Source organism: Rhizobium sp. WSM4643, assembly GCF_025152745.1.
Classification (GTDB): domain Bacteria; phylum Pseudomonadota; class Alphaproteobacteria; order Rhizobiales; family Rhizobiaceae; genus Rhizobium; species Rhizobium leguminosarum_I.
Genome location: NZ_CP104040.1, coordinates 2,085,321 through 2,139,404 on the forward strand (window position 1 = coordinate 2,085,321; position 54,084 = coordinate 2,139,404).

General features: G+C 61.2%; 62 protein-coding genes, 1 tRNA gene and 1 riboswitch (2 of these 64 running past the window's edge). Of the genes, 32 read left to right on the top strand and 31 right to left on the bottom strand.

From position 1 onward, the window contains the following. The 3 genes from N1937_RS10575 to tpiA form a co-directional block, all read right to left on the bottom strand. A protein-coding gene (locus N1937_RS10575) for a CTP synthase (RefSeq protein WP_017964388.1) crosses the window boundary here: on the bottom strand, positions 1-72 show its beginning. 1,557 nt of this gene lie to the left of the window's left edge; only the first 72 of its 1,629 coding nucleotides appear in the window; the start codon lies at positions 70-72; its stop codon lies off the left edge, out of view. A gap of 143 nt (positions 73-215) precedes the next feature. After that, positions 216-761 carry a preprotein translocase subunit SecG gene (gene secG / locus N1937_RS10580; RefSeq protein ID WP_017964389.1) on the bottom strand — a complete coding sequence of 182 codons (546 nt, stop codon included), beginning with the start codon at positions 759-761 and terminating at the stop codon, positions 216-218. Between the two features lie 131 nt (positions 762-892). Then, positions 893-1,663 (bottom strand): triose-phosphate isomerase, encoded by a 771-nt coding sequence (gene tpiA / locus N1937_RS10585; protein WP_017964390.1) that lies wholly within the window; start codon positions 1,661-1,663, stop codon positions 893-895. Between tpiA and N1937_RS10590 the strand changes: the two genes are divergently transcribed. Then, positions 1,611-1,835: a hypothetical protein gene (locus N1937_RS10590; RefSeq protein ID WP_170261415.1), complete on the top strand. Its 225-nt coding sequence runs from the start codon at positions 1,611-1,613 to the stop codon at positions 1,833-1,835. The genes tpiA and N1937_RS10590 overlap by 53 nt on opposite strands. 24 nt (positions 1,836-1,859) lie before the next feature. On the opposite strand, the gene N1937_RS10595 is transcribed toward N1937_RS10590, so the two are convergent. Further along, the gene (locus N1937_RS10595; RefSeq protein WP_260058630.1) at positions 1,860-2,759 is read right to left on the bottom strand and encodes an alpha/beta hydrolase; all 900 of its coding nucleotides are present in this window, start codon (positions 2,757-2,759) and stop codon (positions 1,860-1,862) included. A gap of 218 nt (positions 2,760-2,977) precedes the next feature. Between N1937_RS10595 and parE the strand changes: the two genes are divergently transcribed. The 3 genes from parE (at position 2,978) to N1937_RS10610 (ending at position 7,754) form a co-directional block, all read left to right on the top strand. Further along, positions 2,978-5,077, top strand: coding sequence for a DNA topoisomerase IV subunit B (parE, locus tag N1937_RS10600; protein WP_260058631.1), 2,100 nt, complete (start codon positions 2,978-2,980; stop codon positions 5,075-5,077). Between the two features lie 203 nt (positions 5,078-5,280). Further along, the gene (locus N1937_RS10605; protein WP_260058632.1) at positions 5,281-6,417 is read left to right on the top strand and encodes an esterase-like activity of phytase family protein; all 1,137 of its coding nucleotides are present in this window, start codon (positions 5,281-5,283) and stop codon (positions 6,415-6,417) included. A gap of 119 nt (positions 6,418-6,536) precedes the next feature. Next, positions 6,537-7,754: an AI-2E family transporter gene (locus N1937_RS10610; RefSeq protein WP_162117121.1), complete on the top strand. Its 1,218-nt coding sequence runs from the start codon at positions 6,537-6,539 to the stop codon at positions 7,752-7,754. 19 nt (positions 7,755-7,773) lie between these two features. Here N1937_RS10610 and N1937_RS10615 read toward each other — a convergent pair whose 3' ends face one another. Further along, positions 7,774-8,232 (bottom strand): GNAT family N-acetyltransferase, encoded by a 459-nt coding sequence (locus N1937_RS10615; protein ID WP_260058634.1) that lies wholly within the window; start codon positions 8,230-8,232, stop codon positions 7,774-7,776. Positions 8,233-8,360: 128 nt separating this feature from the next. Here N1937_RS10615 and N1937_RS10620 point away from each other — a divergent pair, with 128 nt between their 5' ends. Further along, positions 8,361-8,783 carry a hypothetical protein gene (locus N1937_RS10620; RefSeq protein ID WP_260058635.1) on the top strand — a complete coding sequence of 141 codons (423 nt, stop codon included), beginning with the start codon at positions 8,361-8,363 and terminating at the stop codon, positions 8,781-8,783. On the opposite strand, the gene N1937_RS10625 is transcribed toward N1937_RS10620, so the two are convergent. From N1937_RS10625 to N1937_RS10635, 3 genes are all read right to left on the bottom strand, one after another. Continuing rightward, a complete protein-coding gene (locus N1937_RS10625) occupies positions 8,780-9,922 on the bottom strand; it encodes a DUF2336 domain-containing protein (RefSeq protein ID WP_260058637.1) in 1,143 nt (380 codons plus the stop codon). The two genes, N1937_RS10620 and N1937_RS10625, sit on opposite strands and share 4 nt — an antisense overlap. Positions 9,923-10,023: 101 nt before the next feature. Then, complete coding sequence (locus tag N1937_RS10630) at positions 10,024-10,641, bottom strand: flavin reductase family protein (protein ID WP_017964398.1); 618 nt, start codon at positions 10,639-10,641, stop codon at positions 10,024-10,026. Further along, positions 10,641-11,225: a nitroreductase family protein gene (locus N1937_RS10635; protein WP_170278055.1), complete on the bottom strand. Its 585-nt coding sequence runs from the start codon at positions 11,223-11,225 to the stop codon at positions 10,641-10,643. The genes N1937_RS10630 and N1937_RS10635 overlap by 1 nt, the downstream gene beginning before the upstream one ends. A 114-nt stretch (positions 11,226-11,339) precedes the next feature. On the opposite strand from N1937_RS10635, the gene N1937_RS10640 reads away from it, so the two are divergent. Next, positions 11,340-12,440, top strand: coding sequence for a hypothetical protein (locus tag N1937_RS10640; protein ID WP_162117116.1), 1,101 nt, complete (start codon positions 11,340-11,342; stop codon positions 12,438-12,440). A gap of 160 nt (positions 12,441-12,600) precedes the next feature. Here the strand turns inward: N1937_RS10640 and thrS are convergent, their stop codons facing one another. The 5 genes from thrS to N1937_RS10665 form a co-directional block, all read right to left on the bottom strand. Then, complete coding sequence (gene thrS, locus N1937_RS10645; protein WP_260058639.1) at positions 12,601-14,586, bottom strand: threonine--tRNA ligase; 1,986 nt, start codon at positions 14,584-14,586, stop codon at positions 12,601-12,603. Between the two features lie 124 nt (positions 14,587-14,710). Next, positions 14,711-15,238 (bottom strand): DUF1697 domain-containing protein, encoded by a 528-nt coding sequence (locus N1937_RS10650; RefSeq protein WP_017964402.1) that lies wholly within the window; start codon positions 15,236-15,238, stop codon positions 14,711-14,713. Further along, positions 15,235-15,654 carry a DUF2267 domain-containing protein gene (locus N1937_RS10655; RefSeq protein ID WP_260058640.1) on the bottom strand — a complete coding sequence of 140 codons (420 nt, stop codon included), beginning with the start codon at positions 15,652-15,654 and terminating at the stop codon, positions 15,235-15,237. The genes N1937_RS10650 and N1937_RS10655 overlap by 4 nt, the downstream gene beginning before the upstream one ends. A 5-nt stretch (positions 15,655-15,659) precedes the next feature. Beyond that, entirely contained in the window at positions 15,660-16,064 is a 405-nt protein-coding gene (gene yidD / locus N1937_RS10660) for a membrane protein insertion efficiency factor YidD (protein ID WP_162117113.1), read from the bottom strand. Positions 16,065-16,069: 5 nt separating this feature from the next. Next, complete coding sequence (locus N1937_RS10665; protein WP_260058641.1) at positions 16,070-16,516, bottom strand: iron-sulfur cluster assembly scaffold protein; 447 nt, start codon at positions 16,514-16,516, stop codon at positions 16,070-16,072. A 307-nt stretch (positions 16,517-16,823) separates the two neighbouring features. Here N1937_RS10665 and folE point away from each other — a divergent pair, with 307 nt between their 5' ends. From folE to N1937_RS10680, 3 genes are all read left to right on the top strand, one after another. Beyond that, on the top strand, positions 16,824-17,438 hold the full coding sequence (gene folE / locus N1937_RS10670; RefSeq protein ID WP_017960561.1) for a GTP cyclohydrolase I FolE: 615 nt from the start codon (positions 16,824-16,826) through the stop codon (positions 17,436-17,438). Positions 17,439-17,463: 25 nt separating this feature from the next. Continuing rightward, positions 17,464-17,916, top strand: coding sequence for a phosphoribosyl-AMP cyclohydrolase (gene hisI, locus N1937_RS10675; RefSeq protein ID WP_017964406.1), 453 nt, complete (start codon positions 17,464-17,466; stop codon positions 17,914-17,916). 116 nt (positions 17,917-18,032) lie between these two features. Further along, the gene (locus N1937_RS10680; RefSeq protein ID WP_017964407.1) at positions 18,033-18,995 is read left to right on the top strand and encodes a patatin-like phospholipase family protein; all 963 of its coding nucleotides are present in this window, start codon (positions 18,033-18,035) and stop codon (positions 18,993-18,995) included. A gap of 69 nt (positions 18,996-19,064) precedes the next feature. On the opposite strand, the gene N1937_RS10685 is transcribed toward N1937_RS10680, so the two are convergent. Beyond that, positions 19,065-19,499 (bottom strand): CBS domain-containing protein, encoded by a 435-nt coding sequence (locus N1937_RS10685; protein ID WP_017964408.1) that lies wholly within the window; start codon positions 19,497-19,499, stop codon positions 19,065-19,067. Between the two features lie 91 nt (positions 19,500-19,590). Then, entirely contained in the window at positions 19,591-20,382 is a 792-nt protein-coding gene (locus N1937_RS10690) for a rhomboid family intramembrane serine protease (RefSeq protein ID WP_222279451.1), read from the bottom strand. Positions 20,383-20,644: 262 nt separating this feature from the next. Here N1937_RS10690 and N1937_RS10695 point away from each other — a divergent pair, with 262 nt between their 5' ends. From N1937_RS10695 to N1937_RS10725, 7 genes are all read left to right on the top strand, one after another. Further along, positions 20,645-21,289, top strand: coding sequence for a PAS domain-containing protein (locus N1937_RS10695; RefSeq protein ID WP_260058645.1), 645 nt, complete (start codon positions 20,645-20,647; stop codon positions 21,287-21,289). A 124-nt stretch (positions 21,290-21,413) separates the two neighbouring features. Continuing rightward, positions 21,414-22,025 carry a PilZ domain-containing protein gene (locus N1937_RS10700; RefSeq protein ID WP_017964411.1) on the top strand — a complete coding sequence of 204 codons (612 nt, stop codon included), beginning with the start codon at positions 21,414-21,416 and terminating at the stop codon, positions 22,023-22,025. Between the two features lie 374 nt (positions 22,026-22,399). After that, positions 22,400-23,374 (top strand): prolyl aminopeptidase, encoded by a 975-nt coding sequence (gene pip / locus N1937_RS10705; protein WP_260058647.1) that lies wholly within the window; start codon positions 22,400-22,402, stop codon positions 23,372-23,374. 364 nt (positions 23,375-23,738) lie between these two features. Further along, a complete protein-coding gene (locus tag N1937_RS10710; protein WP_017964412.1) occupies positions 23,739-24,344 on the top strand; it encodes a transglutaminase-like cysteine peptidase in 606 nt (201 codons plus the stop codon). A 302-nt stretch (positions 24,345-24,646) separates the two neighbouring features. Further along, the gene (locus N1937_RS10715) at positions 24,647-25,456 is read left to right on the top strand and encodes a hypothetical protein (protein WP_260058648.1); all 810 of its coding nucleotides are present in this window, start codon (positions 24,647-24,649) and stop codon (positions 25,454-25,456) included. 110 nt (positions 25,457-25,566) lie between these two features. Beyond that, on the top strand, positions 25,567-27,177 hold the full coding sequence (locus tag N1937_RS10720; RefSeq protein ID WP_260058649.1) for a D-alanyl-D-alanine carboxypeptidase: 1,611 nt from the start codon (positions 25,567-25,569) through the stop codon (positions 27,175-27,177). 113 nt (positions 27,178-27,290) lie between these two features. Beyond that, on the top strand, positions 27,291-27,566 hold the full coding sequence (locus tag N1937_RS10725; RefSeq protein WP_170261440.1) for a hypothetical protein: 276 nt from the start codon (positions 27,291-27,293) through the stop codon (positions 27,564-27,566). 89 nt (positions 27,567-27,655) lie between these two features. On the opposite strand, the gene N1937_RS10730 is transcribed toward N1937_RS10725, so the two are convergent. Continuing rightward, positions 27,656-28,093 (bottom strand): DUF1489 family protein, encoded by a 438-nt coding sequence (locus N1937_RS10730; RefSeq protein ID WP_026154161.1) that lies wholly within the window; start codon positions 28,091-28,093, stop codon positions 27,656-27,658. Between the two features lie 169 nt (positions 28,094-28,262). After that, positions 28,263-29,666 (bottom strand): L-serine ammonia-lyase, encoded by a 1,404-nt coding sequence (locus N1937_RS10735; protein ID WP_260058650.1) that lies wholly within the window; start codon positions 29,664-29,666, stop codon positions 28,263-28,265. A 349-nt stretch (positions 29,667-30,015) separates the two neighbouring features. Between N1937_RS10735 and N1937_RS10740 the strand changes: the two genes are divergently transcribed. Continuing rightward, positions 30,016-30,450 carry a VOC family protein gene (locus tag N1937_RS10740; protein ID WP_162117104.1) on the top strand — a complete coding sequence of 145 codons (435 nt, stop codon included), beginning with the start codon at positions 30,016-30,018 and terminating at the stop codon, positions 30,448-30,450. A gap of 38 nt (positions 30,451-30,488) precedes the next feature. Here the strand turns inward: N1937_RS10740 and N1937_RS10745 are convergent, their stop codons facing one another. Beyond that, positions 30,489-31,688 (bottom strand): acyltransferase family protein, encoded by a 1,200-nt coding sequence (locus tag N1937_RS10745; protein ID WP_260058651.1) that lies wholly within the window; start codon positions 31,686-31,688, stop codon positions 30,489-30,491. Positions 31,689-31,852: 164 nt separating this feature from the next. Here N1937_RS10745 and rpiB point away from each other — a divergent pair, with 164 nt between their 5' ends. The 3 genes from rpiB to N1937_RS10760 all read left to right on the top strand — a co-directional run bounded on the left by rpiB (position 31,853) and on the right by N1937_RS10760 (position 34,297). Then, positions 31,853-32,302 (top strand): ribose 5-phosphate isomerase B, encoded by a 450-nt coding sequence (rpiB, locus tag N1937_RS10750; protein ID WP_260058652.1) that lies wholly within the window; start codon positions 31,853-31,855, stop codon positions 32,300-32,302. Positions 32,303-32,543: 241 nt separating this feature from the next. Further along, positions 32,544-33,308, top strand: coding sequence for a DUF599 domain-containing protein (locus tag N1937_RS10755; RefSeq protein WP_017964420.1), 765 nt, complete (start codon positions 32,544-32,546; stop codon positions 33,306-33,308). Next, entirely contained in the window at positions 33,308-34,297 is a 990-nt protein-coding gene (locus N1937_RS10760; protein ID WP_260058654.1) for a heparan-alpha-glucosaminide N-acetyltransferase, read from the top strand. The genes N1937_RS10755 and N1937_RS10760 overlap by 1 nt, the downstream gene beginning before the upstream one ends. Before the next feature lie 25 nt (positions 34,298-34,322). On the opposite strand, the gene N1937_RS10765 is transcribed toward N1937_RS10760, so the two are convergent. After that, entirely contained in the window at positions 34,323-34,715 is a 393-nt protein-coding gene (locus N1937_RS10765; RefSeq protein ID WP_011652104.1) for a MerR family transcriptional regulator, read from the bottom strand. 63 nt (positions 34,716-34,778) lie between these two features. Next, complete coding sequence (gene mgtE / locus N1937_RS10770) at positions 34,779-36,194, bottom strand: magnesium transporter (protein WP_260058665.1); 1,416 nt, start codon at positions 36,192-36,194, stop codon at positions 34,779-34,781. Positions 36,195-36,437: 243 nt separating this feature from the next. Between mgtE and N1937_RS10775 the strand changes: the two genes are divergently transcribed. From N1937_RS10775 to N1937_RS10785, 3 genes are all read left to right on the top strand, one after another. Next, positions 36,438-36,932, top strand: coding sequence for a peptide deformylase (locus N1937_RS10775; RefSeq protein WP_170261446.1), 495 nt, complete (start codon positions 36,438-36,440; stop codon positions 36,930-36,932). A gap of 110 nt (positions 36,933-37,042) precedes the next feature. Next, on the top strand, positions 37,043-37,561 hold the full coding sequence (locus tag N1937_RS10780) for a BON domain-containing protein (protein WP_260058667.1): 519 nt from the start codon (positions 37,043-37,045) through the stop codon (positions 37,559-37,561). A 308-nt stretch (positions 37,562-37,869) separates the two neighbouring features. After that, positions 37,870-38,235 (top strand): hypothetical protein, encoded by a 366-nt coding sequence (locus tag N1937_RS10785; RefSeq protein WP_260058669.1) that lies wholly within the window; start codon positions 37,870-37,872, stop codon positions 38,233-38,235. Between the two features lie 95 nt (positions 38,236-38,330). On the opposite strand, the gene N1937_RS10790 is transcribed toward N1937_RS10785, so the two are convergent. Continuing rightward, positions 38,331-38,975 carry a methyltransferase family protein gene (locus N1937_RS10790; RefSeq protein ID WP_222294846.1) on the bottom strand — a complete coding sequence of 215 codons (645 nt, stop codon included), beginning with the start codon at positions 38,973-38,975 and terminating at the stop codon, positions 38,331-38,333. 200 nt (positions 38,976-39,175) lie between these two features. Then, on the bottom strand, positions 39,176-39,895 hold the full coding sequence (gene lipB / locus N1937_RS10795; RefSeq protein WP_170261449.1) for a lipoyl(octanoyl) transferase LipB: 720 nt from the start codon (positions 39,893-39,895) through the stop codon (positions 39,176-39,178). Positions 39,896-40,077: 182 nt separating this feature from the next. Here lipB and N1937_RS10800 point away from each other — a divergent pair. The 7 genes from N1937_RS10800 (at position 40,078) to sugE (ending at position 46,052) form a co-directional block, all read left to right on the top strand. Then, positions 40,078-40,162 (top strand) — tRNA-Leu (locus tag N1937_RS10800). Positions 40,163-40,258: 96 nt separating this feature from the next. After that, on the top strand, positions 40,259-41,209 hold the full coding sequence (locus tag N1937_RS10805; RefSeq protein ID WP_260059090.1) for a DMT family transporter: 951 nt from the start codon (positions 40,259-40,261) through the stop codon (positions 41,207-41,209). Between the two features lie 97 nt (positions 41,210-41,306). Next, entirely contained in the window at positions 41,307-42,011 is a 705-nt protein-coding gene (locus N1937_RS10810) for a hypothetical protein (RefSeq protein ID WP_260058671.1), read from the top strand. Positions 42,012-42,086: 75 nt separating this feature from the next. Continuing rightward, the gene (locus tag N1937_RS10815; protein WP_260058672.1) at positions 42,087-44,096 is read left to right on the top strand and encodes an acetyl-CoA carboxylase biotin carboxylase subunit; all 2,010 of its coding nucleotides are present in this window, start codon (positions 42,087-42,089) and stop codon (positions 44,094-44,096) included. A 462-nt stretch (positions 44,097-44,558) separates the two neighbouring features. Then, positions 44,559-44,921 carry a hypothetical protein gene (locus N1937_RS10825; RefSeq protein WP_260058674.1) on the top strand — a complete coding sequence of 121 codons (363 nt, stop codon included), beginning with the start codon at positions 44,559-44,561 and terminating at the stop codon, positions 44,919-44,921. Positions 44,922-45,056: 135 nt separating this feature from the next. After that, entirely contained in the window at positions 45,057-45,524 is a 468-nt protein-coding gene (locus tag N1937_RS10830) for a YaiI/YqxD family protein (RefSeq protein WP_260058676.1), read from the top strand. Positions 45,525-45,737: 213 nt separating this feature from the next. Further along, positions 45,738-46,052, top strand: coding sequence for a quaternary ammonium compound efflux SMR transporter SugE (sugE, locus tag N1937_RS10835; protein ID WP_260058677.1), 315 nt, complete (start codon positions 45,738-45,740; stop codon positions 46,050-46,052). Positions 46,053-46,094: 42 nt separating this feature from the next. Here the strand turns inward: sugE and N1937_RS10840 are convergent, their stop codons facing one another. From N1937_RS10840 to crcB, 7 genes are all read right to left on the bottom strand, one after another. Further along, positions 46,095-46,487, bottom strand: coding sequence for a DoxX family protein (locus N1937_RS10840; protein ID WP_003559672.1), 393 nt, complete (start codon positions 46,485-46,487; stop codon positions 46,095-46,097). Between the two features lie 137 nt (positions 46,488-46,624). Continuing rightward, complete coding sequence (locus N1937_RS10845) at positions 46,625-48,157, bottom strand: acyl-CoA carboxylase subunit beta (protein WP_170278150.1); 1,533 nt, start codon at positions 48,155-48,157, stop codon at positions 46,625-46,627. Between the two features lie 103 nt (positions 48,158-48,260). Next, entirely contained in the window at positions 48,261-48,722 is a 462-nt protein-coding gene (locus tag N1937_RS10850) for a hypothetical protein (RefSeq protein ID WP_170261454.1), read from the bottom strand. 67 nt (positions 48,723-48,789) lie between these two features. Next, positions 48,790-49,575, bottom strand: a complete 786-nt coding sequence (locus N1937_RS10855) for an ATP12 family chaperone protein (protein ID WP_170261455.1) — start codon at positions 49,573-49,575, stop codon at positions 48,790-48,792. 9 nt (positions 49,576-49,584) lie between these two features. Further along, positions 49,585-50,238: an HAD-IA family hydrolase gene (locus N1937_RS10860; RefSeq protein WP_260058703.1), complete on the bottom strand. Its 654-nt coding sequence runs from the start codon at positions 50,236-50,238 to the stop codon at positions 49,585-49,587. Next, positions 50,235-51,227: an RluA family pseudouridine synthase gene (locus N1937_RS10865; RefSeq protein ID WP_017964438.1), complete on the bottom strand. Its 993-nt coding sequence runs from the start codon at positions 51,225-51,227 to the stop codon at positions 50,235-50,237. Before N1937_RS10865 ends, N1937_RS10860 begins: the two co-directional genes overlap by 4 nt. Before the next feature lie 95 nt (positions 51,228-51,322). Further along, positions 51,323-51,700: a fluoride efflux transporter CrcB gene (gene crcB, locus N1937_RS10870; protein WP_170261457.1), complete on the bottom strand. Its 378-nt coding sequence runs from the start codon at positions 51,698-51,700 to the stop codon at positions 51,323-51,325. Between the two features lie 122 nt (positions 51,701-51,822). Here crcB and N1937_RS10875 point away from each other — a divergent pair, with 122 nt between their 5' ends. Continuing rightward, positions 51,823-52,089 (top strand): hypothetical protein, encoded by a 267-nt coding sequence (locus N1937_RS10875; RefSeq protein ID WP_017964440.1) that lies wholly within the window; start codon positions 51,823-51,825, stop codon positions 52,087-52,089. Between the two features lie 98 nt (positions 52,090-52,187). Here the strand turns inward: N1937_RS10875 and N1937_RS10880 are convergent, their stop codons facing one another. Both N1937_RS10880 and N1937_RS10885 read right to left on the bottom strand, forming a co-directional pair. After that, entirely contained in the window at positions 52,188-53,216 is a 1,029-nt protein-coding gene (locus tag N1937_RS10880) for a DUF1775 domain-containing protein (protein WP_260058705.1), read from the bottom strand. A gap of 72 nt (positions 53,217-53,288) precedes the next feature. Beyond that, on the bottom strand, positions 53,289-53,669 hold the full coding sequence (locus N1937_RS10885; protein ID WP_260058707.1) for a hypothetical protein: 381 nt from the start codon (positions 53,667-53,669) through the stop codon (positions 53,289-53,291). 157 nt (positions 53,670-53,826) lie between these two features. Then, positions 53,827-53,919, top strand: a riboswitch (glycine riboswitch). 156 nt (positions 53,920-54,075) lie between these two features. On the opposite strand from N1937_RS10885, the gene gcvT reads away from it, so the two are divergent. Next, positions 54,076-54,084, top strand: partial view of a glycine cleavage system aminomethyltransferase GcvT gene (gene gcvT / locus N1937_RS10890; RefSeq protein ID WP_260058708.1) — the start only. It continues 1,128 nt past the right edge of the window; the window shows 9 of its 1,137 coding nt (coding positions 1-9); it begins with the start codon at positions 54,076-54,078; its stop codon lies off the right edge, out of view.

The window sequence follows — 54,084 nt, forward strand, 5'->3', positions numbered from 1 at the left end:
GAGAGCCGCGGCCGCAATTCCTTTTCCGAGAGAGGAAACCACGCCGCCAGTGATGAATACGTATCGCGCCATGGGAGTCACCGGATACCTTTTCAAAAACGATTCCACCAGCCCAAAAATTCTTTTCCAGAACTTTCGGTGCGTGGCGCAGGAATCTGAACAAAAGAAAACCGGCAGACCCGAGGGCCTGCCGGCGGTTTATGTCGAAGACCGGCTTACTGTCCCGTCGGGACGCCGGAGGGCTGAGCCGGTGCCGGCGCGGCCGGAGCTGCGGGCGTTGCCGGGGCGGTCGTTGCCGGGGCAGTTGTTGAAGGCGCGGTGGCCGCCGGGGCCTGAGTTGCCGGAGTGCCAGTTGCCGGCGCCCCAGTTGCTGGAGCTTGAGCTGCGGGAGCCTGCGGTGCGGGCGTCGCTGCCCCGCTGCTCGGAACACCGTTGCCGGCCGGCTGGTTTGCCGGAGCCTGCCCGCCGCCGAGCGAATCGAGAATACCGTTGCCCTGGCCGCCTGTTGCCGGAATGCGATCGAGAATGTCGCTCGGACGGCCCTCGTAACGCGTCAGTATGCCGAGGCCGAGCGAAGTCAGGAAAAACAGCGTCGCGAGAATCGCGGTGGTGCGCGTCAGTGCATTGGCCGTGCCGCGGGCCGACATGAAGCCCGAACCGCCGCCGATGCCGAGGCCGCCGCCTTCCGAGCGCTGGATGAGCACGACGCCGACAAGGGCGAGCACGATCATGAGATGGATGACAATCAATACGGTCTGCATGGGTCCAGTCCTGCCCGCCTCGAGACGGACAAAGTTAAGAATTCTGGCGGCTCTTTACATGAGGCTTTCATCTATTCCAAGCCCTTCGGCCAGGAATAAACTCGGGAATAAACTCAGGAATAAAAAATGTCTCAGGCGAGCAGCGCCTCATAGGCCCGGTAGATGGCGAGGAAGTCGGCCGCTTTCAAGCTCGCTCCGCCGATCAGCGCCCCGTCGACATTGGCAATGCCCATCAGCTCGTGGGCATTGGCCGGTTTGACCGAACCGCCGTAGAGAAGACGCATCTTGCGGCCGTCATCACCGAAGCGGGCCACAAGTTCTGCGCGCATGAAGGCATGCGCCTTTTCGACATCACCTGATGTCGGCGTCACACCGGTGCCGATCGCCCAGATCGGCTCGTAGGCGATGACTGTCCTCTCAGCGGTGGCGCCGTCCGGAACCGAGGCGGAAAGCTGGCGCTTGATGACGTCGAGCGCCTGGCCTGTCCGGCGTTCATCCGCGGTTTCGCCGATGCAGATGATCGCCGTCAGCCCGGCAGCGAAGGCGGCCTCCGCCTTGGCGCGGACCAGATGGTCGGTTTCGGCATGGTCGGTGCGCCGCTCGGAATGGCCGACGATGACATAGGTGCCGAAACAATCGGCAATCATCTCGGCCGAGATGTCGCCGGTATGCGCACCGGACGGGTTCTGATGGCAGTCCTGAGCGCCGATCGCCAGCGGGCTGTCGGTGCACAGCGCCGTCGCCACATAGAGCAGCGTCGTCGGCGGGCAGATCAGCGCTTCGACCTTGTCGGCCAGCGGCGGGCGAACACCCTCGGCGATCGCTTTGATCTGATCCAGGGAGGCACGCATGCCATTCATTTTCCAGTTTCCCGCCACAAGCGGGCGCACATCAGGTGTCATGCCGGCCTTCCACAATCTGCTTATGCCTTGGGCAATATCAAAAGCTTGCAGCAAAGAAAAGCATCATGCCCTTGACGTAAGGGGAATCTCTGCGATCCCGCGCATATTTCTGCCGAAAATCGTCCGCTATAGCGCCGCGCGTCTTATTGGACACGCTGAGGTAGCATTTTGAATTCACGCATCGGCCCGCTGCGCTCTAGCCGGCGAGAATCCAGTTCAACACCCTGCGCCAGTCGATCATCCGGATTGGCGTCCCGTGATTGCCGGTCTGAAACAGCGTGAAACGCGCCGGATATTTTGCCTTGTGCAGGCTTTCGAACAGCGCTTGCTGGGCGGCGGCGGCATAGACAGGATCGCGGCTGCCATGGGCGAACCAGAGCGGCAGCTTCGCCTTGTAGAGGGCGCTCCTGGTGAAATCGGGATCGGTCACGCCGCTCATGATCAGCATGCCCTTCAGCCGCTTGACGCTGTCGCTGTCACGCGCAATGCCCCAGCAGACCTGGCTGCCCATCGAGGCGCAGGAAAGGATGATCGGCCGACCGGGTGATTGCGCACTGGCATAGCGGATCAGGCCGGCGATCGCCGCAACGCCGCTGCTGTCGAAGCCCTTGACCGTCGGCGAATAATAAACGCCGCCATTGCCGGCGACGAGGTTCTTCAGCCGGTTGAAATTGCCGCCGAAGCTGTAGTCGTTGGCGCCGAGCCGCCGGTCACCGTCGCGCCCATGGATGAAAATCACCGTGAAGGCGGCATTCCCGACCGGTCCCACCCTGGTGACATCGAGCTCGATGCCGTCGACAGACAGCGTCTCGTCCGCTTGGGCCTTGCGGATGGCGAGCGCCACATATTTCTGCTGCACCCGCTTTTGCGGGATCTGGTCGCGGCCGTTGATATCTCGCATCTCGTCATAGTCGATGACCTCGAAGGCGCCGTCATCGCCCGTCTGCAGCACGGCCTGCTTCGAAAACAGGTCGTCCTTGAAAGGCGGCAAAGCTTCGGCTGCCTGCGCCGGGCCAACAGCGGACAGAATGGCCGCGGACAAGAAAAACGCCGCAATTGCCGTGAAGATGGTGCAATGACTTGTGGACATTCGCATTCGGATGGTTCCTGAAGCCCGCCGCCGCTTGCCATTCTGCACCCGGCAACGCAAATCATTTGGGAAAAGCCCGCCAAAACAGGCGGTGTCGCGTATAGATGTGCTTTCTGGCAAAATCTGCCTGATTCGCAAGGTGGCATGAAATGCGGTGATTTTGGGTCGGCGGCGCATGCCCGCCCAAGCCAGACCTAAGACAGGATGAAGATCTGAACGGCTCGATGGACGACAGCAACGACCTCTTTTCCGCAATGCCCCTCTCTGAAAAACGCGAGGAGGCGCAGAAGCCTGCGGCGCCCGCCGAACGGCCGCCGGCTCCGGCTGCGCCCGTCGCCGCAGCACCCCCTGCTGCCGGAGCCTCAGCACGTCCCGCGCCCGCCGCCTCGAACTCGGATGATTACGGCGCCTCGTCGATCCGCGTCCTCGAAGGCCTCGAGCCGGTGCGCATGCGCCCTGGCATGTATATCGGCGGCACCGATGAAAAGGCGCTGCATCACCTGTTTGCCGAAGTCATCGACAATGCGATGGACGAGGCGGTCGCCGGGCACGCCAATTTCATCGAGGTCTATCTTGACCTCGAGGGTTATCTCACCGTCTCCGACAACGGCCGCGGCATCCCGGTCGAGAACCATCCGCAGGTGCCCGGCAAATCGACGCTCGAAGTCATCATGACCAAGCTGCATGCCGGCGGTAAATTCGACGGCAAGGCTTATGAGACTTCAGGCGGCCTGCACGGCGTCGGCGTCTCAGTCGTCAACGCGCTCTCCGACGACCTCGAGGTCGAGGTGGCGCGAAACCGCAAGCTCTACCGCCAGCGCTTCTCCCGCGGCCTGCCGCAGGGCGGTCTCGAAGAGTTGGGCGACGTCCACAATCGCCGTGGCACCCGCGTGCGCTTCCATCCCGACCCCCAGATCTTTGGGGATCACATGAAGTTCGATGCCGCCCGCGTCTTTCGCATGGCGCGCTCGAAAGCCTATCTGTTCGGCGGCGTCGAAATCCGGTGGAGCTGCGAGGCAGGCGTCCTGCCCGAAGGTTCCGAGGTGCCTGACAAGGCCGTCTTCCACTTCCCCGGCGGCCTGAAGGACTATCTCCAGGCGACGATGGGCAAGGAGTTCACCGTTACCCGCGAGATCTTTGCCGGCAAGACCGAGAAGACCAGCGGCCACGGCTCGATGGAATGGGCGATCACCTGGTATGGCGGCGATCCGCAGGTACATTCCTATTGCAACACCATCCCGACGCCCGAAGGCGGCACGCATGAGGCCGGCCTGCGCATCGCGCTGACCAAGGGCCTGAAAGCCTATGCCGAGCTGACGCAGAACAAGCGCGCCGCGCAGATCACCACCGACGACGTGATGATCTCGGCCGTCGGCATGCTGTCGGTCTTCATCCGCGAGCCGGAATTCGTCGGCCAGACCAAAGACAAGCTTGCGACCGTCGAGGCCCAGCGTATCGTCGAGAACGCGCTGCGCGATCCCTTCGACCATTACCTTGCCGATAACCCGAACGAGTCGGCCAAGCTGCTCGACTGGGTGATCGAACGCGCCGAGGAGCGCCTGCGCCGCCGCAAGGAAAAGGAAGTCAACCGCAAGACGGCGGTGCGCAAATTGCGCCTGCCCGGCAAGCTCGCCGACTGCTCGCAGAACACCGCCGAGGGTGCCGAACTCTTCATCGTCGAGGGCGATTCGGCAGGCGGTTCGGCCAAGCAGGCGCGTAACCGCGCCAACCAGGCCATTCTGCCGCTGCGCGGCAAGATCCTCAATGTTGCCAGCGCTGGCCGCGAAAAACTCGGCGCCAACCAGCAGCTCGCCGATCTCGTCCAGGCGCTCGGCTGCGGCACGCGCTCGAAATACCGCGACGAAGACCTGCGCTACGAGCGCATCATCGTCATGACCGATGCCGACGTCGACGGCGCCCACATCGCCTCGCTGCTTATCACCTTCTTCTATCAGGAGATGCCGGAACTGGTGCGCGGCGGCCACCTCTTCCTCGCCGTGCCGCCGCTCTACAAGATCACCCAAGGTTCGAAATCCGCCTATGCCCGCGACGACAATCATCGCGCCGAACTGATGCAGACGGAGTTCAAGGGCAAGGCCAAGGTCGAGATCAGCCGTTTCAAAGGCCTCGGCGAGATGATGCCCGCCCAGCTCAAGGAAACCACCATGGATCCGTCCAAGCGCACCCTGCTCAAGGTGCTGATCGACGAGGTGGATTTCGAAGGCACGCGCGCCGCCGTCGACGATCTGATGGGCACCAAGCCCGAAGCCCGCTTCCGCTTCATCCAGGACCGCGCGGCTTTCGCCGAAAATCTCGATATCTAGAATATGCCGTTGAGCGCGCCGAATGGTCGGATAGACACGGGTTCGGCATGCCGCATTTTAGCATCGACGATTTCACGGAACTGACGAAGAACCGTAACAACTCCGTCAAACAACCGGCGCATGAAGCGGTCGGCGTGCGTCCTCCCCTGGAGGAACGCCTGCGCCGGTTCGAACCGTTTTCAACCCCTTGCCGGATATTTGTCATGACCAAGCGTTTTCTCGCGACTGCTGCTTTCGTTCTCCTGTCCAGCACCGTCACTGTCAGCGCCACCGATATCGGCGCCACCTTCGAGACCGCCTGCCCCTTTGGCGATTGTGCCGCCGGCATTTCGCTCTCCTATCTCGGTGAATTCGTTATCCCCACCGGCCACATGGAAAACGGCGTCGAATTCGGCGGCATTTCCGGCCTAGATTTCGATGCCGCCACCGGCCACTATCTCGCCATCAGCGACGACCGCTCGGAAAGAGGCCCGGCCCGCTTCTACGAACTCGACGTCGATCTCGAGGCGTCTGGCCTCAAGGGCGTTTCGGTCGTCAAGCAGGTGACGCTGAAGGACAAGAATGGCGAGCCCTTCGCTGCCCGGGCCGTCGATCCGGAATCGATCCGCCTCGGCAAGGACGGCATCTATTGGGGCAGCGAAGGCGACGGCAAGGCGCTGCTTCCGCCCTTCGTCCGCGTCACTTCGCCGGACGGTTCCTTTGTCCGTGAGTTCAAGCTGCCGGAAGGCTTTGCCCCGACCGCAGACAAATCGACCGGCATCCGCGACAACCTCGCCTTCGAAGATCTCGCCGTCGCGCCCTCAGGCGATGTTTTCGTCGGTGTCGAAGCGGCCCTTTACCAGGATGGCCCGAACCCTTCGCTGACATCAGGCAGCCTGTCGCGCATCATCCGTTACGACGGCGCCACCGGCGAGCCGAAGGCCGAGTACGTCTATCCGGTCTCACCAATCCCGCAGGCCGCTACCAAGGCCGACGGCGGCAATGACAACGGCATGTCGGAGATGCTCGCCCTGGACGATCACCACCTGCTCGCCGTCGAGCGCAGTTATGCCCAGGGCTTCGGCAACAGCATCAAGATCATGATGATGGATCTGACTGATGCCACCGATGTATCCGCCATCGCGTCCCTCGCGAAGAACGACCAGCGCGTCGTTCCCGTCCGCAAGAGCCAGGTCCTCGATTTGAGGGCGATCGGCCTCGTTCCCGACAATATCGAGGCCATGTCGCTCGGCAAGGCCAAGGACGGCACCGATGTTCTCATTCTCGGCTCCGATAATAATTTTTCGACCAGCCAGAAGACGCAATTCTACGCCTTCAAGATTCTCAGCCGCCCGCAGTAGTAAGAGGCCCGGGTCTGAGGGCCGAATAGCGACGCTTTGTATACGCTTTCATGGTGCGGACCTTGAAACCGCCGGGTTGATGGCCCATAACCAGAGTACAAGAAAAAGAAGAGGCGCGCGTGGGTGTGTTTGACCGTCAGAAAAGCAATCATGAACCGCGATGGCTCGGATCGTCGGCGCAGACGCGCACGCCGCTGATTCCCTCCATTTCGGCGGCGCGCTGGCTGCTCGTCCTGGTCGTCGCTGCCGGCGTCTATTTCTTCTACGGCTTCCTCGTGCCGGTGCTCGCAGCCCTCGTCATCGGCTTCGCCAGCTGGCCACTCTACCGCAAGCTTCTTGCCCGCGTCGGCGGTAATACGACGATCGCCGCGACCATCGCCATCATCATGATCATCACTTTCCTGGTCATCCCGATCGGGCTTGCTGTGACCTATACGACGGGCGAAGTACGCACCTGGGTCACCTGGGCAATCCACGCCAACCGCGCCGGCGCCCCGACGCCCGACTGGATCGTCGCATTGCCTTGGGCCGGCGCCTATCTCGATGAAGTTTGGACAAAATATATCGGCAGTCCCGGCGCCCTCGGCGAAGTCATTCAGGCGGTCAGCGGCGCCAATATCGGCAACATCTACCGCGCCGTGCTGGCGGCGGGCGGCGGCGCCTTCCACCTGCTGCTGACGCTGCTCTTCATGCTGATCGCGTTGTTCTTCGTCTATCGCGACGGTTTCTCCTTCTCCAAGCAGATCGATATGCTCGGCGAGCGCATCCTGCCGAACCGCTGGGAGCGCATTTCCCGCGTGGTGCCGGCGACGATCAGTTCCACCGTCATGGGCATGACGCTGATCGCGATCGGCGAAGGCATCGTGCTCGGACTTGCCTACTGGATTGCCGGCGTGCCCTCGCCGGTGACGCTCGGTGTGCTGACCGGCGTGATGGCGCTGATACCGGGCGGTGCGCCACTCTCCTTCTCGCTGGTCTCCATTTATCTGTTGGCGAGCGGCTCGCATGTCGCCGGCATCGGTCTCTTCGTCTGGGGCACGGTCGAGCTCTTCATTGTCGACAAGACCCTGCGGCCGAAACTCGTCGGCGGTCCGATCAAGCTGCCCTTCCTGCCGACCTTCTTCGGCCTCGTCGGCGGCGTCAAGACGATGGGTTTTCTCGGCATCTTCATCGGTCCGGTGCTGATGGCGCTGATCGTCGCCATCTGGCGCGAATGGATCCACGAAGCCCGCAATGCCGACAAGAGCGAAAGCGGACCGCAGATCATTATCGACGATCGGGCCCCGCCGCCAGTCCCCGGTTCGCCGAAGGCCATGCCGCGCGTCGCCGAAGGCTGAACATCGCTTCGCAGGTGGGTTACCCCAGCCGCTTTTCCAAAAACAGGCTGAGCGGATCCGGCAGATAGCTGCCGAAAGGCTCGATTTCCCGATATCCGTATTTGCGGTAGAGCGCGATTGCCTCCGGCTGGTAGATGCCGGTTTCGAGCCGGATCGCCGTCAGCCCCTTTTCCCCGGCGATTGCTTCGAGCGCATTCATCAGGCCGCTGGCGATCCTCAGCCCCCTCGCCTCGGGATCGACGAACATGCGCTTGATTTCCGCCGTGCCATCGCCGGCCTCGACCAGCGCGCAGCAGCCGACGATCGCATCGCCGCTGCGCGCAACGAGGAAGCTCACCGAAGGTTTCTCCAGTAAGGAGAGGTCGACCAGATGGTTGCTTTCTGCCGGATAGAGCGATTGCGCATAGGCATCGGAAAGATCGAGAAGCCGGATGACGCCCTGCTGGCGCGGCGGCTCCAGGGCAATGGTGACGGACATGCTGGCTCCCTCTGCTAGCGCTGGGCACAATTTCCCCGATATGACGAAGAGTTAATGCCCTTGCCTTCATTCGGTTGGAATTGCGCCCTCTAAGACGATGAAGTGCTCAATAATCAAGGAAGCAGAATATGCAAGCGGTGCTGATCGCGATGACCATTCTCGGCTGCGACGATTCCATCAGCCAATGCAATTATGTCGCGACGGTCGATAAACGCTGGGAAACCGTTTCCGCCTGCGATGCCGAGGCCGAACGACGGCTGAAGACCTATGTGAATGTCAATTATCCCTCGGTGATCGCAGTCTGCGAGGCGCCGAAAGCGATCGCCGCCGCCGAGCCGCCGAAGCCGGCGGCCGTGCCTGGCGCTGCGCCCGAGGTCGCTGTCGCAACGCCCGAGGAACCCGCAGGAAGGATCGCCGGTTTTGCTGAAGGCATCGCCGGGCAGGTCCGCGCCCATCTGCCCTCGGGCAGAAGCGTCAGAGACACACTTACCAAGCCGGTGCATTTCGTCTCCGCCAGCTATTCCTGGGTGGCGACGCGGCTAGCTGATTAGGCCGCCGCAAGCGCCGCATAGACGCGGGCCGATTGTCGCCGCTCGGTGACGCTAAGCTTTTCCACCATATCGAGCAGTTCGCCGATCGCGCCATGCGCGTCGTGATGGCGGAATTTTTCGAGAAGACGGCCGCAGACATTACCGAGCACGCTCGCCGGCGCTTTTCTGGCGGCGTCGCGCCACAGCATCGTCGCCTCGACGAAGATGACGCTGATATCCCTGGGCAGGCCGGCGGACTCATAAAGCGCACGCACGGCATGCATGCGCCCGGTTGCCAGGATCGAACGCACGCGGCGCTCGCTGCAGCCCGTGAGATCGACGATCGCGCCGGCGAAGAAATCCACCTTGCCGGCGCAGAGCGCATGCATCAGGAAGGACGGCGTCAGTCGGCCGATAAGGCGCAGGTGCTGGACGAGGTCGGGTATTTCGCGTGGGGCAATGTCGCCGGCGATCGAAACGATGGCAGCCTCGGTTGCCTCGCGGCTGATGCGCTGGAGCCGCTGCAGGCCGATCGCCGCCTGTGCCAGCGGCAGGCCAACCAGCGCATTGCTGACATGCTCGGTCAGCAACTGGCGGGCATCGGCCGGAAGGTCGCTGCGGTCGAGAAGCAGGTTGCGGATATCGCAGCAGTCGCCGAGCCGTTCGGCGACGCGTTTCAGCGACAGGCTGGAGATTACCGCGCCGTCATTCTCCAGCAGGCAGAGCAGTTCTTCTTCGTCGCCGACCTCCGCAAGGGCGGCGGAAACCGGCCGAGTCACATGCGCCCTCGCCGCGATCAGCATGCGGGTGGCGCCGTTGCCGCGCGCGGCAAGGTCGACCAGATCGGCATCGCTCAAAAGCGGCGAACAGGTCACGGCGTGGCAGGCGACCTCGGGCTGGTCCTCGGCAAGCGAAAGGACCAGGCTGCGCGGCGCATCGGGCGACCAGGCGATCGCCTCGGCAAGTGCAAGCCGCACGCGCGGCGACGGATCGTCGAGAAGAAAGGTCATCGCCATCTCGGCCGCCGCCCGTTCGTCGCCGGACATTTCGGACTGCAGATAGGCTCGCCCGAGAGCGCTTGCGGCCCGGGCCCGGTCGCCTGTCTTGGCCGTTTCGACCCAACGAAGAAAAGCTTCTACGATCACGCGACGCCCCAGCACTTCAACGCGATTCTTTCGCGCTCTTTTCAATACTGCGACCGTAGCGGCAAAAGGTTTAAGATTGGTTCACCATATTTCTTAAGCCTTTGTATGCCTTGCGATTAGCCTTCAATTGGTGGAAGTTGCGGCCGAACCATCTCGAAAACATCGCTGCCATCGCTGTAATCCATATAGCCCATGCGGGCGAGAGGCCGGGCAATCGACATGTCGAGGCGGCCGTTCCTGACGATCGCTTCGTCGATGCGGATGCCGATCACTTCGCCGAAGACCAGGACGTTTTCGGACGGCGCGCCCGACAGCGTCTTCGGCTCGACGATTTCGGTCACCTTGCATTCGAGCACCGCGAAAGCCTCGCCGACATAGGGCGCGTCGATCAGTTCGGCCTGCTTCGGCGTCAGGCCGGCGAAATCGAATTCGCTGTCGCCGTAAGCCAGCGCCGCCGAGGAAAGGTTCATCTTCTCGGCGAGATCGCGGCTGACGAAATTGCAGGTGAAGACGCCGGTCTCGGCCGCATTGCGCTGGCTGTGCTTGCGTCCGGCGGAAGAAAACATCACCAGCTTCGGCCGATCGGCAACGGCATTGAAAAAAGAATAAGGCGCGAGATTGATCGAGCCGTCCCTGCCCTTGCTACCGATCCAGCCGATCGGGCGCGGCGACACGATCGCCTTGAAAGGATCATGCGCAAGCCCATGCCGGTTGCTGTCGGTGGTATAGAACATCAATCGTCTCCGCCGACCCAGGTCACGGTGTCGCCAAGCTCCGGCCGAGGCCGCTCGATTGCCGGAAATGTCGTCGAGCCGATATGGATGAAGCCCGCCACCCTTTCATCAGGCCGGACGCCAAGCAGCGGATAGGCGCGCTTGTCATAGGCGAACCACTCCGTCAGCCAGTTGGCGACATAACCGTTGGCGTTGGCGGCGAGAATGACATTGAAGCAAAGCGCGCCTGCCGACATCAACTGCTCCCATTCCGGGATCTTGATATGCGGTCCCGCCTTGCTGACGACGGCGACGACCACGGGCGCGCGGGTGAAACGGTTGCGCTCGACCTCGATCATCTCTTCCGAAAGGTCAGGTTTTGTCTGAAGTGCCAGCGTCAGAAGCTCCTCGCCGAGACGCACGCGCTGCTCTCCGCGATAGACGATGAAGCGCCAGGGGGCGATCTTGCCGTGATCGGGAACACGCGAGGCAAGACGCAGGATTTCCTCGATCTCGGCCTTCTCGGGGCCTGGTTCGCACATCTGGAAAGCGGGGATGGAGCGGCGCACGGCGAGGTAGTCGATCAGCTTGATATCGGATTTCATGCGGGAGAGGCTCTCATTATTTATGCTGCTGCAAAGGGTGGGTCTTGAATTTGCCACCGCGTTGGTCTTGAAGTGGCCTTTGCGATTTCAGAAGTCAATCGGTTCACGAAACAGATGTTTGGCATTTTGCCTTTTGCACGCATCGGCCTTGCCATTGCCCTGATGGTATTGATGCCCCTCGGCGCCGGCGCTCAAGATGCCTTCAAGGGATTCAAACAGCTTGAATCGACGCCGAAGATGCCGAAGCTCGATGCCTTCATCGCGCCCGGCACGGTGCCCGAAGGGGTCAAGCTGCACGACGTCCCGATGGAGGCCAAGCTGACGGCGGACGGCGCGCCGGTTGAGGAAGGCCTCTCCTGGTACGTCTTCAGCCCGATCGCCGGAGCCGATGGCAAGCTGCCGCTGATCGCCAGCGCCAAGGGCGGACCTGCCGCCTTCCAGCTCGCCCCCGGTGATTATTTCGTCAACGTCTCTTTCGGCCGCGCCGGCGTCACCAAGAAATTGACCGTGCCCGCTGAAGGCGAGGTCGACAAGCAGGTGATGGTGCTCGATGCCGGCGGCCTGCTGCTCAATGCCGTCTCCGGCACCGACGCCCGCATCCGCCCCGACCAGTTGAGCTTCTCGATCTATTCTTCGGAAGTGCGCGACGATGGCGAGCGCGGCCTCGTCATGGCCGATGTCTCGCCGAATACCATCGTCCGCCTCAATGCCGGCACCTATCACATCGTTTCCGAATATGGCAGCGTCAACGCCGTGATCCGCGCCGACATCCAGGTCGAGGCCGGCAAGCTGACCGAAGCGACGATCCAGCATCGCGCCGCGCAGATCACCTTCAAGCTGGTCTCCGATGCCGGCGGCGAGGCGATCGCCGATACGGCATGGTCGATTCTGACCGCGGCCGGCGACAGCGTCGGCGAAAGTGTCAGTGCCTTCCCGACCATGGTCCTCGCCGAAGGCGGATATTCCGCCGTCGCCCGCAACAAGGACAAGATCTACCAGCGTGATTTCACCGTCGTTGCCGGCAGGAACACTGATGTCGAGGTTCTGATGAAGGACCAGCAGCCGCAGCCACCGGTGGATGCTGCCCGCACGGTGCAACAAGTGCCAGTCGGCACGCCGCCCCCGCCAGGCGTCCAGCCGGCCCCGGTGGCGCCGCTACCCTCCTACGAACAGCTCGTGCCGCAGCAGGGCGGTGACGACACCAGCCTCGATTGATTTTAACTTTACTGGTTTCGTTTGATCGGCGGCGTCTCATGACGACGCAGCGCGGCGACACCATCAAGAAGACGGCGTCGTACGTTCACGGCGGCTCTATTGCGGTTACATATCGGATTTCTGACAGCGCCACGCCCGGCGCTGTCAGATTCCGGTTATTTCATGCCGCCTTGGCTTTTTTTGCTTCGGCCTTGCGACGAATGTCGGGCGGCGTCGCTTCAAGGGCAAGGCTCTCGACGGCAGCGTCAAGCTCCATCGAAACCTGTTCCTGGCTGCCGAGGCGACGGATGTTGACCGTGCGCTCCTCGGCTTCCTTCCTGCCGCAGACGATGATGACAGGAACCTTGGTGACCGAATGCTCGCGGACCTTGTAGTTGATCTTCTCGTTACGGAAGTCGGTCTCGACGTTGAGGCCGGCCTCGCGCAGCGCCTCGGCCACTTCAAGCCCGTAGGCGTCGGCTTCCGAGGTGATCGTTGCGACCACCACCTGAAGCGGTGATACCCAGAGCGGCATGTGACCGGCGAAGTTCTCGATCAGGATGCCGAGGAAGCGTTCCATCGAGCCACAGATGGCGCGGTGGATCATCACCGGCTGCGTTTTTTCCGAGTTGCTGTCGATGTAGAAGGCGCCAAAACGTTCCGGCAGGTTGAAGTCGACCTGCGTCGTGCCGCACTGCCATTCACGGCCGATCGCATCCTTCAGCGTATATTCGAACTTCGGCCCGTAGAAGGCGCCCTCGCCCGGCAGGATTCCGGTCTTGATGTTGTTGGACTGCTGCTGGATCGTCTCCAGCACGCCCATCATCACGTCTTCGGCACGGTCCCAGAGCTCGTCCGAACCGACGCGTTTGTCCGGCCTTGTCGAGAGCTTGATGGTGACTTCGTCGAAGCCGAAATCCTTGTAGACCGAAAGAATGAGATCGTTGATCTTCAGGCATTCGGCGGCCATCTGCTCGTCGGTGCAGAAGATGTGGGCATCGTCCTGCGTGAAGCCGCGCACGCGCATCAGCCCGTGCAACGCGCCCGACGGTTCGTAACGGTGGACATTGCCGAATTCGGCAAGCCGGATCGGCAGCTCGCGGTAGGATTTCAGCCCGTGCTTGAAGATCTGGATGTGGCCGGGGCAGTTCATCGGCTTCAGTGCGAAGACGCGGTCGTCGTCGGTATCGTCGCCGGCAACCGTCACCTTGAACATGTTGTCGCGATACCAGCCCCAGTGACCGGAGGTTTCCCACAGCGACTTGTCGAGCACCTGCGGCGCGTTGACTTCCTGATAATCGCCGGCAAGCCGGCGGCGCATATAGGCGACCAGCGTCTGGAAGATGCGCCAGCCCTTGCCGTGCCAGAACACGACGCCCGGGCCCTCTTCCTGGAAATGGAACAGATCCATCTCGCGGCCGAGGCGGCGGTGATCGCGCTTTTCGGCTTCGGCAAGCATATGCAGGTAGTTGTCGAGCTCCGACTGCTCGGCAAAGGCCGTGCCGTAGATGCGGCTCAGCATCGGATTGTTGCTGTCGCCGCGCCAATAGGCGCCGGCCACCTTCAAGAGCTTGAAGGCGCTGCCGATCTGGCCGGTCGAGGCCATGTGCGGGCCGCGGCAAAGATCGAACCAGTCGCCCTGGTAATAGATCTTGAGATCCTGCCCTTCCGGGATCGCGTCGACGAGTTCGACTTTGTACTGCTCGCCCTTGTCGGCGAAGACCTGTTTCGCCTTTTCGCGCGACCAGACCTGCTTGGTGAAGGCGGCGTTGCGGGCGATGATCTCCTTCATCTTCTTTTCGATCTTCGGCAGATCGTCGAGTGTGAAGGGCTCGTTCTTGGCGAAGTCGTAGTAGAAACCGTTTTCGATGACCGGGCCGATCGTCACCTGGGTGCCGGGCCACAGCTCCTGAACGGCTTCCGCCATGACATGCGCCGCGTCGTGGCGGATGAGTTCCAGCGCGCGGTCGTCATTGCGGGTGATGATCTCGATTCTGCCCGTCGTCACGGGATCGGAAAGGTCGCGCACGGTGCCGTCGATCGCAACGGCCACTGCCTTCTTGGCGAGCGACTTGGAAATAGATTCGGCGACATCCCGGCCGGTTGCGCCGGCATCGTAGCCGCGCACGGAACCATCGGGAAATGTCAGGGAAATAGCTTGGGACATCGAAATTCTCCTTGTCCAGTCCCGCCAACGAATGCGGGTGGTTGACATGAAAGCGCCTCCGCGGAGCTGAATGCGCCGCCGCCTGATAGCCAGATTTGCTGCGTGAGTAAAGACGAAGCCCGGGCTACATGATCATTTCAGTCAGCCCGCGCACGGTGTTCCAGTTGCGCATCGTACCGACGCCGAGCCGCTTGGTCGTCAGCGCCGAAAGCAGTTTGGACTGGCTCGGCTTGCCGGCGAAATCGATCCAGAGATCGCCGCCGACGACGGCGATGCGCTGTCCCTCCGTCATCAGCGGTTTCAGCGCCTCCACCTTCTTGGGGTCGACCGGCAGGCGCATCACCCGGACGATGACCTGGTCACCATTGCCGTCCTTGAAGGGATTGGTGCTGCAAAGCGCCATCCAGGTGCAGTCGCTGCGCACGATGATATCGACATGTTTGCCGAACTTTTCTTCAAACCCCTCCTCGAGGGCTACTTCGAGTTCGTGCGGCCGCATCTCGTCGGCCTCGAAGACGAGATTGCCTGTGGAAACCAGCGTGCGCGGCTCGCGATAACCGAGCTCTTCGGCAAGTGCGCGCAAATCCTGCATGACGACGCGGCGGTCGGGCGCCAGGACAATGCTGTGCAGAAGGGCGATGAAGGTGCTCATGGCTGCCAGAACTCCTCTGCGCCGTCGGGCAAGGTCTTCAGCACTCTGTCGAATGCGGCGGCGTCGACATGTTTTCGCAGAGCCATCGCCACGTCTCGGATGGCTGTGTCGGGAGCAAAATTATGGTCACCGCGCAGTGACTGCACCTCCCGCGTCATCGCCGCGCGATCCTCGAAGGACCGTTTGGCCTCGTCGGGATTCCAGTCGGCGACGAAGATCGCACGCAGCACCGGCGGCAGCACATCGGCGAACCGGAGCGCGTCTGCCACATCGAGGCGGCAGCGGAACGTCTGAAAGACCCCTTGGGTCATGGTGTAGACCACATTGCGGCTGTCGATCAGCGTATCGGCTCTGATATCCTCGAGATAAGCGTCAAAGTCTTCCGATGCACGCCTGTATCGGCCGGGCATCGTCATGGCGGTCAGCCTCTCTTGCGTCCGAGGGCGAGATAACGCCACGGCGTCCACCAGCGGAAGCTGTCGCCGAGCATCTCCGGCACCTGATCGAGGCCGCTGGTGCCACCCGGGCCGCAGCGGCCGACGCGAAACAGCGTCATCCAGCCGCCGGCCCAAAGGCCGTGGCGGGCGATCGACTCGTAGCCATATTCGGAGCAGGTCGGGATATGGCGGCAGGAATTGCCGATGAAGCCGGACAGCGTCAGCTGGTAGAGGCGGATGAGCCCCATGCCGAGCAGACGGTCGGGGGTCTTGCGGAACGGACCGGCATAGTTGCGGGAGGTGCGTGCGGCCTTTTCACGCGGCTTTTTGCGTCCGGCGGCGCCGCCGTCATCCTCATCGTCAGCCTGCGGGGCGCAGAACTCGCACATCTCGGTTATGCCTCGACAACTTCTGCCCGTTTCGCCTCAATCTGCCCGATCGCGTCGACGACGGCATCGAAGGTCAGCATCGTCGAGGCATGGCGGGCCCTGTAGTCCCGCACCGGCAGCAGATAGCGCATGTCTTCGAACCGTCCCTGAGGCCCCGCCCCGTCCGCCTTCAACATGGCAAGCATGTCTTGGCGCGCCTGGCGCAATTCGTCCGATGTGGCGCCGACGACATGGCGGGCCATGATCGAGGACGAGGCCTGTCCTAGCGCGCAGGCCTTCACCTCATGGGCAAAGCCGGTCACGGTATCCCCGTCCATCTTCAGCCAGATATGCACCTTCGAGCCGCAGAGCTTGGAATAGGCCTGGGCGGTCGCATCGGCATCATCAAGCGTGCCGGTCAACGGAATATTGCCGGCGAATTCGAGGATTTTGCTGTTATAGATGTCGTCCATACTGGATTTCCGCTCCAAAATCGCTGCGGATCGGCCTCTGCAGGGGGTGTTATTGTCGTCAAAACAAAAAACACACCGTGTCGTCTGAGGATACTTACATATAATGGCCGTCTTCCTATATGTATGTCGTTCGAAGGCCATGAAAATGCAATGGCCTCGTGTAAGTTTGATTGGGAAACCGTGCCGGACGGGCTGAATGTGCCCTGAAAGCCCCGGAGCCTGCCAAAGGTGCATGAATTCCCGCATGGGATGACCAGTGGCGATTCCGACAGATGGGTCCGCGGTGCGGACCAGGAGACCATTGTTCATGGACGCAATCGTAAAAAACTTTCCCCAGACGAACCGCGACTCGGATCGCCCCTCCCAGCAGGAGGCGGAGGAAGCCGTTCGCGTTCTGTTGCGCTGGGCCGGCGACGACCCGACGCGTGAAGGCCTGCTCGAAACGCCGGCCCGCGTCGTCAAATCGTACCGCGAGCTTTTTTCCGGTTACGACATGGCGGCGGAAGACGTGCTCGGCCGCACCTTCGAGGAGGTCGCCGGTTACGACGACATGGTCCTCGTCAAGGATATTCCGTTCTACTCGCATTGCGAACACCACATGGTGCCGATCATCGGCAAGGCCCACGTTGCCTACATGCCTGACGGGCGTGTGCTCGGCCTGTCGAAGATTGCCCGTGTCGTCGAGATCTATGGCCGTCGGTTGCAGACCCAGGAAACGATGACCGCCCAGATCGCCCGGGCAATCGACGATACGCTTAATCCGCGCGGTGTCGCAGTGCTGATCGAGGCCGAACATATGTGCATGGCGATGCGCGGCGTTCAGAAGCAGGGCTCGACCACGTTGACGACGACGTTTACGGGAACGTTCAAGACTGAGCCGGCCGATCAGGCCCGTTTCATGACCATGGTGCGGAGCCGCTGATACCGGCTCCCTCAGGAGGGCCGCGATGAGTCAACTGATCTTCAATCAACCATCCGAGGACAAGTCGGCGCTGGAAGACGCCGGCGATTTCACGCCGCGTTTCGACGACCGTGGCCTGATCACCGCGATCGTCACCGACGCCGGCGATGGCGAGCTGTTGATGGTGGCGCATATGAATGCCCAGGCGCTGGCGCTGACCATCCAGACCGGCACGGCGCATTATTTCAGCCGTTCGCGCGGCAAGCTCTGGAAGAAGGGCGAGACCTCGGGCAATCTCCAGACGGTCAAAGAAATCCGCACAGATTGCGATCAGGACGCTATCTGGCTGAAGGTCGAGGTCGCCGGCCACGACGCCACCTGTCACACCGGCCGCCGCTCCTGCTTCTACCGGACGATCACGCTTCGAGACGGAAAGCCGATGCTTGATATCGTCGACGACGAGCTTCATTTCGATCCGCAGGATGTCTACGGAAAATAGCCAGAATTTCCCGGCATTTGCTCCTTATTGCGCCAGAAACAGCTTCTATATACCATTTGGAAACTGATCGGGCACACTATCGGGAACCAAGTGTTCTGCTGGGAGGGGAGAGCGCCATGCTGAGCTGGAGTCTGCATCGTCAAAGCTCTGAAGGCGAGGGTTCCGGTTCCGATATGTCGACGACGCTCGAGATGCTCCCACCTCCGGCGCCTCAAAAGAAAATCAAGATCGCGCTGGCACTCGGCGGCGGCGCTGCCCGCGGCTGGGCCCATATCGGTGTGCTGCGCGCACTCGACGAGGCAAGGGTCGAGATCGGCATGATTGCCGGCACCTCGATCGGCGCGCTGGTCGGTGGCTGTTATCTCGCCGGCAAACTCGATGAACTCGAAAGCTTCGCGCGCTCGCTGACAATGCGCCGCATCGCAAGTCTCCTTGATCTCACCATCGGCGGCAGTGGCCTGTTCGGCGGCATGCGGCTGACCAAGCGCATGCAGGAACATCTCGAAGGCCTGAACGTCGAGGATCTCGATCGGCCGTTCGTTGCGGTCGCGGCCGAGGTCAATACCGGTCACGAGGTCTGGATCGCCAATGGTTCGCTGATTACGGCGCTGCGCGCCTCCTATGCCCTGCCTGGCATTTTCGAGCCGGTGCGCAGCAATCACCGCACGCTGGTCGACGGCGCACTGGTCAATCCCGTCCCCGTCTCCGTCTGCCGCGCCTACGAGCAGCCGCTCGTCGTCGCCGTCAATCTCAATTACGATCTCTACGGCCGCTCGGCCGTCGTCCGGCACAATGCCAGCCTGTCGGCCCAGGAAGTGCAGAAACAGGAAGAAGCGCCCTATGCGCGCCTCGGCATGACCGGCGTCATGGTGCAGGCCTTCAACATCATCCAGGACAGGATTGCCCGCGCCCGCCTTGCCGGCGACCCGCCTGATATTTCGCTGCAGCCGCGTCTCAGCTATATCGGCCTTTCCGAATTTCACCGGGCCGGCGAGGCGATCGAACGCGGCTACGAGGAAGCCAGAGCCAGGCTCCCCGAGATCAAGCGCATGCAGGAAGTCTACGCCAGCCACCCCTGATGCAGGCCGTCCACAAGCCTGCAGCGGTTTTGCGACAACGACATCGGTCGAGCATGGCCGGCGAAAACCTCAGCCGGCGATATAGGCCTTGATTTCCTCGGCCTCACGCTCGACTTCGGCGATGCGCGATTTCACCACGTCGCCAATCGAAATGATGCCGGCAAGCTTGCCGTTGCTTTCCACCGGCACGTGACGGAAACGGCGGCTGGTCATCAGCTCCATAAGCTCGTTGACGGTCGTCTCCTCATGGCAGCGGTAGACCTTCGCGGTCATGACCTTGGCCAGCGCCTGGTCCAAGCCGTCCTTGCCGTGTTTGGCGATCGCATGCACGAGATCGCGCTCGGTGAACATGCCTGAAATCCGGTTCTCCATGCCGACGACGACGATGGCGCCGATCTTCTTCTTGCTGAGGATGGCGGCAGCCTCGGCGACGGTGGTGTTCGGCCCGGCGGTGACGACGTCCCTGCCCTTCAGGTCGAGGATTGCTTTGACTGAACTGGTCATTCGAACCTCCTATGTCCGTGAAACACTTGTCACAGGCATCCGCGGCGGTTTCTCCCCCCATCGCGGATAGGTAGATCGTGCACTGCCCGGCTCAGGATTGCAACATATCCTTCTCCGTTCCGGCGGGTTCCATCACAGGCGGGCGCGGCGCCCGATCGAACAGCGAAAACAGCAGGAAGCCGAAGACGAAGCCGCCGATATGTGCGTCCCAGGCAATCGGCTGGTCGCTATCGCCGACGAGAGGGATGCCAACGGCGATCAGCGCATTGCCGACCAGCCAGAGCAGCATGAAGATGATGACGGTGCGGCTCTTCAGCGCCTCGACGATGGAAAGCCGGGGATTGAGATGCGCCGGTGCCATCGGCCGTCGTTCGGCCGGAAAGGCGAATCGGCAGGCGGCGCCCATCAGCCCGGAGATCACGCCCGACGCGCCGATCAGCAGCGACACGTCCCCCCAGTTCAGGACCGCGTGCAGGGCGGCTGATGCAATGGCGGAAAAGACCCAGAAGAGCACGAAGCGTAGCGTCCCGATGCGGCGCACGACCGGCGCGCCGAAGGCCATCAGCCAGAAAGCGTTGAAGAGGATATGCTGGACGCTGCCGTGCAGCAGCGAATAGGTGACCGGCGTCCAGAACAGCTCCGGTCCCTGCTGCGACAGCGGAATCACATAACGGGCGGGAACGAAGCCGAAGGTGAAGAACAGCCAGTTCAGCGCATCGTCGGACAGCAGGAGCTCCTGCACCGCATAGATGATACCAAGCAGGCAAAGGCTGAAGAGCAGTGCTGGTGGAAGGTTAAAGACCGGTTCGCGCGGTGGCCGTGCCGGCGGCTGGACCTCGGGAGGTTCTGGCGCCTTATGCGGCTCGGCCGTCTGCTCATTCATCTGTGTTTTGCCTCGTTGAGGCCACAGCCATACAGGAGCGCCTGTCAAAAAAAAAGCCGCCCGAAGTGCCGGGCGGCGGACCGGGAGCTCAAGGAAAGACTTGGGCCCGGGCAGGTTGTGCTGAACTTCGAAAGTCGAAGCGATGCGGGACAGTGTCACGACAGGCACTGCATCTCAACCGAAACCATCTCTTAACCTTAACCGCCGTGATTTGGCATGAAATCCGCAAGGTAGAGTCTGTACGGGCAATGACTGCCCGAAAATGCTCCGGAATGAGACAGGTTGGTGTGAAATGCGTGTGCAAACGACCATCGAAATTTTTGACTACTGGAACCGTATCCGCGGCGCTGCCGATGCGCCGCTGAAATCACAGGTCGAACCCTCCGCCGTCCCCCACCTCCTCCAGAGTCTGTTCATTCTTGAGAAGCGCGACGGCGGAGACATCGGTTTCCGGCTGGCCGGCACCCGCATCTGCGATCTCTTCGGGCGTGATCTGCGCAGTGAACGTTTTTCGTCTCTCTGGGCAAATGGCCAGCACACGGACATCGAACGCACCGCGATGGGCGTCATGGACCATGCCATGCCGGCCCTGTTCAATGCCACCGGCTATAGCACCGTCGGTCATCAGGCCTCCTTCGAGATTATCATGATGCCGCTGCGTTCGCCGGACGGCACCTGCGACCGGCTGCTCGGCGCGATCGCGCCGACAGCGGCCGCGAGCTGGCTGGAGATCGTACCGCTCGAATTCCTGGCGCTCGACCGCAGCCGCCTGCTGCCCGGAAAGTTCGCCAATGCAGCACCGACCGAGCTGCGACCGATCAACAAGATCGTCGCTGGCAAAAGCATCCATTTCGGCCAGGTCATGCGCCGCATGGTGTCGCAGCTGCTGAGCGTGGAGGCGCGCTGAGGGTCCCATTTCAGGACACCGGATATACTCGTTTTCCGTTATGTCGGGAGGGGGCGAGACAACCTTCTGTTAATGGATTGCAGGTAAACATCGGTCTCTGCGATTTTCATGAAGAAGCCCTTTGATGCACTCGTTCCAGCCAGCTCAGACGCAACGACCTGCGCCGCGCCCTGAACAGGGCGTTTTCCAGCGCGTGCCCATCAATATGCAGGGCCGGCTGATGCTTGCGAACTACGAGGAATTCGAATGCATGGTGATCGACATGTCGCCTGGCGACATGTACGTCACCTGCCCCGGCCGGCCGCGCGCCAACGAACGCGTCGTCGCCTATATCGACCATCTCGGCCGCGTCGAAGGTTATGTCCAGACCATCGATGGCCGCGGCTTCACCATGTCGATCAACGCCACCGACCGGAAACGCGAGAAGCTTGCGGCCCAGCTCACCTGGCTTGCCAACAAGCATGAACTCGGCCTGCCGGAAGATCGGCGCCACGACCGCCTGACCCCACGTGACACGAAGACCGAGCTGACGCTCGAGGACGGCACGCGTTATTTCTGCCGGATCATGGATCTTTCACTGTCAGGCGCTGCCGTCGACGTCGAAATGCGCCCTTCGATCGGAACGGCGGTGCGGCTCGGCAACATGCGCGGTCGCGTCGTACGCCACTTCGTCGAAGGTGTGGCAATCGAATTCCTGTCGATCCAGTCCCGCGAGACGCTGCGCGAATTCCTTTAAAAGCTGCGGAAGATGGCGCTGCCTTTCCGGGGGTTCCGCGGCGGGGCGCAATTTTCGACGGACGTTCATCGAACGCGATTGCCAGGTCCGGCGCACACTCGGTCAGGTCGTGTTGAAAGGCCTGCACGTCACGGCAAGAGATTTGCAAGCGGCAACGAATCTGGCTTTGGAAAGCAGGCGCGAAATCCTGTCGCAAGTCGTTCCACCCAGTCGGCAGATAATGTTATGAGTGGAACAAGCTGCGACACCGATCTGCACTCGGTGAGGTTGCCCAAAATGTGCAGTGATTTTGCGTTCGAAAATGCCTCGCCCTCGCTCGTCATTCGTTCGTCACGGATATGACGGATAAGGCCCGGCTCGATCGCAGGTGGCCCATGTCAGCTCTCTATCCCGAAATCGAAACCTATGATCACGGCCTGCTTGATACGGGCGACGGCAATCTGATCTATTGGGAGGCCTGCGGCAATCCGACGGGCCGCCCGGCACTGGTGCTGCACGGCGGCCCTGGCTCCGGCTGTTCGACCATGGCGAGGTGCTATTTCGATCCCGATGCCTATCGAATCATTCTGTTCGATCAGCGCAATTGCGGCCGCAGCCTGCCGAGCGCTGCCGATCCGCAAACCGATCTCTCCCTCAACACCACCTGGCATCTCGTTGCCGATATCGAACGGCTGCGCGCCGGTCTCGGCATCGACACCTGGCTCCTTTTCGGCAATTCCTGGGGCTCGACGCTGGCGCTCGCCTATGCCGAAACTCATCCGGAGCGGGTCGCGGCGATCGTCATCGCAGGCGTGACCACCACCCGCCTCTCGGAAATCGACTGGCTCTATCGGGGCATGGCGCCGCTCTTTCCGGAAGAATGGCACCGTTTCCGTCAGGCGGCTGCCCCCGGAATTGAGGGAGGAGACGAGGACATGGTGGCCGTCTATCATCGTCTCCTCAACGATCCGGATCCGGAAATCCGCCTCAAGGCGGCGCGCGACTGGCATGATTGGGAGGCGGCCTCGATCCTGCTCGCCGATCCCCAAGGCCTGCCGCGCCGCTGGGCCGACCCCACCTATTTGCTGACGCGCGCCCGCATCATCACCCATTACTTCAGCAACGGCGCCTGGCTTAAGGACAGCCAGCTTTTGATGAACGCCGCGCGGCTTGCCGGCATTCCCGGTATCTTGCTGCAGGGACGGCTCGACATCGAGGCGCCGCTCGTCACCGCCTGGGAACTCGCCCGCGCCTGGCCGCAAAGCGAGCTCAGCATCCTTCCGCATGCTGCCCATTCCACCGGAAATCCCGATATGAGCGCGGCGATCGTCGCCGCCACCGATCGATTTCGCGATTTTCCTCAAAAATAATTTCCCGTCGGAATCGGCGATCTGAGCGACATTCTGCTTTTGAACCGGTCGAATCGGTCGATTCCGGCGGCGTCGACGGTCGACCGCACGTCGCCGGCCGGCCGCCGGAAGTTATCCGGCTCAACGAAAATCCTTAACATGAGGACGGCAACGCAACCTTTTCGCGGGCGAAAGCCTTGTTGCGTGCATTACAGTTTTAATCGAATTCGAGACAAATCCGCATCGAATTTTACTCGCATTCAAGTTTGTTTTTAGCCAAGCTTTATTGGTATTTGAATCAACTAAGCCTTTAATTCTATTGCATAATTTTCCGTGAGATAAAAACGTCTGTGCCATTGTCACCTCAACTTACGGGGAGACGGCAATGACAACTGCGAATATCCTGAAAGGCGGCCTTCTGGCTGGTGCCATCATGATGGCCATGGCGGGTTCGGGACAGGCGATGCCCGCCAGCATGGCCCTGGCAGGCAATGCCAGCCCGCCGATCGGCCATTACGAATTCTGCAAGGCGAATCCGACGGAATGCGTCGAAGTTGGCGGCGATGCCGGACCGGCCATCCTCACCGAGGATCGCTGGAAGGAAATTCTCAAGGTCAACTACACCGTCAACTCGACGATCCAGCCGATGACGGACGAGCAGATCTACGGTGTCGAAGAGCACTGGGCGTATCCGCGCACCGTCGGCGATTGCGAGGATTACGCCCTGCTGAAGCGCAAGATGCTGATCGACGACGGTTTCTCGCCGTCCGATACGCTGATCACCGTCGTGCTGCAGCCGAATGGCGAAGGCCATGCCGTACTGACTGTTCGCACCGATCACGGCGACTTCATCCTCGACAACATGCGCAACAAGGTGCTGCTGTGGTCGGATACCGAATACACCTATTTGAAGCGCCAGTCCGCCGACGATCCGGCCCGCTGGTCGAAGCTTCAGGACGGCCGCGCTGTCGCGGTCGGTAGCGTCAAGTAAGAACAGCCTGCCGGCCAGAGCATGATGCCGAAAAGTGTGAGCGGTTTTCGGACGACATCATGCTCAAGAACAGGATTCAGATTTTTCGGCCGAGCGGCCTAAATCATCCTGTTCTAGTCGGCTGCAGCCTGCGGCCCGGTCAGTCCCCGCATCCCGTCCCCGACCGGTGCCCAAGAGCCGTTCCCGCTGGCCCGGGAACGGCTCGCCCTCTTTTAAAGCCTTACCTCACCAGTATCTTAGCGAATTGTTAACCTTGCCGGCTCGATCATGGCGGTGAGATTCATCATCGGCACCGGCGGCTCATGTTCTTCCTGCGGCGGACCGAAACGCGAAGAACCGCCATGAGCCATGCCGCGCACAGCGCACCCGACGAGCAGCCGCTTTTTTCCATGGGATTTCTCCTCCGCACGATGGCGGCGATCGCTGTTCTGGCGGTCCTGACAGTTGTCATCAGCATCGGCGGCCGTTGGTTCGGCCGCCACATCTCGCTTGCCGGCAACACCGACAGCACGGTTGAAATCATGCTGGCCATCGGCCGCGACACCGTGAAATTCCCCGAGAACGCCATCCGCTTTCCGAGCCAGAGGCATGAAGGCGCCGCCGAACGCGTCGATCTCTACCTCGCCTGGCCTGAGATGCAGGGTTACGGCAAGGAAAACCACCTTCGATTCGACGATGTCGCCCAATCCTCCGGGCTGATCTTCCTGCAGGTTACCCAGAGCACCATGTCGCGCGACATGTCCGGGCGGCTGGAACCGATCTATTCGCATCTGCTCGAAGGACCGGCCGAGCCCTTCCGCAACCGCCTGACGCTGCATCGTCTTCGCGCCGATGCGGGTTATGGCGACGAGGTACTGCTGACGGCGCCCGTCGAGGGCGGGCCGAATTACGTCGTGCGCTGCATTTTGCCTTCAGCCCCGGACAAGGCGGCGAGCGGAGATTGTCAACGCGATATCAAGGTCGGCAGGGATCTCAGCGTTCTCTACCGCTTTTCGAGCAGCCATCTCGACGACTGGGAACATATTGATGCCGCTATCCGCACCTTTGTGGAAACGCGTCTTGTGAACCGTTCTGCGACAACACCCTCAAATGCTCCCCGGACAGCGAAATAAACGATTCATCATAAACGGATTGGTAACGCCCAGCCGGTAATTTTAGAAGACGAGCTGTGCGGCGGGAGGTGTGCGGTTCCTGCCAAAATCTGAAATGCCAAATATCTGAAATGCAAGAGAAGAGTGGAATAGTGTCAAGGTCAGCCTCCTCCGTATCATCGTCCCGATCCGGCAATTTTCTGGCAAAGCTGCTGGCGATCCTTTCGGTGGCCGTCACGATCGTCCTGGTCGATTCGGTAAATGCCGACGCAGAAGCGGCGAATTCGAAATATGCAGGCATCGTCGTCGACGCCAAGACCGGCAACGTTCTCTACAGCGAGAATGCCGACCGGCTGCAATACCCCGCCTCCCTGACCAAGATGATGACCATCTACATGACCTTCGAGGCATTGGAGCAGGGCCGCATCCGCCTCGATACGCCCGTCCCCTTCTCCGCTCATGCGGCAGCCCAGGCGCCAACCAAGCTCGGCGTCCGCGCCGGCGGCACGATCACCGTCGAGCAGGGCATTCTCGGTCTCGTTACCCTGTCGGCCAATGATGCCGCAACCGCGCTCGGCGAAATGCTGGGCGGCGGCAGCGAGGATCGTTTTGCCCAGCTGATGACCGCCAAGGCGCATGCGCTTGGCATGACGCGCACCACCTATCGCAACGCCAACGGCCTGCCGAATACGGCGCAGATGACGACGGCGCGCGATCAGGCTCGCCTCGGCATCGCCCTTCGCCAGCATTTCCCGCAATATTACGGCTATTTCTCCACCCGCGCCTTCACGTTCGGCAGCCGCACGATCCGCAGCCACAACCGCCTGGTCGGTTCGGTGCGCGGCGTCGACGGCATCAAGACCGGTTACACGCGCGCTGCCGGTTTCAATCTGGTGAGCTCGGTGCAGGTCGACGGCAAGTCGATCGTCGGCGTCGTGCTCGGTGGCGCCTCGACGCCCGCCCGCGATGCCCAGATGCGCAATCTGATCGCCACCTATCTGCCGAAGGCATCGAGCCGCGGCGGGTCGTCGGCGCTGATTGCCCAGGCAGCCCCCGCCCCGGCGATGATCGAGACACCCGCTCCGGTCCAGCCGCAGAAGGTCCAGCAGAGAGCTCAGCCGCAAATGGCCCAACAGCAGGTCGCAAAGACGATCACCGCAGCGCAGCCGCCGATTTCGGCCGCAGCCGCCGATCTCAGCCTGCCGCACAAAGGCCCGCTGCCGGATGCGCGTTATCAGGTCGCCGAGACCGAGGTTGCCTATGCCGAGACCGCTCAGTCGAAATCCGACAATCCACTGGTAGCCCAGCCGATGCCGGCGCCGACCAAAGTCAAGACCATGACCTTCAAGCAGCAGGCATCGGTCGCCGGGCCGACGCCGGCGCCCGCCTATATGCCGCCGGAACAGGGCGATACCTCGGTCGATGAGGTCACCACCGCCTCGACCACTCCCACTTCTCCCACTTCGACTGGCGCCGTTTCAACCAGCGATGGTCCCAGCGGCTGGGTCGTGCAGGTCGGCGTCTCGCCGAACCGGCAGATGGCCATGGATCTCCTGGAGAGCGCCAAGAGCAAGGGCGGCAGAGCGCTGGCCTCGGCGAAGCCCTTCGCGGTCGCCTACGCCGCTGGTGGTGATCAGCTTTACCGCGCCCGCTTTGGCGGCTTCGACGATCAGCGCGATGCCGTCAACGCCTGCAAGGCCTTGAAGAAGGCCGGCATCAAGTGCTGGGCGGCTGCCCAATGAGCTATTCGATGCTGCCTGCAAGATGGTCGGCGGCATTGGTGACGGCCGGAATCGGTGTTTGCGTTTCCGGCCACCATTCTTGAACTCGATCAGTATTGCGTACGGGGAAAACAATGGCGATTAATGAGAACTTTCCAGGAATGCCTTCAGACCGCCGCATGGCGGCCAAGGGGCGCTCATCTCTGCATCCGCTGCACGAGGCGGCTTTGCGCCTCGCCGAGATTGGCCTGCAACGACCGAAGGCGAAGTCTCCGAAGACCCGGGATCTTATCAATCTGCTGCTGTGCCATGGTGCGCGCGCCTGGCGCTATTCCCAACCCGAAGCCCGCATCCATCTGCATGTGACATCCCCCGGCGGCAGCGCGCCGGTGCAGCTGCGCCTGCGCTGAGCTGCGGAGTGCCGCGTGCCCGAACGGGGCACGCCGTCACCTTCAACCCACGCATAAACCTTTCCGGAAGTCGGCTTCGATTTCCGGGATTAGAGCAGACCAAGGTCCGTGAGTTCGCGGCGAAGATCAGCGGGCATTTCGGCAATGCCGGCGCCAAGACTTGTCAGGTCGCGCGGCACGTCGTCTTCAGTGTAATAACGCCAGCCCTGGAAGGGACGTTTCGGCTGCACGGCCGTCTCGATGACCTCCGGGCCGAGCATCAGGCGGCAGCGCGAGATGCCCTCGCCGTCCGTGAAGGTCTCGATGCCGAGCAGCTTCTGCCTGGCCTGCACCTGCCCCTTGATCACCCAGTAGAGCGAGCCGCCGTCAAGCAGTTCCTCCATGCGTTTCGGCGCCATGCGCGTCGTATGCACCGAATGCGGCTCGAGGCCGGCGGCAATGGCGCGCAGCGAGCGTTCCGCCACCCATTCGCGCAGATCGTCGATCGAGTCGGCGCCGACGCAGAGTTTGATGAGATGCAATGCCATGCCGCCGTTGAAATCCTTTTGGCAGCGAGCGTCAAGCACCTCCAGCATAATTTTATTCTTAGACCGGAATCGATCTAAGGATGAAATTATGCAGCAGTTCAAAGTGTTACAAGCGTCCTTTGCGCGTCTGAAAGGACGCATGGTGCCGTAACGTCAGGCGTCCACAAACTCAGCATTCAACGACGTTGACCGCAAGACCTCCGGTCGAGGTCTCCTTGTATTTCTCGCTCATGTCGTGGCCGGTCTGGCGCATCGTCTCGATACAGGCATCGAGCGGCACGAAATGCTGGCCGTCGCCCTTGACGGCAAGTGATGCCGCGGTGACCGCCTTGACCGCGCCGAGCGCGTTGCGCTCGATGCAGGGAACCTGCACCAGGCCCGCGACCGGATCGCAGGTCATGCCGAGATGATGTTCGAGCGCAATCTCGGCAGCGTTTTCGATCTGCTCCGGCGTGCCCCCCATGACGGCGGCAAGGCCCGCGGCGGCCATCGCCGCAGCCGAGCCGACCTCGCCCTGGCAGCCGACCTCGGCGCCCGAGATTGAGGCATTGTGTTTGATGATGCCGCCGATGGCAGCAGCCGTCAGCAGGTAGTCGCGGATGCCGTTCTGGTCCCAGTCCTCGTGGAAATGCTCATAGTAGCGGATCGTCGCCGGAATGACGCCGGCCGCTCCGTTGGTCGGCGCCGTGACGACGCGCCCGCCGGCTGCATTCTCCTCGTTGACGGCCATCGCATAGACGCTCAGCCAATCGTTGGCGAGCAGCGGGTTGACGCGGTTGCTGCGCCACTCCTCTTCCAGCTTGTCGTGAATCCTGCGGGCGCGGCGCTTGACGTTCAGGCCGCCGGGCATGATGCCCTCGACTTTGAGGCCGCGCTCGATGCAGGACCGCATCGCCTCCCAGATGCGATCGAGCCCCTGATCGAGCTCCTCGCGTGAGCGCTGGCTCTCCTCGTTCGCCCGCTTCATCTGCGCGATCGACAGCCCAGAGCGCTCCGCCATTTCGAGCATCTGCTTGGCGGTGGAGAACGGATAGGGTACGCGCGTTCCGCCGGCCGCGTTCTTCTTCGCCCGCATCTGTTCCAGTTCGGTGTCGGTGACGACGAAGCCGCCGCCGACCGAATAATAGATGCGCTTGACGAGCAGCCGACCGTCTCTGTCATAGGCGGAAAAGACCATGCCGTTTGCATGGCCGGGCAGCGGCTGTTTCTTGTCGAAGACCAAGTCGGTTTTCGGCTGGAACTGATAGGCGGGATGCCCATCCGGCGTGATGCGGCCTGTGCGCTCCACCGTGTCGACGATGCCGTCCATCCGGTCGGGATCGACGCTGTCGGGCGCCTCGCCCATCAACCCGAGAATGACAGCCCTGCCCGTGCCGTGGCCGATGCCGGTATGGGCGAGCGAGCCGTGCAGGCTGACTTTGATGGCTGTGACCTGTGCGCCCGATGACGGGCGCGGCCATTCGTTCGACAGGATCAGCTCCAAGAACCGGTTGGCGGCCGACATCGGACCCATCGTGTGTGAACTCGACGGCCCGACACCGATCTTGAAGACATCGAATACCGAGAGAAACATGGGTGCGCCTTCTGTATATGAGGATGCAAGCTTAAGCGAGGTCGGTTTCGAATCCGTGCAGCACACCGACATCGCATGGAGCCGGTGCGACATTCCGGCTGCCCACTGGAGCGCCGCGTGTCCCATAAGACGCGCTGGCACTTTGAGTGTGCGCATAATCCCTTCCGAAAATCGAATCCGATTTTCGGGGTCATGCGTTAAGCCAAGCGGTCCGCCTTACCAATGACTGCTGCATTCAATGAAGCCTAGGCGGAGGAAGAACTGGTTGCCTTATCTTGACAGTCTGCACCGACTCCCAATGTCCTGCTGACGTCGATGCTAGAACCTTGCAGATTGGGAGATTGGACACATGGCGCTCAAACGGATGGACAACGTAGGAATCGTCGTCGAAGACCTCGGAGTGACGATTGATTTCTTTCGCGAGCTCGGCCTCGAGCTCGAAGGGCGAGCCACGATCGAAGGAGAATGGGCCGGACGTGTCACTGGACTGGGCAATCAGCATGTCGAGATTGCCATGATGCGCACACCGGATGGCCATAGCCGGCTCGAGCTCTCCCGCTTCCTCACGCCGCCTGTCGTCGCAGATCACCGCAACGCCCCGGTCAACGCGCTCGGCTACCTCCGCGTCATGTTCACGGTTGATGACATCAATGAGACGCTTGACAGGCTGCGTAAGCGCGGCGCGCAGCTCGAAGGCGAAGTCGTGGACTATCAAGACACGTATCGGCTCTGCTACATCCGCGGGCCTGAAGGGCTTCTCATCGGACTGGCCCAAGAACTCTGAGCGCAATACGAAGTCAATGACGACGAGCGGAAACTTCGCTATGCGCGAAGCTTCTCGTTGCGATCATCTTGAATGACCGTGCCGTCGGCTCCATCCGGTGGGGTGGACGTCGTCGAGATCTGTCGTTGATCGACCATGGTTGACGTTGCCCCGTTCAGCAGGCGTTTTTCGATCTCCTGCAGGTCGAGGATAGCGCGGTTCATTTGGCCAACTGGAGTTTCGCGCCAAACCAGACGCGAGCGATTATCCTGCCATAGCTGGATCAGCCACCGTCGGCCTGGAACCTCGATCGTCTCGTGGATGAACCATGCCCCGACCGCCGCAACGAAAAGCGTCACCATGATGAGCGCCGGTTCCGGCATCAATGCATCAAAAGTCAGACGCGCCAGGAACATGATGGGGACATGGAAAAGATAAAGTGAAAAGCTGATCTTTCCGAAAAACCGTACCGGCCCAGCTGCCAGGACACGGGCTGCGATGGGAGGCTGTCGAGCGACGAGCCCGACAATGACGGCCGCGGCCACCGCACTTTGCAGGCTCCAAAATACCGGGGAAAAGCCGGGTAAGATATGCCGATAAGTGAAAAACACCGCCAGAGCGACGAGCGTTAAAATGCCTGTGAGGGCAGATGGAATCCAGCTGTTCCAGTAGGAATGCATCATTCCGGCAAGTGCGCCGAACAGAAAGTAAGGGAGCTTGGAGACGAGCAGGATTCCCGGGCCTGGCAATTCGACCAGGCCATCCACGACGACGGCCACGGTCAGGCCCACAATCATGCCGCTATAGCGGTGCGGCTGGGCCAAGCAAAGCCACAGGACAGGAAAGAGCAGATAGAACTGGATCTCGGGTGGTATCGACCAGAAAACACCACTCGAGCCGAGAAGAAAGATATGACGTACAAAGTCCGTGCCACTAACGATCGGCTGAATAAAATCCAGATTTTGCATGCTCGACAGCATCGCCACGAGAATGACGGCCGCCAGGTAAACCGGATAGATGCGGGCAAAGCGGCTCACCAGAAAATCCAGCACGTTTTCTCTCGTGACCGGCCGTGAGCCGTAGAGATGAGCCATCAGGAAGCCGCTGAGAGCAAAAAATAGACCGACGGCTTCGTCGCCCATCGTCACGAGATGCGGAGCTGTGATCGGAAAGATAAGGCCAATATGGGCTCGAACGACCAGAAGCGCAGCGACACCGCGCAGGCCATCGAGACTCGGGATGTAATCCGGCCGACTCATGGGTCACTTTTGAATTCGGAGTTCAGGTTCAGTCCTGAACAATTGGCCATCACGACTTTACAAGCGGTTAACACGGCGCCCTGCTCGCGCACCTCTAGACTGGTGTGGCGCTAGCATGCATCGTCAAGACGGCAAATTGCTTTGGAAAACGGAACCACTTCTCCATGACAGCCACCAACCGCATCGCCCTCTCCAGCGACCACGCCGCCATTCAGCTCCGGCAGGCCATTGCCGGTCATATCGCGGCGCAAGGCTGGATAGCGGTCGACATCGGACCGACAACGCCGGAGAGCACACACTATCCTCACCACGGCCAAGCGGCGGCGCGTCTCGTCGCCTCCGGCGATTGCCGGTTTGGCATCATCCTATGCGGCACCGGCCAGGGCATCATGATGGCGGCGAACAAGGTAAAGGGCATCCGTTGCGGCGTCTGCGCAGACACATTCTCCGCCCGTATGATCCGCCAGCACAACGATGCCAACATGCTTTCGATTGGCGTGCGCGTCGTGGGCGAAGGGCTGGCGCTCGATATCGTCGATGCATTCCTGACCGCTCGTTTCGAGGGCGGCCGGCATGCGACGCGGGTGGGGATGATCGAGGCGCGGGAGGGGTAGCGCCGTCCTTTTCCCCTTCTTTGGGTTCCATCCCTAATCCCCAGGCTGACGGATCACCGCATTGCTCCATTTAGGCCCAGAAGATGCCGGTCGGCTATCCGCCAAGCCTTGTCGTTTCCCGACGGCTCGATTATGCCGAACTGCCGCATGGCCAAACTCGCGTAAAGCCGCCGAACTCGGCCATGCAGCATAATCCGACTTGCGGCATAGTGGTCGCGTTCATGCGGAGACCGAATCACTGATGACGACGGCGGATTATATCGCTCTGACTTTCTTTGCCTTTGTCTGGATGGGCTATTCCTGGCTGCTGCACGGCCGCACCTTCTTCGGACGCACCAGCCTGACCCATGCGATGACCGAACGGCGCCGGGAGTGGATCTACAATTCGCTGCGCCGCGACCTGAAGATGATCGACACGCAAATCATGGCCGGCCTGCAGAACGGCACCGCCTTCTTTGCCTCGACGTCGATCTTCGCGATCGGCAGCTGCTTTGCTTTGCTCGGAGCGACGGAGAAGGTCGATGCCGTCTTCGCCGACCTGCCGTTCGTCTTCCATGGCGGCCATGCCGTCTTCGAGATGAAGGTCGGTGGGCTGGCAGCGCTTTTCGGCTACGCCTTCTTCAAGTTCGGCTGGTCCTATCGACTGTTCAACTACTGCACCATTCTCTTCGGCTCGATCCCGATGATGCGCGACAGCGAGCGCGACGTCATCGCCGCCGAGCGGGCGGCCGAGCGCGTTATCCGCATGAACGTCATTGCCGGCAGCAATTTCAACGAGGGCCTCAGGGCGATCTTCCTGTCGATCGGCTATCTCGGCTGGTTCATCAACCCCTATGTCTTCATGATGACGACGGCGATCGTCATCTTCGTGCTGACACGCCGGCAATTTTTCTCGCAGGCGCGACTGGCGATCATGGATGCCGGTCCGCCATCAAATCTCCACCTTTCTGCTATTGGCCGCGATAGTCCGTCGAGCGGCGGAAATGATTTGCCCGAGGGACTTTGATGATATTGCCGGCAACGAAAGCCGATGCGGCGGTAAAACCGCCGCGCATCGGTCTATTGGATACGGCGCGCGGCGTCGCGCTGATCGCCATGGCGAGCTACCATTTCAGCTGGGACATGGAGTTCATGGGCTATCTCGCGCCGGGCACGGCCGAAACCGGCTGGCTGAAGATTTATGCCCGGGCGATCGCCACGACCTTTCTCTTCATCGTCGGCATCAGCCTGGTGCTCTCGAGCACGCCCGGGATTCGCTGGCCCTCCTACTGGAAGCGCTTCGGCATGATCGCCGCGGCAGCCGCGCTGATCTCGATCGCCACGCGCATCGCGATGCCGAACGAGTGGATCTATTTCGGCATCCTGCACTGTATCGCGGTGCTCACGCTCATCGGCGTCGTTTTTTTGAGGCTGCCGCTCGCCTTCGCCCTCATCGCCACGCTCGCGCTCTTTGCCGCCTGGATCACCGATAATTTCGGGCCACCCGGCCTGCTTCGCTCATCCGTCTTCGATCCCAGATATCTCGCCTGGATCGGCCTTGCCGTGACGCCGGAACGCTCTAACGACTACGTCCCGCTGTTTCCCTGGGCCGTGCCCTTCTTCGCTGGATTGAGTATTGCCTCGATCGCCATCAAAACCGGGCTGCCGCAGCGGCTTGCCGCCATTGGCACCGGTTCCTGGTGGCCGGCAAGGCTCGGCCGCCACAGCCTTGCTTTCTATCTCATCCATCAGCCGGTGTTGATCGGCATCGCCTACGGGCTTTCCCTCGTCGTCCCGCCGCAGGCGCCGGATCCGCTCGCGACTTACCTAAGGCAATGCAACGCCTCTTGCGTCATGCAGCAAGGCGAAGCGCTTTGCCGTGGCTTCTGCCAGTGCACGCTGGACAAATTGCAGGCTCAAGCCCTGTTCACGCCGCTGCAGGCGGGAGAGATCGATATTCGGAACGACGAGCGGGTCCAGACGATCGCCGCCGAATGCAGCGTCGAGGCACAATAGAGGTTGGCAGCCCGGTAGCCGCTTTTCAAGTGGTGACGCCGATTTCGGCGAGGCGGCCGAGGCAGGTCTCTTCGATAGCGTCAAGTTCCGCCAGCGTGTCGTCGATATCCTTGCGCTTCTGGCGCAGGTCGTCGCGCTTCTCGTCGACGCGCTTCATGAGGAGTTTCAGCTGGCCGAGTTCGCCCGGCGGCTCCTTGTAGACCTGGATGATCTCGCGGATTTCGGCGATGGTGAAACCGATGCGCCGGCCGCGCAGGATTTCCCCGATGAGGCGCCGGTCGGCTTGCCGGAACAGACGCGTGCGCCCGCGCCGCTCCGGATGGATCAGTCCCTCGTCCTCATAGAAGCGGAGCGTGCGCGTCGAGACCCCGAATTCGCGCGTCAACTCCGTTATGCTATAATATTTGTTCACCGGCATGTGTTCCCCGTCGTCGGACAGACAATAATATTGACTTTTACGTAATAGTCAATTTTTGGCCGTTCAGATGCCAAACCACCAAGTGGCGATGCCGAGAAAGGCGAAGAAGCCGGTACAGTCCGTCACCGTCGTGACGAAGACCGACGAGGCGATCGCCGGGTCGGCGCCCATCTTGTCGAGCAGCAGCGGCAGAAGGATGCCGGCAAGAGCGGCTGCCATCAGGTTGATGACCATCGCCGCTGCGATCACCGCACCGAGCTGGTAACTTTGGAACCAGATCCCGGCGATGGCGCCCATGATCGTCGCGAAGACGATGCCGTTCAGGATGCCGACGCCCGCCTCCCTGCGGATGATGCGGCCGGCATTGTAGATGTCGAGATCGCGGGTCGCGAGCGCGCGCACCGTCACCGTCATCGTCTGCGTGCCGGCATTGCCGCCCATCGAGGCGACGATCGGCATCAGCACGGCAAGCGCGATCATCTTCTCGATCGAGCCGTCAAACAGCCCGATGACACTGGCCGACAGCATCGCCGTGCCAAGGTTGATCAAAAGCCACAGGAAGCGCGAACGCACCGTCGAGAGCACATTGTCCGAAAGCTCTTCGTCGCCGACGCCGCCGAGGCGCTTGATGTCCTCGTCCGCCTCCTCGTGGATGACGTCGACGACGTCGTCGATGGTCAACACGCCGACCAGCCGGCCGTTCTCATCAACGACGGCGGCCGAGAGAAGGTCGTACTGCTCGAAGAGCTGGGCAGCCTCCTCCTGATCCATCTCGGCCGGAACCGGATGGTTCGTCTCGCGCATGATCTGCTCGATTTTCGTCTGCCGCTTGGTGCGCAGGATCTGATCGAGATCAACGGCGCCGAGCAGCTTGAAGGTCGGGTCGATGACGAAGATCTGCGAGAAGGAATAGGGCAGATCCTCCTCGTCGCGCATGTAGTCGATCGTCTGTCCCACAGTCCAGAACGGCGGCACGGCGACGAATTCCGTCTGCATGCGGCGCCCGGCCGAACTTTCGGGATAATCGAGCGCCCGGCGCAGTCGCACCCGCTCGGTGAACGGCAGCTGGGCGAGGATTTCTTCCCGATCCTCCTTGTCGAGGTCTTCGAGAATGTAGACGGCGTCGTCCGAATCGAGCTCGCCGATCGCGGCGGCGATCTGGTCGTTCGGCATCTGGTCGACGATCTCGCGGCGGATCGCCTCGTCGACTTCGGTCAGCGCCGTCATGTCGAAATCGTCGCCGAGCAGGCGCACCAGCGCCAGGCGCTGATCCGGCTGGATCGCCTCCAGCAGGTCGCCTATTTCGGATTCGTGCAGGCGGGCGACGTTCTGGCGCAGGAACAGCGTGTCACGATCGGCGATTGCGGCGCCGACAAGCGCCAGGAAATCGCCGCGGACATTGCCGTCCTCGTCGTAGATATCGGCTTCCTCTTCATCAGGGCGCCTGCGAATGCGGTCTTCCCCATCGGTCGTCGTCATCTGCCGCCCTCGCATCTGGTTCGAATTTCAACGACTGCCGCGCCGCATTCGCAAATGTTGGCCGAAAACACATTATCAACAAGCGGATAAGCGAATCCCGCGCGAGGCTCCCGCAGCCGGAATTCTTGGCTCCTGCTAGCCCAAAAGCACTCGTGTCGTAAAGCGGCAAACCGTGCTTCGTGATGACAATGTCTGCGGCCGGCGATAGTTTCCTCGCTCGTCCAAGCAGAGGAAGCCTGCCCCATGCCCATCCGTCCGATTCTGCGCTATCCACATCCGGGCCTGAAGACTGCCTGCGCGCCAGTGACGGCCTTCGATTCCTCGCTCACAGCACTTGCCGACGATCTGCTGGCGACGATGCGCGCAGCCCCCGGCGTCGGCATCACCGCCGCCCATATCGGTGTCTTCAACCGTGTCATGGTGCTGGAACTCGACAAGGCCGACGGCGTGCGCCTCTACGTCAATCCTCATATCACCTGGTTTTCGAAGGAGACGGTGAGCCATGCCGAAGGCAGCGTCTCCATGCCCGGCGCGACCGACGAGGTGACGCGCCCGCGAGCGATCCGCTTCCGCTATCAAGATGCCGAGGGCGCCGTGCACGAGGATGGTGCCGAAGATTTCCTTGCCATCTGCATCCAGCACGAAGTCGACCAACTCGATGGCATTTTCTGGCTGCAGCGCCTCTCGCGGCTGAAGCGCGACCGTCTCGTGAAGAAATGGGAGAAGGCCGAGAGTTGACAATCACGACTGACAATCACGACTGACAATCCCGGCTGACAAATCGCCGTCCGCACCGAACCATTCGCCGCCGCCGGCGTTTCCAGCAAAAGCAACAAGGAGCGACTGCAATGGCAAGGATCGGTGACAAAACCCCGATTTCGCGGGAAAAGCCTGAGCTTTCCCGTGAAGAGGATTATCGCGACCTCGAAGAACGCAACCTCGATGACGGCTGGCCCTATGCCGATGACAGCGGCGCCGGCACCGGCGGCCCGGATAATCGCCCTTACGGCGAGGCTGCGGCCAATTTCGACAGCGATCCCAACAAGGGCTTCCGGATAGACGGCACGGATGAGGACGGCAACGAGAGCCGCCTGAAGGATTCGCTGCGCGCCGATACGATCGACCGCGATGAAAGTGACGAGCTGGAAGCGCGGGTGAACGACAATCTCGAAAACATCCCTGATGTCGATATCGACAGCATCGAGGTTCATGCAGACGGTCACGTCGTCACCCTGGAAGGGTCGGTGGAAACGATCGGCATCGCCCGCAAGGTCGAACTCGCCGCGCTTTCGGTCGACGGTGTCCATCATGTGCGCAACAAACTGCAGCTGACCGGTGTCGACGCGCATATCCCGAACGAGGACTAACGTCACGCATACGGACAATCGGCGGAAGGCGCCGATGCCTCCCGCCCGCCTGTTACATTACCAAAAGTTAACAATTTCAGATTGCAGCCGGATACGTCTTTTGAGGCACCGTATTTTGCCGTTTTACTTAGGCAGCTTTTGTAACGCGAACGTCAATTTCGTTGATAACACTGTGATTTCATTTGGACAAAAGGTCGCGGCTGCGTCGCCTTTTTATCACAAAATTGCCTGAATTGGGGCGCGAACTCGTGTTTGCCGAGGGTTAGTTTATGTTGTGGAATTCAACAGCAGATTGAGGAGATAGACCCATGCGCATCAAATTTGCCCTTGCCGCTTCCCTGTTCGCCATCAGCCTTGCAGGCGCTGCCTTCGCCCAGCCGACCTATTCCGATGACTACACGAACGACAGCGACGGCTTCGCGCCGAGCCCGACGTCGAAGCCGGCCCCGGTCCATTACAGCAGCCGCAAGGCCCCGGCCTATTCCAGCGACTATACCAATGACAGCGATGGCTTCGCACCGAGCGCCATGGCAGCCCCTGCCGTCGACAAGACCGCAACGGCCAGCATCACGCCGCTGCCCCCATGCCACAGCATGATCGGCCCGAAGGGCTCCCACACCAAGGGTGCCGACAGCGGCGCCTCCCGCACCGAAGCATGCCGCGCGACGCATTGAACCGATAGAAGACCTGGATCCGATAAAAGAAAGGGATCCGACAAAAGAAAGGGCCGGAAACCGGCCCTTTCTTTTCAATCCATCTTTATGTCGTCTTAGAATGCCAATGGAACGAGCCGGTAACGGGTCGTGGCCATGAAAGCCTCGTAAGCAGGATCCTGCTTGAGCAGACCTTCTTCCGCCAGGAGGCGGAAACATTGTGCGGCCAGGGCCGTCGCATAGATGGCGAAATTCCAAAGGCTCGGATGAGCCAGGAAGAAGCCGATGTGTGTCATCAGATATCCCGCATACATCGGGTGGCGGATAAATTTGTAAGGCCCGCCGATCTTGACGCCGCGATTGGCCGGCACCAGGCCGAAGCTTCGCCGCAATGTCAGCTTTGCCGATATCTGCAAGATGAAACCGAGCGCCATCACCGTCCCGCAGAATGCGAGCGGCGCTAGCGGCTGTGTCGCGGAGGGCGCGGCAAGCAGCGGGAAGATCGTGCCAATGGCGGTAACCGTCCAGTCGAAGAAGCGTAGCGACGCATTTCTCGTCGGCCGGCGGGTCAGGATGAGGAATGCGGCAGCTCCCTCCGAAACGATCAGCAGGCAGTCGATGATCGCGCGATCGTCCTGCATCTGCGGCAGGACACGCATGACGATCCCAACGAAGAAATAACCGATGAGAACCTTCTCGATAATATCGACAACGAAATACACATCGAGGAACGACCAGCTTGCCGCTGCTTTTTTTCTCATTGTCCTCGGACTTCCATATTCACACTGCTGTGATGTCCTATATATTTCCGCCGCTAATTATCGGTTAAAACGCTGGCTCAGATCTGACGGTGAAGCGATTGCCGAGCCTGACGGCAGAAAGACTCGAACGTCCAAGGGTTCCTCGACAGCGACCTCAACGCTACGCGACCGCCAAAGCTTCCACGAAGCATCGCGATCAGTCAGGTTTCGCCGGCCGTTTCGCCGAAAACCGCTTCGAAGGCGGTGCGCAGCCGGATATCGACATCAGCCATCATCACCGGCAAGCCAAGATCGACGAGGCTGGTCACGCCATAGGCCGATATCCCGCAGGGCACGATGCCGCCGAAATGATCGAGATCGGGATCGACGTTGAGCGACAGTCCGTGGAAGGTCACCCATTTCCGCAGCCTTATGCCGAGAGCGGCGATCTTGTCCTCGGCCATCGTCCCATCGGCCAGCAATGGCTTTTCCGGCCGGCGCACCCAGACGCCGACGCGATCTTCACGTCGCTCACCGCGCACATTCATCATGTCGAGCGTGCGGATGACGACATCTTCAAGGGCGGCAACGAAAGCGCGCACGTCCTGACGCCGCCTCTTCAGATCGAGCATGACATAAGCGACGCGCTGGCCCGGGCCATGATAGGTGTATTCACCGCCACGCCCGGTCGCAAAGACCGGAAACCGATTCGGCTGGACGAGATCCCTCGCATTGGCGCTGGTGCCGGCAGTATAGAGCGGCGGATGTTCGACGAGCCAGACGAGCTCATCACCGCCATCTGATATCACCGCCACCTCGCGCTCCATCGTCTCCACCGCCTCCTCATAGGGAATGAGGCCATCGGCGATGCGCCAACGGACCGGCCGCGTGCCGAGTTGGGGAAGCATGGAGAATTCGAGATCGGTGCGAAGCATGGCCATTCCTTGCCGCTCTCCCCGAAATGCCTGTGAAATAGGGGCGGCCGGACAGCTATATGGACCCGTTTCGGGGCCAATTCAAATGCTGTGACCGGTTTTCAAAAAAACTGTCATATCGCCCTTGTGCACCCCAGATGCTTTTGCTACATGCTGCCCCGCCGACGCAAATCGGCACCTACCACGATGCGGTCGTGGCGGAATTGGTAGACGCGCAGCGTTGAGGTCGCTGTGGGGCAACCCGTGGAAGTTCGAGTCTTCTCGACCGCACCATTTCCCTTCGGGGAAACGCTTCTAAGCGAAGATCTCGTTTTCACCTCGAAGCCATTTGCGATTGCTCGGCTTGATTGCCCGGCCTTCTCATGGTTGATGGCGTCATCTTCGCAAGAATCAGCGGCCATGTCAGCGTCCCATCAAAATCCCCTGCAGGGCATGGCCATCATGTCCGGCGCCATGCTCATCCTGCCGACCATGGATGCGATCGCCAAATATATGGCGACCTTCGAGGCGATGTCGCCGGGTCAGGTGACCTTCTACCGATTCTTCTTCCAGATTGCCTGCACCCTGCCGATTCTTTTCGCCCTTTTCGGGCTGAAGGCGCTCTCGGCCAAACGGCCATGGATGAACCTGCTGCGCGGTGTGCTGCACGGTGCTGCAAGCCTGCTGTTCTTCGTCGCCGTCAAATACATGCCGCTCGCCGATGTCTTCGCCATCTATTTCGTCGAGCCCTTCATGCTGACCGCCCTGTCGGCGCTGTTTCTCGGCGACAAGGTCGGCTGGCGGCGCTGGACAGCGATCGTCGTCGGTTTCGCCGGCGCGATGATCGTCATTCAGCCAAGCTACGAAATTTTCGGCTTGAAGGCGCTGCTGCCGGTCGCCTGCGCCTTTCTGTTCTCGCTCTATCTCTTCCTCAACCGCGCCATCGGCGAGGCCGATTCGCCGCTGACCATGCAGACAATGGCCGGCATCGGCGGAACGGTCTTCATGGCGGCTGCCCTTCTCGTCGGCAGCAGTTCCGGCAATGCCGATTTTACCGTCTCCCTGCCCTCGTCCATGCTCGGCCTTGTCCTGCTTCTCGCCCTCGGCTCGATCTCGGGATATGCGCATATGCTGGTGGTCCGGGCCTTCCGGCTCGCGCCGCTGTCGCTGCTTGCGCCGTTCCAGTACTTCGAGATCATCTCGGCGACCGTTCTCGGCTATGCGCTGTTCAACGATTTCCCGAGCTTTTCCAAATGGATCGGCATCTTCGTCATCGTTGCCTCTGGCCTCTTCATCATCTGGCGCGAGCGGCTGCAGGCGCAATCGTTAAAATCTTCCTGACCTCGGGAATGTCGGGTTAACTCCTCTTCTTGAGGGATCGTCAATTCGCCGGCGCTAAAATTGTCTCCGGTTTCATGATGAAGCCTGGAGTTAAAACATGAGCGAATTTCGTCTCGCTTTTCCGGCCTGTGTGGTGGCCGGCAAGCATCGGCTGACGGCCGAAGATATAGTGCTGCTGCGCAAACATGCTTTTCCGGAGGGCATCCGGACATCCGACGATGTCGTGGCGATGTTGGCACTCAATAATTCCTGCCCTGAAAAATGTGCCGCGTGGAACGCTTTTTTCGTGGAGCAGCTCGCCGGCTTCATCGTTCACTACACCTATCCGCAAGGCTCGCTTGATGAAATCAACGTCGCCTGGATCATGCGCATGTTTACGACCGATGGTGTCGTCAACTCGGCGCTGGAACTCGAGCTCATTCTTCACGTCATGGAGATCTCGGCCGATGTCCCGGGCGAGTTGAGAGCGCTCACCCTCGATCAGCTCCGCCTGGCGATCACCGACAATATCGGTGGCTACAAGCTGTCGCGTGCCGTCGATCGCCGGGGCATCACCCGCCAGGACATCGATTTCGCGATGCGCATCTTCAGAAGCGTCGCCGAAGGCGGCGTTATCCCCGTCTCGTCGGTCGAATATGGCGTGCTCCAGCAGATCGAGCAAGCAACGCTGGACTGCGCCAATCATCCGCACTGGGCGGGGATCATGGCCGCCGTCAAGCTGCGCGAATATGCCGAGCCGCGGCGCAGCCGCTGGCTGCGCATCGTCGACGAGGAACCCGTCTCGGAAGCCGCTGTCGGCTGACGCTCCGCAAGCCTGATTGTGCGTTCCGGTGTTTTATGCGTAAAACTCCGGGATGCATTTCTGGGTGGAGTCTCGATGTTCAAGAAAATCCTGATCGCGAATCGCGGCGAAATCGCCTGCCGCGTGATCAAGACTGCACGCCGCATGGGCATTCTGACCGTCGCGGTCTATTCGGATGCGGATCGGGACGCGCTGCATGTCGAGATGGCCGACGAGGCTGTTCATATCGGCCCGGCCGCAGCGTCGGAGAGTTATCTGGCTGCCGAAAAGATCATCGCGGCCTGCAAGGCGACGGGCGCCGAGGCGGTGCATCCCGGTTACGGCTTCCTGTCCGAACGCGCCTCCTTCTGCGCCGAACTGGAAAAACAGGGCGTCGTCTTCATCGGCCCGAAGCCGAAGGCCATCATGGCGATGGGCGACAAGATCGAATCGAAGAAATTCGCCAATGCCGCCGGTGTATCCACAGTGCCTGGCCATCTTGGCATCATCGAGGATGCGGCCCATGCGGAGGTGATCGCTGGCGGGATCGGTTATCCCGTCATGATCAAGGCGTCGGCTGGTGGCGGCGGCAAGGGCATGCGCATTGCATGGAACCAGGCAGAAGTGCGCGACGGCTTCGAGCGTGCCCGCTCCGAGGCGAAAAGCTCCTTCGGCGACGACCGCGTCTTCATCGAGAAGTTCGTCGTCGAACCCCGCCATATCGAGATCCAGGTGCTGGCCGACGCGCATGGCAACGTCGTCTACCTCGGCGAACGTGAATGCTCGATCCAGCGGCGAAACCAGAAGGTGGCGGAAGAGGCGCCCTCGCCCTTCCTCGATGAAACCACCCGCAAGGCGATGGGCGAGCAATCGGTGGCGCTGGCCAAGGCCGTCGACTACCAGAGCGCCGGCACGGTCGAATTCATCATCGACCGCGACCGCAATTTCTATTTCCTCGAAATGAACACCCGCCTGCAGGTCGAACATCCCGTAACCGAACTCATCACCGGCATCGATCTTGTCGAGCAGATGATCCGGGTCGCAGCGGGAGAGCCCCTTCCCCTCGCCCAGGAGGACATCAGGCTCGATGGCTGGGCGATCGAGAGCCGGCTCTACGCAGAAGATCCTTACCGCAACTTCCTGCCCTCGATCGGCCGCCTGACGCGCTACCGCCCGCCGGCGGAAGGCAGGACCGGCAATGTCGTCCTCCGCAACGATACCGGCGTCTTCGAGGGTGCCGAGATTTCGATGTATTACGATCCGATGATCGCCAAGCTCTGCACCTGGGCGCCGACACGGCTTGAGGCGATCGACGCCATGGGCCGGGCGCTCGACGGCTTCGTCGTCGATGGCATCGAGCACAATGTTCCTTTCCTGTCGGCTCTGATGAAACATCCGCGCTGGCGCGAAGGCCGGCTGTCCACCGGCTTCATCGCCGAGGAATATCCCGATGGTTTTGCGCCAATGAAACCGGACCCGGCGGAAGAAGCCGTGCTTGCGAGCATTGCCCTCTCCGCTTCGCTGATTGAGACGAACCGCCGCGAACGTTTCGCCGATCGCCTGCGCGCCGCATCGGGCGCGTTGCGCGAAGATTGGATGGTCAAGATCGGCGACAAGTACGTCGCGGCACGATTGCTCGACGGTCTCGTCACCATCCCCTTCGATATGGACATCGCGATCGAGGGCGAGAACAACAGCGTTGTCACCGATTGGAGACCGGGCGACCCGGTCTGGAGCGGCAAGGTCGGAGGTCGCGACATTGCCGCGCAGATTCGCCCCGTTCTAAACGGGTTGCGTATCGACTGGCAGGGGCTTTCGGTGATTGCCAAGGCCTTTTCGCCGCGTCATGCCGAACTCGACAGGCTGATGCCGGTAAAGCTGCCGCCCGATACCTCCAAGCTCCTGCTCTGCCCGATGCCCGGCCTCGTCGTCGCCATCGCAGTTGCCGAGGGCCAGGAGGTCAAGGCCGGTGAGACGCTTGCGATCGTCGAAGCGATGAAGATGGAGAACGTGCTGCGCGCCGACCGCGATCTCGTCGTCTCGAAGATCAATGCCGCAGCCGGCGAAAGCCTGGCCGTCGATGCCGTGATCATGGAATTCGCCTGAGAGGAAGAGACCGGGCGATTGGCCGTTTTCGCTTGAGCCGAGTTCGTCGACCTTCGCGTCGGGGCTTAGCCAAGTCAGTGGTCATCGGCAGGCCGGCGCCGGCCAGGAGATCTCCATCTTGTCACCGGCCGACTGCCGAAGATCGTCGCCTGGTACTTGCGAGGTAAGAGCCAAACCGAGCCGATAATCACCCACAACGACGCCGCTTGAAGACATCAACAGAAGCATCGAGCTGATGCACCAGGGCAAGAGCATCCGCTGCGTGGTCTTGTACTAAACACTGCCATAAAGACTGCGGGCTTGAAGTAAAACTGCTCGCTACCCCAAAAATAACGGACCGGATCTGCAAAGGGCTTCACCAAGTGTGAAGCCCTTTCATGTTACCGCTTCGGTGCTTGGCACTCATGCTTTGGCAAAGGGGACCCTATGATCTTTCGGACTGTTATTTCGGCATGCGCATTTGTGTTACTGCCCGCCATCGCACTTGCGGACCCCACAGGTTCCTACAAGGTCGCCGGCACCAGCGAGGACGGCAGCGAGTATCAGGGCACCGTCAAGGTGCTTCGCAACGGCGAGACCTATATCGTCGACTGGATGATCGGCAAGAACGAGTCGATCGGCACCGGCCTCGGCGCAAAATTCAGCGGCGATCGTTTCGAAATGGGACCGGCAAGCGACGAGGACACGGCGATCTCCGTCGGTTACGTCTCCAAGGAGAATTTCGGCATCGCCATGTATTTCGAGCAGCCGGACGGCAGCTGGCAGGGTGTCTGGACCTATGGCGGCTCGGAAAAGGTTTCGAGCGAAATCTGGACTCGTGAGTAAACCGCGCGTATCAGCCGTTGGCATTGGATCCGGAAGTTTTTAGGTCCGGATCTAAATCAAAGAATTAGAGCGTGATGTCTGCCGAAAACCGCGCACACTTTTCGGCATCATGCTCTGAAGTGAGGTAGACAGCCTTTGATCTATGTCGACGCCGATGCCTGCCCGGTAAAACCGGAAATCCTGAAGGTGGCCGAACGTCACGGCCTCGAAGTCACCTTCGTTGCCAATTCCGGTCTGCGCCCCTCGCGCGATCCGATGATCCGCAACATCATCGTCTCCAACGCCTTCGATGCCGCCGACAACTGGATCGCCGAACGCGCCGGCACGGGCGACGTCGTTGTCACCGCAGATGTGCCGCTCGCCGTGCGCTGCGTCGCGACCGGCGCCTTCGTCAGCGGACCCACAGGGCGCGTCTTCGACGAGACCAATATCGGCATGGCAAGCGCCATGCGCGATCTCGGCGCGCACCTGCGCGAAACCGGCGAGAGCAAGGGCTACAACGCCGCCTTCAACCCGAAAGACCGCTCACGCTTCCTCGAAACCTTCGATCGCCTCTGCCGCCGCGCCAAAAGCCTTGCCGCGGAGGCTGACGGGCAGCCGTGATGCAGCAACTAAAGGTGCGATAGCGTCCTTTGCACGTCTGAAAGACGCGCGGCGCTGTAAGCGGCAGGAAGCGGCCGGCATGGCAGCTATGCCGATTCCGATCTTGAACACCGCCGCTTCCTCACGCATATAGGCTTCATCGCAGACGACTGCGGCATCCTCCAGGATGCAACTGTCGCGGGGACGGCCTCGCTCTTCAACAAGGAGAGTCGCATGGCCTGGTTTCTGCTATTTCTCGCTGGTCTTTTCGAATGTGGTTGGGCAATCGGCCTTAAATATACCGATGGCTTCACCCGGCCGCTGCCGACGGCGCTCACCGTCATATCGATGGTCATCAGCATCGTGCTGCTCGGCCTGGCGGTGAAGCATCTGCCGATCGGCACCGCCTATGCGGTCTGGACCGGCATAGGCACGGTCGGCACCGTATGTCTCGGCATCTGGCTGCTTGGTGATGCGGCAAGTGTCTCCCGCCTTGCCTGCATCACGCTGATCGTCGCCGGCATCGCCGGTCTCAAGCTTACCGCCTAATGTGAGGTTGAGGGGCGTCGCCGACGCCCCTCAGTGTATCGTTCAGGCTGCCTTGCGGTTATCGACGGCAAAAGCGCCGGGACCGGAGAAGAACAGGTAGAGGAAAACGAAGCAGAACAGGATCGCGGCGTCGCCCTGGTTGACGGCCGGGAAGAAGCTGTTCGGGGCATGCGCCATGAAATAGGCGACCGCCATTTCGCCGGCCAGCAGGAAGGCGACAGGCCGCGTCAGCAGGCCGACGAGAATGAGGATACCGCCGATCAGCTCAAGAAGGGCGGCGAAAAGCATCAGCGGCGGCAACGGGCCGGCCATCTGCGCAGCCGGGAAAGCGAAAAGCTTCATCGTGCCGTGTTCGATGAACAGCAGCGCGGTGATGATTCTGAGAGCGGCCAGCCCATAGGGGCGATAGGCAGAAAGACGCTCGAAAGTTGACATTAAACCTCTCCTTTAAAACAATGAGAGTCGAGCGTTAGCCTGTCCCCCGCAGGGATTGAACACACGGATCGCTGACGGCCGTTCACTTTTTCGACAGCTAAACACCTGAGCGGACAGTTTTATTCGTCGGCCAGCCGTCAAAGCGGAATGTTGTCGTGTTTCTTCCACGGATTGGCGAGATCCTTGTTGCGCAGCATCTTTAGACCGCGCGCCAGCCGCCGGCGGGTCGAGTGCGGCATGATCACCTCATCGACATAACCGCGCTCGGCGGCGACGAAGGGCGAGAGAAACCGGTCCTCATACATTTTCGTATGCGCGGCGATCTTTTCGGGATCGGCGATATCCTTGCGGAAGATGATCTCGACAGCACCCCTGGCGCCCATCACGGCGATCTGCGCCGTCGGCCAGGCATAGTTGAGGTCGCCGCGAAGATGCTTTGACGCCATCACGTCATAGGCGCCGCCGAAGGCCTTGCGGGTGATGACGGTGAGCTTCGGCACCGTCGCCTCGGCATAGGCAAAGAGCAGCTTGGCGCCGTGCTTGATGAGGCCGCCATATTCCTGCGCCGTCCCCGGCAGGAAGCCCGGCACGTCGACGAAGGTGACGATCGGAATGTTGAAGCAATCGCAGAAGCGCACGAACCGGGCCGCCTTGCGCGAGGCGTCGCTGTCGAGAACGCCGGCCAGCACCATCGGCTGGTTGGCGACGACACCGACGGTGGAGCCTTCGACGCGGCCGAAGCCGCAGACAATGTTTTTGGCAAAGCTCGCCTGGATCTCGAAGAAATCCCCCTCGTCCGCCACCTTCCGGATCAGTTCCTTGATGTCGTAAGGCTTGTTGGAGCTCGCCGGCACCAGCGTATCGAGTGACATGTCGACCTCCGTCACCGACTGATAGCATTCGATCTCGGGCAGCGGCGCGGTATTCGAAAGCGGCAGGAAATCGATCAGCCGGCGCACCTGCAGCAAGGTTTCGACATCATTGTCGTAGGCGCCGTCGGCAATCGACGAGCGAACCGTATGCACGATAGCGCCCCCGAGTTCTTCCGCCGTCACCGTCTCGTTGGTGACGGTTTTCACCACATCGGGACCGGTAACGAACATGTAGGAGGTGTCCCGCACCATGAAGATGAAATCGGTCATGGCAGGCGAATAGACATCGCCGCCGGCGCAGGGACCCATGATCACCGAGATCTGCGGTATGACGCCGGAGGCGAGCACATTGCGCTGGAATACCTCCGCATAACCGCCGAGAGCCGCCACGCCCTCCTGGATACGGGCGCCGCCCGCATCATAGATACCGACGATCGGCGCGCGGTTCTTCAGCGCCATGTCCTGCACCTTCATGATCTTCTCGGCATGCGCTTCCGATAGCGAGCCGCCGAACACGGTGAAGTCCTTGGCAAAGACGAACACCGTTCGGCCGTTGACCGTGCCCCAGCCGGTGACGACGCCGTCGCCGGCAATACGGCTCTTATCCATGCCGAAATCGGTGGAGCGGTGTTCGACGAACATGTCGAACTCCTCAAACGAGCCTTCGTCGAGGAAGAGGTCGATGCGCTCGCGCGCCGTCAGCTTGCCGCGCTTGTGCTGGGCGTCGATACGCGCCTCGCCGCCGCCGAGGCGGGCAATGCCCCGGCGCCGTTCCAGTTCCTCGAGAATTTCCTTCATGCGATCTCCCTCGCCGCTGCGGGCGGCAATCCGGCGGTTAGATTATGCGCTAGAGCATGATGCCGAAGAGTGTGAGCGGTTTTCGGGCAACATCATGCTCCAATTATTTAGCGCCGCGCCCGCTGAGTGAGAAAACCGAGCGTATCCTTGCCGCGACGTCCTCGGCCAGAATCTCGTCGGCAAGCTTGGGATCGGCGGCGATGCTGGTCACGTCGAAGGCACTGACGGCGATGACCGAGCCGTCTTCGACCGAGGCCGCATCGATGCTGATCTTGGCGACGTTGCGGTCCTTCTGGAAGCCGAGGCCCTTCTGGACGGAAACCACGCGGATCGTCAGCACCACCCGCGGCAGCACGGTGTCGCGCACGGTAGCGTTGATCGCCGCGTTGACGCGGTCGTTGATGCCGGAAAGCAGCTCGGCCGGCATGTTAGGGCCGGAGAGAACGACGGCGCTGCGCACATCATAGACCGGCGCCGCCGGCTTGGTGGCCGAGAGGCTGCCGCAGGCCGTGAGCGCGACACAGATGAGTGTCGCCCGGCAAAAACACGACCTCAGCCAATTCATTGCAAAATCCCGCACCACCCCGTTGGAGTCGCAGACTTCGTCATAATGCATTGGAAGGCAATATGTTTCAGGCGCTTAGGGCGAAAAAAACATCCGCTGCGGCTTTGAACTCGGCAAAGCGCTTGGCACGCCGCTGCTCGGCTTCCTCGTCGCTGCCCCAATGCTCGATCGTCCAGTCTTCGTCGAGATGGGCCAGCGACCAGGCCTCCTCCACCGTCACCCGGCCCTCGGCCAAGGCGAGCGCCAGGATCGCCGAGCCGGTCAGCGTGGTGACTGTGTGGAGCGCGGCAAGTGCCATCGGGTTATCATATCTCGCGAGTGTGACGGCGAAGGCGGCCGTCGCCTCGCGCGGCTGCTCATGCGGCATCACCCCTTCGACGAGGATGAACCGGGCGCCGAGATCATTCGCCGCCCAGTCGATCACCGGATCCCAGCGCTCGGCCTGGCGCGCGACCAGCAGTTCCGGCTCCTCGGCCCGGTAGCAGATGAGGTCGCTGGAGGAAAAGCGCAGAATATCTTCGAAGATCGCCTGCGCATTGGCGGCAACGCCGTCGAGTGCGGTGTTGACGAGCCGCGTCACCGGCATGCTCATAGGATTGATCTCCTCGCCCTGCGCCTGCCATTCGGCAGCGACAAGCCGCGCCAGCGCCTCGGTCGGCACGGCGAGAACCTGCCGCGCCGGTGTGCGCACCATCTTGCCGTCGAGCGTAATCGCAAAACCGCCCTCGTGCTCGGTGACGGCGACATCGGTATAGAAACGCTTCGGTAGCGGCTTCTTCATCTGGATCTGCGCGCGGCGGATGGGATCGGGATGGCTCAGGCCTTCGGAAAGGTCGTTCAGCAAATCGCGCATGGGCTCACCTCAGGAAAAATGACGCAATATCTCGTTCGGATGGTAGGCGATCGCATCAGCGCCGTTGGCGATCAGCTCATCCACGCTGGCATAGCCCCAGGCAACGCCGATCGCCTTGGCGCCGGCAGCCTTGGCCATCTGCATATCGTAAACCGCATCGCCGATGACAATGGTGTCGGCAGCATTCATACCGGTCTCATCGCAGCATTCCGTCACCATGGCCGGATGCGGTTTGGAGGGGCAATCGTCGGCGGTGCGTGCGACGATGAAATGCTTGTCGAAACCATGCGTCTCCATCACGAGCTCGAGCCCGCGGCGGGATTTACCCGTGACCGCGCCGATCAGCAGGTCGTCGCGCCCGATGATCGCGCCGATCATCTCGCCGATGCCGGGAAACAGCGGCTCTTTGTAATCGAGATCCTGACGCACAATCGAGAACAGCGATTTGTAATGCGCCGTCATGTCGATGTCTTCCTGCACAACATGCGGCCTGCCCAGCATGCGGGCAATCGCAATATCGAGGGACAGGCCGATAATGGCCTTGGTATCTTCAAAGCGCGGTTCCGGCTTGCCGAACTTGTCGAAGGTCCTGAGCATGGTTTCGTGGATCAGACCGGCGCTATCGACCAGTGTGCCGTCGCAATCAAAAAGCGCCAGTTTCATTCGGCGTCTCTTTCAGCACCGGCGAGGTCGAGGCCGAGAAGGTTCCAGGTCTGCACCATATGCGACGGCAGCGGCGCGGTGACGCGCAGGCGCCCGCCGGAGGGGTGCGGGATGTCGATGCGACGTGCGTGCAGATGCAGCTTCTTCTGAACGCCGCCTGGAAAATCCCAATTCGGATCGTCGTCGAAATATTTCGGGTCGCCGATGATCGGATGGCCGATATGCAGCGCGTGCACACGCAGCTGATGGGTACGGCCGGTATAGGGTTCCATCTCCAACCAGGCGAGGTTCTGGGCGGCGGTTTCGAGCACGCGATAGAAGGAAACGGCGTGATCTGCTCCGTCCTCGCCGTGTTTGGCGATCCGCATGCGGTCGCCGTCGATCGTCGGCTCCTTGACAAGCCAGGTCGAGATCTTGTCCTCGTGTTTGCGCGGCACACCCTTGACCAGCGCCCAGTAGGTCTTCTTGGTATCGCGCTCGCGGAAGGCGGCCGTCAGTTTCTGTGCTGCGCCGCGCGTGCGGGCGATGACGAGAACACCCGATGTGTCGCGGTCGAGACGGTGAACGAGCCGCGGCTTCTCGCCCTTCGGGCTCGTCCAGGCTTCGAGCATCTGGTCGATATGCCTGGCCACACCCGAGCCGCCCTGCACCGCAAGACCAGGAGGCTTGTTGAGCACGATTACCTTTTCGTCCTCATGCAGCACCATACGCGAGAGCAGCTCGAAATCCGTCGAATGCTTGAGATCCTTGCCGGCGATCGGTCCGGATTTCAGCTTCGCATCGACGTCGAGCGGCGGCACGCGCACCGTCTGGCCAGGCTGCACGCGCGCATCCGATTTGACACGTCCGCCGTCGACGCGCACCTGGCCGGAGCGCAATAGCTTCTGCAACGGACCGAAGCCGAGCCCCGGAAAGTGCACCTTGAACCAGCGATCGAGCCGCATGCCCGCTTCGTCAGGTTCAATCTTGATATGTTCTATGCCAGCCATAAGAAATCTTTCGGAAAATTGCAGCGCAGGCCGAGCCCGCGTTCTTGCCGCAGCCTTTAGAGCATTTTCACGCAAAACGGAAACCGGAATCGAAATCAGGCCAAAGCACGCATGGTGGCGAGCCCGGCGATGACGGCCGCCATCGAAAATCCGACGCTCGCAGCAATATAAATACCGCCGACGACGGTCTCGCCGCGCTCGAACAGCGAGATGGCGTCCAGCGAGAAGGCCGAGAAGGTAGTGAAGCCGCCAAGGAAGCCGGTGATCAGCAGGAGGCGCAATTCCACCGAGGCGTTGAACTTCCGCGCGATCAGCTCGGCGAAGACGCCGATGACGAAGCAGCCGACGACATTGACGGCAAGCGTGCCCCAGGGGAATGCCGGCCCCATCAGTCTCAGCGCCCACCGGCCGACATAATACCTGAGAACGGAACCGATAGCGCCGCCGAAGGCGACAAGGAGAGCCTGGATCATGAGCCGGATTTACCGCGTTGTGAAAGTGATTCCAATCGAGCTCATATGAATTCTTACCATTTTGTAAAATGCCAATGATTTTCTTATGAAGGCACCAAGATCATGCCGATACGGTGACTGGCATGACCCAGCTCCTGTCCGTATCGGCCAATACCGCCGCCATTGCTTTCGAGTCGCTGCGAATCCCGCAGCGTGTCGCGACGAGCACTGCGGCGCGCGACGCACGGCGCGTTGCCGACCGGCAGTTGAAGGCCGAAGGCACTGAGGAAATAGACGAGCCCTCCAGCATCATCCAGTCGACCGAAGTGGCACTCGACCTGATGACCAAAGGCAACCGCCAGCCGCAGGCCGGCCTGAAACAGGCGCTGCGATCCTACGAAGATTTCTGAGGCGATCGCCTTCCAAACGAAAGCCCGCGACCGCGATGACAGTCGCGGGCTGTTCTGTTTCATCGACAGCGCCGCTGTAGCACTTTGAATCGCTGCTCTCACTTGCCCTGGGCGGAGAGCACCTGCAGGACCAGATCGACTTTGCCGGCCTTTTCGAAGGTCAGCGTCACAGGCACCGTGTCGCCCTGCTTGAACGGCGTCTTCACCTTCTGGAACATCAGATGCAGGTTGCCGGGCTCAAGCTTGATCGTCTCGCCCGCGGCGATGGCGACACCGTCCTTCAGCTGGCGCATCCGCATGACGTTATCCTTGGTCTCCATCTCGTGGATCTGAACCTCGCCTGATAAAGGCGACGTCACCGACAGCAAGCGATCGTCCGTCTTGCCGTTGTTTTTCACCGTGAAAAAGCCGCCGCCGACCGGCTGGCCGGGCAGCATTGCCTTGGCGAACCCGCCGGAGATTTCGAGATCGCCGGCCTTGACCGTTTCGCCAGCCGGTGTAGCAGCGCCCATGCCCGCCGTCCCGCTCATGTTCATACCGGACATGTCCATGCCGGCCATATCCTCATGGTCGTGACCGTGGTCTTCGCCGGCCACGACCTTCAAAAGCGGTGCCGGGCTTTTCAGCCCATGCGCATCGCCGCCTTCTTTTGCCACCTGGTCCCAGGCCGTGACCATATCGCCGCACATCTGTGTCACCGGAAAGGCGAGCGAAGTGCCGGCCTCGACGCCTGATACTTTCCCCTGGATGACGAAAGTGTCGTAGAAATCGTCGGCGAGATTGCCGTTCTTCCAGCGCACTTCGATCGCGCCCTTGTTCACCTTGTCGCCGTGATTGTCGTAGGTCTTCTGATAGTCGCCCTTGATCACCTCGAGCTCCCAGCCGGCTTTCGGTTGCGGTTTGGCGAAGACGAAGCCTTCCGGCAGCTTGACCCGCACTTCCGTGGTCGCCTTGCCGTCGCAGCCGTGCGGCACCTGCAGCGTGGCGAGAATGGTGCTGTCCTGCGTCGCTTGCTTGTCGAGGAAGCTCACATGGGCCTCGGCGCCGGCAATGGCGGTTGCGGAAAGAAGGGCGGCAAGCCCTAGCGTTTTGCCGAATGTCTTGCCAAAAGTCTTGATAGTCTTCATCGGATATCTCCTCGCCGGCCGCGGACTTTCTCGGGCGGACCGGCATGCTGAATCATAGGCGGTGGAGGAAGATCAGACGAGAACGGGAGGCGCGCGCGAATTCGGCCGCCAGACGGAGCTTGCGCCTGAAACGGCCGATGTTTCGATCGGCGCGTTGATCAGCGCAGCGAGTTCGCGCTCGAGCCAAGAGTCCGCATCCGGCGTCGGCAGGATGGTGGAGGCCGACAGCCGGCAGGCTTCGCAATTCGGCTTGAAGGCGATGGTCTTGCCGTCGGCATCCTTGACGGTGACGCAGAGCGAGGCGAAGGTGCCGTCGGGCAGCACATAGGCCGCGGCATCGTAGCCTTCGGCAGCGACAGCCTGCGGCGCCTGATGGGCAAGGCCGAGCAAAAGCAGGCTCAATGCGCAAAGCATGCGCAGGAAGAGCGTCGCTTTCAGTCCGGTCTGCCGCATGAGATCCCCTTCAACAGACGGCCGCGATAGCCGGTTTTAGCACGGAATGCAAAAGCAGATTTGCCTGAGATCAACGCTTGCTGGGAATAAGACGACAAAAATTTGCCCGGTCACGACATTTGGTCTTGCCAAGTGCTGCACCCACCGGATAATTGCGCCAACCTTGTTGGGAGAAGCCGGTGCGTTTTTTGCCGGTGCCGAAGGAGCAACCGCCCCGGAAACTCTCAGGCAAAAGGACCAGCAAGGGGCAGACGGAACTCTGGAGAGAAGCGTTCTCGAAACGCTCGCCGAAGGGATAACAATCTCAGGCACAGGGACAGAGGGGGCTCAGGAGAGAAGTGCGCAACCGCGCCTTCAGATTTGAGCCCGCGCCTTCTGGGGAAGGCGCAAACCCCGGAGGCGTCTTTTGGACGAT

Excerpts from the sequence above, each read along its gene's own strand:
- secG (WP_017964389.1), bottom strand. The coding sequence starts at position 761 with ATGCAGACCGTATTGATTGTCATCCATCTCATGATCGTGCTCGCCCTT.
- N1937_RS10590 (WP_170261415.1), top strand. The coding sequence starts at position 1,611 with ATGCCATTCATTTTCCAGTTTCCCGCCACAAGCGGGCGCACATCAGGT.
- tpiA (WP_017964390.1), bottom strand. The coding sequence starts at position 1,663 with ATGACACCTGATGTGCGCCCGCTTGTGGCGGGAAACTGGAAAATGAAT.
- N1937_RS10595 (WP_260058630.1), bottom strand. The coding sequence starts at position 2,759 with ATGCGAATGTCCACAAGTCATTGCACCATCTTCACGGCAATTGCGGCG.
- parE (WP_260058631.1), top strand. The coding sequence starts at position 2,978 with ATGGACGACAGCAACGACCTCTTTTCCGCAATGCCCCTCTCTGAAAAA.
- N1937_RS10605 (WP_260058632.1), top strand. The coding sequence starts at position 5,281 with ATGACCAAGCGTTTTCTCGCGACTGCTGCTTTCGTTCTCCTGTCCAGC.
- N1937_RS10615 (WP_260058634.1), bottom strand. The coding sequence starts at position 8,232 with ATGTCCGTCACCATTGCCCTGGAGCCGCCGCGCCAGCAGGGCGTCATC.
- N1937_RS10620 (WP_260058635.1), top strand. The coding sequence starts at position 8,361 with ATGCAAGCGGTGCTGATCGCGATGACCATTCTCGGCTGCGACGATTCC.
- N1937_RS10630 (WP_017964398.1), bottom strand. The coding sequence starts at position 10,641 with ATGTTCTATACCACCGACAGCAACCGGCATGGGCTTGCGCATGATCCT.
- N1937_RS10635 (WP_170278055.1), bottom strand. The coding sequence starts at position 11,225 with ATGAAATCCGATATCAAGCTGATCGACTACCTCGCCGTGCGCCGCTCC.
- N1937_RS10640 (WP_162117116.1), top strand. The coding sequence starts at position 11,340 with ATGTTTGGCATTTTGCCTTTTGCACGCATCGGCCTTGCCATTGCCCTG.
- thrS (WP_260058639.1), bottom strand. The coding sequence starts at position 14,586 with ATGTCCCAAGCTATTTCCCTGACATTTCCCGATGGTTCCGTGCGCGGC.
- N1937_RS10650 (WP_017964402.1), bottom strand. The coding sequence starts at position 15,238 with ATGAGCACCTTCATCGCCCTTCTGCACAGCATTGTCCTGGCGCCCGAC.
- N1937_RS10655 (WP_260058640.1), bottom strand. The coding sequence starts at position 15,654 with ATGACGATGCCCGGCCGATACAGGCGTGCATCGGAAGACTTTGACGCT.
- yidD (WP_162117113.1), bottom strand. The coding sequence starts at position 16,064 with ATGTGCGAGTTCTGCGCCCCGCAGGCTGACGATGAGGATGACGGCGGC.
- N1937_RS10665 (WP_260058641.1), bottom strand. The coding sequence starts at position 16,516 with ATGGACGACATCTATAACAGCAAAATCCTCGAATTCGCCGGCAATATT.
- folE (WP_017960561.1), top strand. The coding sequence starts at position 16,824 with ATGGACGCAATCGTAAAAAACTTTCCCCAGACGAACCGCGACTCGGAT.
- hisI (WP_017964406.1), top strand. The coding sequence starts at position 17,464 with ATGAGTCAACTGATCTTCAATCAACCATCCGAGGACAAGTCGGCGCTG.
- N1937_RS10680 (WP_017964407.1), top strand. The coding sequence starts at position 18,033 with ATGCTGAGCTGGAGTCTGCATCGTCAAAGCTCTGAAGGCGAGGGTTCC.
- N1937_RS10685 (WP_017964408.1), bottom strand. The coding sequence starts at position 19,499 with ATGACCAGTTCAGTCAAAGCAATCCTCGACCTGAAGGGCAGGGACGTC.
- N1937_RS10690 (WP_222279451.1), bottom strand. The coding sequence starts at position 20,382 with ATGAATGAGCAGACGGCCGAGCCGCATAAGGCGCCAGAACCTCCCGAG.
- N1937_RS10695 (WP_260058645.1), top strand. The coding sequence starts at position 20,645 with ATGCTCCGGAATGAGACAGGTTGGTGTGAAATGCGTGTGCAAACGACC.
- N1937_RS10700 (WP_017964411.1), top strand. The coding sequence starts at position 21,414 with ATGCACTCGTTCCAGCCAGCTCAGACGCAACGACCTGCGCCGCGCCCT.
- pip (WP_260058647.1), top strand. The coding sequence starts at position 22,400 with ATGTCAGCTCTCTATCCCGAAATCGAAACCTATGATCACGGCCTGCTT.
- N1937_RS10710 (WP_017964412.1), top strand. The coding sequence starts at position 23,739 with ATGACAACTGCGAATATCCTGAAAGGCGGCCTTCTGGCTGGTGCCATC.
- N1937_RS10715 (WP_260058648.1), top strand. The coding sequence starts at position 24,647 with ATGTTCTTCCTGCGGCGGACCGAAACGCGAAGAACCGCCATGAGCCAT.
- N1937_RS10720 (WP_260058649.1), top strand. The coding sequence starts at position 25,567 with ATGCAAGAGAAGAGTGGAATAGTGTCAAGGTCAGCCTCCTCCGTATCA.
- N1937_RS10725 (WP_170261440.1), top strand. The coding sequence starts at position 27,291 with ATGGCGATTAATGAGAACTTTCCAGGAATGCCTTCAGACCGCCGCATG.
- N1937_RS10730 (WP_026154161.1), bottom strand. The coding sequence starts at position 28,093 with ATGGCATTGCATCTCATCAAACTCTGCGTCGGCGCCGACTCGATCGAC.
- N1937_RS10735 (WP_260058650.1), bottom strand. The coding sequence starts at position 29,666 with ATGTTTCTCTCGGTATTCGATGTCTTCAAGATCGGTGTCGGGCCGTCG.
- N1937_RS10740 (WP_162117104.1), top strand. The coding sequence starts at position 30,016 with ATGGCGCTCAAACGGATGGACAACGTAGGAATCGTCGTCGAAGACCTC.
- N1937_RS10745 (WP_260058651.1), bottom strand. The coding sequence starts at position 31,688 with ATGAGTCGGCCGGATTACATCCCGAGTCTCGATGGCCTGCGCGGTGTC.
- rpiB (WP_260058652.1), top strand. The coding sequence starts at position 31,853 with ATGACAGCCACCAACCGCATCGCCCTCTCCAGCGACCACGCCGCCATT.
- N1937_RS10755 (WP_017964420.1), top strand. The coding sequence starts at position 32,544 with ATGACGACGGCGGATTATATCGCTCTGACTTTCTTTGCCTTTGTCTGG.
- N1937_RS10760 (WP_260058654.1), top strand. The coding sequence starts at position 33,308 with ATGATATTGCCGGCAACGAAAGCCGATGCGGCGGTAAAACCGCCGCGC.
- N1937_RS10765 (WP_011652104.1), bottom strand. The coding sequence starts at position 34,715 with ATGCCGGTGAACAAATATTATAGCATAACGGAGTTGACGCGCGAATTC.
- mgtE (WP_260058665.1), bottom strand. The coding sequence starts at position 36,194 with ATGACGACGACCGATGGGGAAGACCGCATTCGCAGGCGCCCTGATGAA.
- N1937_RS10775 (WP_170261446.1), top strand. The coding sequence starts at position 36,438 with ATGCCCATCCGTCCGATTCTGCGCTATCCACATCCGGGCCTGAAGACT.
- N1937_RS10780 (WP_260058667.1), top strand. The coding sequence starts at position 37,043 with ATGGCAAGGATCGGTGACAAAACCCCGATTTCGCGGGAAAAGCCTGAG.
- N1937_RS10785 (WP_260058669.1), top strand. The coding sequence starts at position 37,870 with ATGCGCATCAAATTTGCCCTTGCCGCTTCCCTGTTCGCCATCAGCCTT.
- N1937_RS10790 (WP_222294846.1), bottom strand. The coding sequence starts at position 38,975 with ATGAGAAAAAAAGCAGCGGCAAGCTGGTCGTTCCTCGATGTGTATTTC.
- lipB (WP_170261449.1), bottom strand. The coding sequence starts at position 39,895 with ATGGCCATGCTTCGCACCGATCTCGAATTCTCCATGCTTCCCCAACTC.
- N1937_RS10805 (WP_260059090.1), top strand. The coding sequence starts at position 40,259 with ATGGCGTCATCTTCGCAAGAATCAGCGGCCATGTCAGCGTCCCATCAA.
- N1937_RS10810 (WP_260058671.1), top strand. The coding sequence starts at position 41,307 with ATGAGCGAATTTCGTCTCGCTTTTCCGGCCTGTGTGGTGGCCGGCAAG.
- N1937_RS10815 (WP_260058672.1), top strand. The coding sequence starts at position 42,087 with ATGTTCAAGAAAATCCTGATCGCGAATCGCGGCGAAATCGCCTGCCGC.
- sugE (WP_260058677.1), top strand. The coding sequence starts at position 45,738 with ATGGCCTGGTTTCTGCTATTTCTCGCTGGTCTTTTCGAATGTGGTTGG.
- N1937_RS10840 (WP_003559672.1), bottom strand. The coding sequence starts at position 46,487 with ATGTCAACTTTCGAGCGTCTTTCTGCCTATCGCCCCTATGGGCTGGCC.
- N1937_RS10845 (WP_170278150.1), bottom strand. The coding sequence starts at position 48,157 with ATGAAGGAAATTCTCGAGGAACTGGAACGGCGCCGGGGCATTGCCCGC.
- N1937_RS10850 (WP_170261454.1), bottom strand. The coding sequence starts at position 48,722 with ATGAATTGGCTGAGGTCGTGTTTTTGCCGGGCGACACTCATCTGTGTC.
- N1937_RS10855 (WP_170261455.1), bottom strand. The coding sequence starts at position 49,575 with ATGCGCGATTTGCTGAACGACCTTTCCGAAGGCCTGAGCCATCCCGAT.
- N1937_RS10860 (WP_260058703.1), bottom strand. The coding sequence starts at position 50,238 with ATGAAACTGGCGCTTTTTGATTGCGACGGCACACTGGTCGATAGCGCC.
- N1937_RS10865 (WP_017964438.1), bottom strand. The coding sequence starts at position 51,227 with ATGGCTGGCATAGAACATATCAAGATTGAACCTGACGAAGCGGGCATG.
- crcB (WP_170261457.1), bottom strand. The coding sequence starts at position 51,700 with ATGATCCAGGCTCTCCTTGTCGCCTTCGGCGGCGCTATCGGTTCCGTT.
- N1937_RS10875 (WP_017964440.1), top strand. The coding sequence starts at position 51,823 with ATGACCCAGCTCCTGTCCGTATCGGCCAATACCGCCGCCATTGCTTTC.
- N1937_RS10880 (WP_260058705.1), bottom strand. The coding sequence starts at position 53,216 with ATGAAGACTATCAAGACTTTTGGCAAGACATTCGGCAAAACGCTAGGG.
- N1937_RS10885 (WP_260058707.1), bottom strand. The coding sequence starts at position 53,669 with ATGCGGCAGACCGGACTGAAAGCGACGCTCTTCCTGCGCATGCTTTGC.